At 71.4% G+C, this 57,671-nt stretch carries 45 protein-coding genes (2 of these 45 only partly in view); 20 read left to right on the top strand and 25 right to left on the bottom strand.

The features are described 5' to 3' along the window. From O0S08_RS04880 to O0S08_RS04890, 3 genes are all read right to left on the bottom strand, one after another. A protein-coding gene (locus O0S08_RS04880; RefSeq protein ID WP_269037814.1) for an FAD-dependent oxidoreductase crosses the window boundary here: on the bottom strand, positions 1–752 show its 5' end (the start). 814 nt of this gene lie to the left of the window's left edge; the window shows 752 of its 1,566 coding nt (coding positions 1–752); it begins with the start codon at positions 750–752; its stop codon lies off the left edge, out of view. A gap of 232 nt (positions 753–984) precedes the next feature. Continuing rightward, positions 985–1,707 carry a class I SAM-dependent methyltransferase gene (locus O0S08_RS04885; RefSeq protein ID WP_269037816.1) on the bottom strand — a complete coding sequence of 241 codons (723 nt, stop codon included), beginning with the start codon at positions 1,705–1,707 and terminating at the stop codon, positions 985–987. Between the two features lie 363 nt (positions 1,708–2,070). Further along, positions 2,071–2,952 (bottom strand): polyprenyl synthetase family protein, encoded by an 882-nt coding sequence (locus O0S08_RS04890; protein WP_269037817.1) that lies wholly within the window; start codon positions 2,950–2,952, stop codon positions 2,071–2,073. A gap of 146 nt (positions 2,953–3,098) precedes the next feature. Between O0S08_RS04890 and crtD the strand changes: the two genes are divergently transcribed. Both crtD and O0S08_RS04900 read left to right on the top strand, forming a co-directional pair. Continuing rightward, positions 3,099–4,664, top strand: a complete 1,566-nt coding sequence (gene crtD / locus O0S08_RS04895) for a 1-hydroxycarotenoid 3,4-desaturase CrtD (RefSeq protein WP_269037818.1) — start codon at positions 3,099–3,101, stop codon at positions 4,662–4,664. Further along, a complete protein-coding gene (locus tag O0S08_RS04900) occupies positions 4,595–5,509 on the top strand; it encodes a carotenoid 1,2-hydratase family protein (protein ID WP_269037819.1) in 915 nt (304 codons plus the stop codon). Before crtD ends, O0S08_RS04900 begins: the two co-directional genes overlap by 70 nt. 45 nt (positions 5,510–5,554) lie before the next feature. On the opposite strand, the gene O0S08_RS04905 is transcribed toward O0S08_RS04900, so the two are convergent. Next, on the bottom strand, positions 5,555–6,955 hold the full coding sequence (locus O0S08_RS04905) for an alkaline phosphatase family protein (protein WP_269037820.1): 1,401 nt from the start codon (positions 6,953–6,955) through the stop codon (positions 5,555–5,557). A gap of 210 nt (positions 6,956–7,165) precedes the next feature. Here O0S08_RS04905 and O0S08_RS04910 point away from each other — a divergent pair, with 210 nt between their 5' ends. Then, complete coding sequence (locus O0S08_RS04910; protein ID WP_269037821.1) at positions 7,166–8,485, top strand: DUF4056 domain-containing protein; 1,320 nt, start codon at positions 7,166–7,168, stop codon at positions 8,483–8,485. Positions 8,486–9,159: 674 nt separating this feature from the next. After that, positions 9,160–10,242: a HupE/UreJ family protein gene (locus O0S08_RS04915; RefSeq protein ID WP_269037822.1), complete on the top strand. Its 1,083-nt coding sequence runs from the start codon at positions 9,160–9,162 to the stop codon at positions 10,240–10,242. Between the two features lie 131 nt (positions 10,243–10,373). On the opposite strand, the gene O0S08_RS04920 is transcribed toward O0S08_RS04915, so the two are convergent. Further along, on the bottom strand, positions 10,374–11,765 hold the full coding sequence (locus O0S08_RS04920; RefSeq protein WP_269037823.1) for a S41 family peptidase: 1,392 nt from the start codon (positions 11,763–11,765) through the stop codon (positions 10,374–10,376). Between the two features lie 418 nt (positions 11,766–12,183). On the opposite strand from O0S08_RS04920, the gene O0S08_RS04925 reads away from it, so the two are divergent. Continuing rightward, entirely contained in the window at positions 12,184–12,960 is a 777-nt protein-coding gene (locus O0S08_RS04925) for an alpha/beta fold hydrolase (RefSeq protein ID WP_269037824.1), read from the top strand. On the opposite strand, the gene O0S08_RS04930 is transcribed toward O0S08_RS04925, so the two are convergent. Continuing rightward, on the bottom strand, positions 12,961–14,670 hold the full coding sequence (locus O0S08_RS04930) for a hypothetical protein (protein ID WP_269037825.1): 1,710 nt from the start codon (positions 14,668–14,670) through the stop codon (positions 12,961–12,963). An 89-nt stretch (positions 14,671–14,759) separates the two neighbouring features. Between O0S08_RS04930 and O0S08_RS04935 the strand changes: the two genes are divergently transcribed. Then, positions 14,760–15,854 carry a CehA/McbA family metallohydrolase gene (locus O0S08_RS04935; protein ID WP_269037826.1) on the top strand — a complete coding sequence of 365 codons (1,095 nt, stop codon included), beginning with the start codon at positions 14,760–14,762 and terminating at the stop codon, positions 15,852–15,854. Positions 15,855–16,329: 475 nt separating this feature from the next. Here the strand turns inward: O0S08_RS04935 and O0S08_RS04940 are convergent, their stop codons facing one another. After that, entirely contained in the window at positions 16,330–17,427 is a 1,098-nt protein-coding gene (locus O0S08_RS04940; RefSeq protein ID WP_269037827.1) for a serine/threonine-protein kinase, read from the bottom strand. A gap of 458 nt (positions 17,428–17,885) precedes the next feature. Next, positions 17,886–19,235, bottom strand: coding sequence for a hypothetical protein (locus tag O0S08_RS04945; protein ID WP_269037828.1), 1,350 nt, complete (start codon positions 19,233–19,235; stop codon positions 17,886–17,888). 131 nt (positions 19,236–19,366) lie between these two features. Here O0S08_RS04945 and O0S08_RS04950 point away from each other — a divergent pair, with 131 nt between their 5' ends. The 5 genes from O0S08_RS04950 to O0S08_RS04970 all read left to right on the top strand — a co-directional run bounded on the left by O0S08_RS04950 (position 19,367) and on the right by O0S08_RS04970 (position 24,437). Further along, positions 19,367–20,023: a 3-oxoacid CoA-transferase subunit B gene (locus O0S08_RS04950; RefSeq protein WP_269037829.1), complete on the top strand. Its 657-nt coding sequence runs from the start codon at positions 19,367–19,369 to the stop codon at positions 20,021–20,023. A 126-nt stretch (positions 20,024–20,149) separates the two neighbouring features. Then, positions 20,150–20,869, top strand: a complete 720-nt coding sequence (locus O0S08_RS04955; RefSeq protein ID WP_269037830.1) for a hypothetical protein — start codon at positions 20,150–20,152, stop codon at positions 20,867–20,869. A gap of 16 nt (positions 20,870–20,885) precedes the next feature. Next, a complete protein-coding gene (locus O0S08_RS04960; RefSeq protein ID WP_269037831.1) occupies positions 20,886–21,569 on the top strand; it encodes a hypothetical protein in 684 nt (227 codons plus the stop codon). Positions 21,570–21,668: 99 nt separating this feature from the next. Further along, positions 21,669–23,456, top strand: coding sequence for an IgGFc-binding protein (locus O0S08_RS04965; protein WP_269037832.1), 1,788 nt, complete (start codon positions 21,669–21,671; stop codon positions 23,454–23,456). Positions 23,457–23,855: 399 nt separating this feature from the next. Then, positions 23,856–24,437 (top strand): HdeD family acid-resistance protein, encoded by a 582-nt coding sequence (locus O0S08_RS04970; RefSeq protein ID WP_269037833.1) that lies wholly within the window; start codon positions 23,856–23,858, stop codon positions 24,435–24,437. A gap of 67 nt (positions 24,438–24,504) precedes the next feature. Here O0S08_RS04970 and O0S08_RS04975 read toward each other — a convergent pair whose 3' ends face one another. The 6 genes from O0S08_RS04975 to O0S08_RS05000 form a co-directional block, all read right to left on the bottom strand. Beyond that, on the bottom strand, positions 24,505–25,836 hold the full coding sequence (locus tag O0S08_RS04975) for a hypothetical protein (RefSeq protein WP_269037834.1): 1,332 nt from the start codon (positions 25,834–25,836) through the stop codon (positions 24,505–24,507). 83 nt (positions 25,837–25,919) lie between these two features. After that, the gene (locus tag O0S08_RS04980) at positions 25,920–26,612 is read right to left on the bottom strand and encodes a hypothetical protein (RefSeq protein WP_269037835.1); all 693 of its coding nucleotides are present in this window, start codon (positions 26,610–26,612) and stop codon (positions 25,920–25,922) included. Positions 26,613–26,614: 2 nt separating this feature from the next. After that, positions 26,615–27,319 (bottom strand): DUF4097 family beta strand repeat-containing protein, encoded by a 705-nt coding sequence (locus O0S08_RS04985; RefSeq protein ID WP_269037836.1) that lies wholly within the window; start codon positions 27,317–27,319, stop codon positions 26,615–26,617. Further along, positions 27,319–28,806 carry a TolC family protein gene (locus O0S08_RS04990; protein WP_269037837.1) on the bottom strand — a complete coding sequence of 496 codons (1,488 nt, stop codon included), beginning with the start codon at positions 28,804–28,806 and terminating at the stop codon, positions 27,319–27,321. The genes O0S08_RS04985 and O0S08_RS04990 overlap by 1 nt, the downstream gene beginning before the upstream one ends. After that, complete coding sequence (locus O0S08_RS04995; protein WP_269037838.1) at positions 28,803–31,913, bottom strand: efflux RND transporter permease subunit; 3,111 nt, start codon at positions 31,911–31,913, stop codon at positions 28,803–28,805. Before O0S08_RS04995 ends, O0S08_RS04990 begins: the two co-directional genes overlap by 4 nt. 49 nt (positions 31,914–31,962) lie before the next feature. After that, a complete protein-coding gene (locus O0S08_RS05000; protein WP_269037839.1) occupies positions 31,963–33,090 on the bottom strand; it encodes an efflux RND transporter periplasmic adaptor subunit in 1,128 nt (375 codons plus the stop codon). Positions 33,091–34,148: 1,058 nt separating this feature from the next. On the opposite strand from O0S08_RS05000, the gene O0S08_RS05005 reads away from it, so the two are divergent. Both O0S08_RS05005 and O0S08_RS05010 read left to right on the top strand, forming a co-directional pair. Then, the gene (locus tag O0S08_RS05005) at positions 34,149–35,246 is read left to right on the top strand and encodes a hypothetical protein (RefSeq protein WP_269037840.1); all 1,098 of its coding nucleotides are present in this window, start codon (positions 34,149–34,151) and stop codon (positions 35,244–35,246) included. A gap of 847 nt (positions 35,247–36,093) precedes the next feature. Next, on the top strand, positions 36,094–37,260 hold the full coding sequence (locus O0S08_RS05010; RefSeq protein ID WP_269037841.1) for an outer membrane beta-barrel protein: 1,167 nt from the start codon (positions 36,094–36,096) through the stop codon (positions 37,258–37,260). A 45-nt stretch (positions 37,261–37,305) separates the two neighbouring features. Here the strand turns inward: O0S08_RS05010 and O0S08_RS05015 are convergent, their stop codons facing one another. Further along, positions 37,306–37,821: a DUF305 domain-containing protein gene (locus tag O0S08_RS05015; RefSeq protein WP_269037842.1), complete on the bottom strand. Its 516-nt coding sequence runs from the start codon at positions 37,819–37,821 to the stop codon at positions 37,306–37,308. Positions 37,822–38,068: 247 nt separating this feature from the next. Then, on the bottom strand, positions 38,069–38,299 hold the full coding sequence (locus O0S08_RS05020) for a hypothetical protein (RefSeq protein ID WP_269037843.1): 231 nt from the start codon (positions 38,297–38,299) through the stop codon (positions 38,069–38,071). A gap of 366 nt (positions 38,300–38,665) precedes the next feature. On the opposite strand from O0S08_RS05020, the gene O0S08_RS05025 reads away from it, so the two are divergent. Next, positions 38,666–38,839: a hypothetical protein gene (locus tag O0S08_RS05025; RefSeq protein WP_269037844.1), complete on the top strand. Its 174-nt coding sequence runs from the start codon at positions 38,666–38,668 to the stop codon at positions 38,837–38,839. 18 nt (positions 38,840–38,857) lie between these two features. On the opposite strand, the gene O0S08_RS05030 is transcribed toward O0S08_RS05025, so the two are convergent. Next, on the bottom strand, positions 38,858–39,196 hold the full coding sequence (locus O0S08_RS05030) for a hypothetical protein (protein WP_269037846.1): 339 nt from the start codon (positions 39,194–39,196) through the stop codon (positions 38,858–38,860). A gap of 256 nt (positions 39,197–39,452) precedes the next feature. Next, the gene (locus tag O0S08_RS05035; protein ID WP_269037847.1) at positions 39,453–40,118 is read right to left on the bottom strand and encodes a response regulator transcription factor; all 666 of its coding nucleotides are present in this window, start codon (positions 40,116–40,118) and stop codon (positions 39,453–39,455) included. 377 nt (positions 40,119–40,495) lie between these two features. Between O0S08_RS05035 and O0S08_RS05040 the strand changes: the two genes are divergently transcribed. Next, positions 40,496–42,238 (top strand): DUF389 domain-containing protein, encoded by a 1,743-nt coding sequence (locus O0S08_RS05040; protein WP_269037848.1) that lies wholly within the window; start codon positions 40,496–40,498, stop codon positions 42,236–42,238. A 1-nt stretch (position 42,239) separates the two neighbouring features. Here the strand turns inward: O0S08_RS05040 and O0S08_RS05045 are convergent, their stop codons facing one another. Continuing rightward, positions 42,240–43,235: an alpha/beta fold hydrolase gene (locus O0S08_RS05045; protein WP_269037849.1), complete on the bottom strand. Its 996-nt coding sequence runs from the start codon at positions 43,233–43,235 to the stop codon at positions 42,240–42,242. A gap of 376 nt (positions 43,236–43,611) precedes the next feature. On the opposite strand from O0S08_RS05045, the gene O0S08_RS05050 reads away from it, so the two are divergent. Then, entirely contained in the window at positions 43,612–44,226 is a 615-nt protein-coding gene (locus O0S08_RS05050) for a sulfatase-like hydrolase/transferase (RefSeq protein WP_269037850.1), read from the top strand. Here O0S08_RS05050 and O0S08_RS05055 read toward each other — a convergent pair. Beyond that, positions 44,157–44,672: a hypothetical protein gene (locus O0S08_RS05055; protein ID WP_269037851.1), complete on the bottom strand. Its 516-nt coding sequence runs from the start codon at positions 44,670–44,672 to the stop codon at positions 44,157–44,159. The two genes, O0S08_RS05050 and O0S08_RS05055, sit on opposite strands and share 70 nt — an antisense overlap. A gap of 750 nt (positions 44,673–45,422) precedes the next feature. Here O0S08_RS05055 and O0S08_RS05060 point away from each other — a divergent pair. Beyond that, positions 45,423–46,244, top strand: coding sequence for a hypothetical protein (locus O0S08_RS05060; RefSeq protein ID WP_269037852.1), 822 nt, complete (start codon positions 45,423–45,425; stop codon positions 46,242–46,244). A gap of 67 nt (positions 46,245–46,311) precedes the next feature. On the opposite strand, the gene O0S08_RS05065 is transcribed toward O0S08_RS05060, so the two are convergent. The 4 genes from O0S08_RS05065 to O0S08_RS05080 all read right to left on the bottom strand — a co-directional run bounded on the left by O0S08_RS05065 (position 46,312) and on the right by O0S08_RS05080 (position 52,965). Then, positions 46,312–46,548: a hypothetical protein gene (locus O0S08_RS05065; RefSeq protein ID WP_269037853.1), complete on the bottom strand. Its 237-nt coding sequence runs from the start codon at positions 46,546–46,548 to the stop codon at positions 46,312–46,314. A gap of 381 nt (positions 46,549–46,929) precedes the next feature. Beyond that, positions 46,930–48,435 carry a complex I subunit 4 family protein gene (locus O0S08_RS05070; protein WP_269037854.1) on the bottom strand — a complete coding sequence of 502 codons (1,506 nt, stop codon included), beginning with the start codon at positions 48,433–48,435 and terminating at the stop codon, positions 46,930–46,932. Continuing rightward, the gene (locus O0S08_RS05075) at positions 48,432–49,859 is read right to left on the bottom strand and encodes a proton-conducting transporter transmembrane domain-containing protein (protein WP_269037855.1); all 1,428 of its coding nucleotides are present in this window, start codon (positions 49,857–49,859) and stop codon (positions 48,432–48,434) included. The genes O0S08_RS05070 and O0S08_RS05075 overlap by 4 nt, the downstream gene beginning before the upstream one ends. Next, entirely contained in the window at positions 49,849–52,965 is a 3,117-nt protein-coding gene (locus tag O0S08_RS05080) for a DUF2309 domain-containing protein (RefSeq protein ID WP_269037856.1), read from the bottom strand. The genes O0S08_RS05075 and O0S08_RS05080 overlap by 11 nt, the downstream gene beginning before the upstream one ends. A 981-nt stretch (positions 52,966–53,946) precedes the next feature. Here O0S08_RS05080 and O0S08_RS05085 point away from each other — a divergent pair. Together O0S08_RS05085 and O0S08_RS05090 are read left to right on the top strand one after the other, a co-directional pair. Beyond that, positions 53,947–54,387, top strand: coding sequence for a tellurite resistance TerB family protein (locus O0S08_RS05085; protein WP_267772234.1), 441 nt, complete (start codon positions 53,947–53,949; stop codon positions 54,385–54,387). Between the two features lie 107 nt (positions 54,388–54,494). Beyond that, positions 54,495–55,739, top strand: a complete 1,245-nt coding sequence (locus O0S08_RS05090) for a M48 family metallopeptidase (RefSeq protein ID WP_269037857.1) — start codon at positions 54,495–54,497, stop codon at positions 55,737–55,739. 45 nt (positions 55,740–55,784) lie between these two features. On the opposite strand, the gene O0S08_RS05095 is transcribed toward O0S08_RS05090, so the two are convergent. Beyond that, complete coding sequence (locus O0S08_RS05095; RefSeq protein WP_269037858.1) at positions 55,785–56,747, bottom strand: hypothetical protein; 963 nt, start codon at positions 56,745–56,747, stop codon at positions 55,785–55,787. Between the two features lie 787 nt (positions 56,748–57,534). Here O0S08_RS05095 and O0S08_RS05100 point away from each other — a divergent pair. Next, positions 57,535–57,671, top strand: the start of a protein-coding gene (locus O0S08_RS05100; protein WP_269037859.1) for a sigma-70 family RNA polymerase sigma factor. It continues 832 nt past the right edge of the window; the window shows 137 of its 969 coding nt (coding positions 1–137); it begins with the start codon at positions 57,535–57,537; the stop codon falls past the right edge of the window.

Below are 57,671 nucleotides of genomic sequence, written 5' to 3' on the forward strand. Positions count from 1 at the left end.
TCGAGCACGGCCGCCATCGGCCGCCAGAGCGTGGTCGAGAACGGGCCGCGGGCGACGTCGAAGACGATGCCCTCCGGGTTGCCGACGAAGTAGAAGTGAAACATCATCAGCAGCTCGGCGGCGCTGAACTCCTGCTCGGGGTTGAAGAAGGAGTGGGCGAAGACATCGAACAGCATCTGCCGGGCGCGCGGCGGGAAGCCGAGGCGGTCGAGGAAGCTGCGCGCGTCCTCGCGGTCGAACTGGGCGTAGGTGGCGAGCGGGTCGTAGGCCATGATCGCGCGCCCGCAGGTGTCGTCGACCCGCAAGGCGTCGCGCCAGGTCATGGTGCTGCTGCGCCGGATCAGGCTGACGAGGTTCCAGATCGGCAGCTTCGGCAGGCCCGCGAACGACTCGCGCAGGCCGTCGGGGCCGAGCAGCGGGTAGTCCTCGACCGGGCGCAAGAAGCCGAGCTCCGGATCGATCCGCCGCAGCCACTCGCGCAAATTGTAGTACTGGCGGAAGAAGGCGTGAAAGCCCCGCTCCATCTCGAACTCGGTGCCGTCGGCGAGGGTGTCCGTCCACGCGCCGGCGCGACCGCCCAGGTAGGTCTCGGGCTCGAGCACCGTGACGCGGGCGCCCCGCTCCGCGAGGATCGTGGCCGCCGCGAGCCCGGCGATCCCGCCGCCGACGACGAGGACGTCGAGCGGCCGCGGCAGGGCGACCGGCGCGCGCCGGTCAGGGGTGTTGGCAGGTCGGCGGGAGATTCCCAGCATGGTGTTTATTTAAAAAAGAAGGGTGAGGCGCGCGGATGGCGGATGTCCCGGGGGACAGGTTCGGCGAAAGGGTGGAGATGTCCTTGGGGACAGGCGAATGGCCGCGGGGGCGAAGGATGTCCTTGGGGACAGGTAGGAAGGTGAGCCGCCGCGGGCGCAGGGAGGATGTCCCGGGGGACAGGTGGTGCGCGGCGTCGGCGTCGGCGCGCCTCGCGGCTCCTTCAGGTATGGCTCAGGCCGGGCGGCGGGCCAGGAAGGTGTGGACGATGCCCTCCTGCCAGCCGTCCATGGTGGCCGACTGGGTGTCGCAGAAGCCGGCCGCTTGCAGGCGGCGCAGGAAGGCGGCGGCGCCGTCGAAGGCGTTCACGCTGCGGCGCAGGTAGCGGTAGATGTTCGAGCCCGGCGAGGTGACGAGGCCGGCGGGGATGATGATGCCGAGGCACACCGCGTTCCACACCAGGTGGGCCCGCAGCGAGTCGCGCACGCTGTACTCGTGGAAGCAGATCACGCCGCCGGGCTTGAGGAGCGGGAGCAGCCGCCGCAGACACAGGTCCGGGTCGGGCATGTTGCGGATCCCGTAGGCCATCAGGATGCCGTCGAACGGCCCGCTCGCGCCGTACGCCGCCGGGTCCATGGCGTCGCCCTGCAGGAAGCGGACGCCGGTGAGCTCGCGCTTCTTGCGGGCCAGGTCGAGCATGCCCACCGAGGCGTCGAGGCCGGTGATCCGCGCGCGCGGATAGGTGCGCACGAGCGCGAGGGTGGATAAACCTGTCCCACAGCACAGGTCCAAAAGGGCAGCATCCTCCGGGACCCGCATGCGCTCGGCGCTGCGCTCGAGGTGCCGGTGGTAGCCGGGGTTCATGCCGGTGAGGAGGTCGTAGCGGGCCGCGACGCGGTCGAAGGCGTGCGGGACGGCCTGCTTCTGCGCGCGCAGGGACGGCGGCGGTCGAGTCATGGCTTGGATCGGGTGAGGACGAGCCGGGCGATCGGCCCGTGGTGGAGAGAGTCTGCGCGAGGATCGAGCTCGAGCGAGGGCGAATCGCGGCGAGACGATCGAGGCATCGCAGCCTCGCCGGGAGCGGGTGGCCGGAATGCAGGTGCGGGTGTGAGGCGCGCCCGGAGGCGACGTTTGGGCGGCCCGCGACGGGCATTCGGGCCCCGAGAGGCGCTCGAATGCGGGGCTCGGCGCCGGCGCGACGGAGAGCGAGGGACCGCGGGCCTCGCGGGGCATACGAGGGCTTGTGCAGGGCGGCTGCGGACGAATCGCTCGCGGGCGCGTGGATGGGCCATGCGAGCCGCTCCTTTGGCCTCGCCGACGTCACGAGCGGAGGCTGGCGGCGAGCGGCGGGGGGGCGGCGAGGAGCTGCTCGGACCAGCGGCGGAGGTGGGCGAGGAGGTCGTTGCGGCCGGCGCAGGTGGGGATCCGTCCGGCGGCCTGGTCGACGAGCTCGCCGAGGTGGAGGGTGGCGCCGCTGAGCCCGAGCTCGCGGACGGCCGAGGGCCGGTGATGGGTGCGGTCCTGGCCGACCGGCTTGCCGAGCAGCTCGGGCCGGCCGTAGGCGTCGCGGATGTCGTCGGCGATCTGGTAGGCCTCGCCCAGGCGATAGCCGAGGCCGGTCCACTGCAAGGGGTCGCCGCCGCCTGTCATGGCCCCGGCGATCACGGCGGCCTCGAACAGGGCGCCCGTCTTGGCCCGGTGATAGCGGCCGAGGTCGTCGAGGCCGACCTCGGACTCCCACCCCTGGCCGGCGACGATGCCCGCAGGCCCGCCGACGCCGCGCGCGACCACCCGCAAGAGGCCGGGCAAGAGGTGCGGGTGCGGCCCGCCGGCCCGCGCGAGGGTCTCGAAGGCGAGGACGATCAGGGCGTTGCCGGCGAGGATCGCCAGCTCCTCGCCGAATGCGGCGTGGACGGTGGCGTGGCCGCGCCGGACGGCGGCGTCGTCGAAACACGGCAAATCGTCGTAGACCAGCGAGGCGCAGTGCAGCAGCTCGACTGCGGCCGCCGCCGCATCCACCAGCGCAGGATGCGCGTCCCCGCACGCCTCGGCCACCGCCAGGCAGAACTCGGGGCGAAATCGCGCGCCGCCCGGGAAGACCGCGTGGCGCATGGCCTCCCCGAGGCGCGGGGGACAGGGCGCTGCGGTCGCCTGGTCGAGGCAGCTCTTGAGGGCTCGGTCGATGCGCCGTCGCGAATCCATGACTGCTCTCAGGCCCGCCCGGGCCGCCGATACAACAAAGATAGGCGCAAAAGTGTGCCTGCGTGTTCAAGCATTGTCAATGAATCGAGCTGATCGTTGGACAAAGACTTGAAACCTGGAGTGGTCGCGATAATTTGGCGACAGTCATGGTGGTGGCGAAGCAGAGCCCCCGCGTGGTGGTGGTCGGTGGCGGGGCCGGAGGTCTGGCGGCGGCCGTGGACTGTGCCCGCCGCGGGGCGACCGTGGTGCTGCTCGAGCGCGGCGCGGAGGTCGGCGGCAAGGTGCGCCAGGAGTGGGTCGGAGGCCAGTCGATCGACGCCGGGCCCACGGTGCTGACGATGCGCTGGGTGTTCGAGGGGCTGTTCGCCGACGCGGGCGCGGCTCTGGCGGAGCACGTGCAACTGCAAGCATTGACGGTGCTGGCGCGCCACGCGTGGCAAGACGGCGAGCGGCTCGACCTGTACGCCGACCGCGAGGCCACGGCGGCGGCCATCACCCGCTTCGCCTCGGCGGCCGACGCCTCCGGGTACCTCGCGTTCTGCCGCCACACAGAGGCGATCTACCAGAAAGTCCAGGGTCCGTTCATCCGCACGGCGCAGCCGACGTTGGCGACCCTGGTCGGCTCGCTCGGCCTCCGCGGGCTGCCGGGCGCCCTCGGCCTCGACTTCCACCGGACGATGTGGAAGGCCCTCGGCGATTTCTTCCAGGATCCGCGGCTGCGCCAGCTGTTCGCCCGCTACGCGACGTATTACGGCTCAAGCCCGTTCGAGGCCCCGGCCACGCTCAACCTGATCGCCCACGTCGAGCAGGCTGGAGTGTGGGCCCCCGCGGGCGGGATGTCGGCGCTGACTCGGGCGATCGCCGAGCTGGCCCGCCGCCACGGGGCGGAGATCCGCTGCGGGGCCGAGGTCGCGGCGATCGAGGCCGACGACCGGGTCCGGGCGGTCCGCCTGACGTCCGGGGAGCGGCTGCCGGCCGACGCGGTGATCTTCGCCGGCGACCTGGCAGCCCTGGCCGGCGGCCTGCTCGGCGCGGCTCCGGCGCGGGCCGTGAAGACGCCCCCGAAGTCGCGACGCTCGCTGTCGGCGATGACGTGGTGCCTGCGCGGCACGGCCGGCGGCTGGCCGCTGGCGTATCACAACGTACTGTTCTCGCGGGACTACGCGGCCGAATTCACGGCGCTGATGGACCGCAGGGCGCTCCCGGCCGAGCCCACGGTCTACGTCTGCGCGCCGGATCGCCGCGGCGGTCCCCCACCGGCCGCGGCGGAGCGCCTGTTCGTCCTGGTGAACGCGCCGCCCCGCGGCGGCGAAGGGTGGCTCACGGCGAGGGAGATCGAGGCATGCGAACGAGCGACATGGCGAGTGATCGAGCGCTGCGGGCTGTCGATGGCGCCGGCGGAGCCGCCGCGGGTGACGACGCCCGACGACTTCGCGGCGAGGTTCCCCGGCTCGGGCGGGGGGCTGTACGGGACGGCGACGCGGGGCCTGCTGGACGCGCTGGGGCGGCCGACGGCGGCGACGAAGCTGCCGGGGCTCTACGTGGCCGGGGGCAGCGTGCATCCGGGGGCGGGGGTGCCGATGGCGACGCTGAGCGGGCGGTTCGCCGCGGCGACGGCGTGCGCGGGCCTCTGTTCGACCGGGTGGTCCCTCCGGGCGGCTACGGCTGGTGGTACATCGACGCGCTCAGCGACGACGGCGCCCACGGGCTGACGATCATCGCCTTCGTCGGCAGCGTGTTCTCGCCGTACTACGCCAGGGCCCGCGCCAGAGCCCCCGCCGGCGCGGCCGACCCGATGGCCCACTGCGCGATCAACGTGGCGCTCTACGGGCCCGGCGTGGACGCGTGGGTGTTCACCGAGTACGGCGCCAGCGAGGTCGAGCGCCGGCCGGAGCAGCTGCAGGTCGGCGGCAGCTCGCTGACCTGGGAGGGCGACTGCCTGGTGGTCCGCTTCGACGAGCGCACGGCGGTGCTCGGCCAGCGGGTGGCCGGGACGGTGCGCCTGTACCCGTCGGCGTTCCCCGACCGCCCGGAGCCGATCGACGCCCACGGCCGCCACACGTGGTTCCCCGCGGCCCCGCACGCGCACGTGGTGGCCGAGCTGACGGCGCCGGCGCTGACCCTGCGCGGGACCGGCTACCACGACGCGAACTTCGGCGACGAGCCGCTCGAGGCGGGCTTCGTCGAGTGGAGCTGGTCGCGCGCGGCGCTGTCCGACCGCACCGTGGTGCTGTACGACGCCCACCGCTGCGACGGCAGCCAGCTGCAGCTCGGGCGGGTGTTCCACGCCGACGGCCGGGTCGAGCCGCTGGCCGCCGCGCACGCGATGAAGCTCGGCCGCACGCGCTGGTGGATCGCCCGCTCCACCCGGACCGACGGCGCCCCCGCCACGGTGATCCGCACGCTCGAGGACACGCCGTTCTATGCGCGCACCCAGGTGGCCACCCGCGTCGGCGAGGTGCCGGTGCGCGCGGTCCACGAGTCGCTGTCGCTGTCGCGCTTCTGCTCGCCGCTGGTGCAGACGATGCTGCCGTTCCGGATCCGCCGGGTGAGCTGAAGTACATGTTTTAAGGATAATGCCCGATCGGGCATGTTCGATGGTTCATGTCCGAGAGAGCATGTCCGATCGGCGGCGGAGCGGGCGCAGGCCGACCAGGGCGGCGACGACCACGGCGACGCCGGCGACCGCGGGGAACATCAGGGCGGCGAAGTAGGGGAAGAAGTAGACGGTGGGCGAGGGGACCGGGAAGCCGAGGTGCCAGCCGAGCACCAGCGGGTGGGCCGCGGAGAGCACCGCGCCGGCCAGCAAGATCGCCGCGAGGTCGAGCATCAGGGCGCAGCGATCGCGGCGCACCAGCCAGTGGACCAGCGCGGCGAGGCTGGTCCAGCCGAGGCCGAGAGTGAGGGTGAAGCCGATGAACTCGCCGCGGCCCGCGACCGAGCTGAGGTCGAAGCTGCCGCGCAGGCCGACCTGCAGGGCGTAGGTGACGGCCCCGAACACCGCCACGAAGCCGAGGCCGAACAGCGCGGCGCTGCGGGCCTCGCCCTGCCGCTCGCGGCGGCGGTGGAGGTGGAGCTGCAGCAGGAACACCAGCGCCAGGGCGGCGACCAGGACCCGGGCGCCGCGGCGGTGGCCGGCCCGGTGGGCCTCGTAGAAGGCGTCCCAGCTGCCGTCGCTGTCCGGCAGCCACGCGCGCACGGCCGCCTCGTTGGCCCGGCGGAACCGCTCGACGGCGGCGCGGCGATCCTCGAAATACGCGGGCGGGAAGGCGGCGGGGTCGACGAGGTCCCACAGGGCGTCGAGGTCGTCGTCGCCGGCGCGCATGTGGGCCGGGAACGGCAGGCCGAGCAGCAGCGCCAGCGAGGGCGCGACTGTGGTGATTTGCAAATGGCCGTACTCGGGGTCGCGGCGCACGCCGAGGCCGGCGTGGCAGGTCATGACATTGGCGATCGGCTCCTGCGCGCCGCCGTGGCCGCCGCGCGGCGAGTGCCCGTGGTCGGCGGTGAGGATCACGAGGTCCCGCGAGAAGTCGACGGTGCGCAAGAAGCCGGTGAGCTCGCGGTCGACCCGCGCGACCGCCTCGGCGTACTCGCGCGAGGCGGCCCCGAACTCGTGGCCGGCCTCGTCGACGTAGAGCGGGTGGACCAGCTGGAGGTCGGCCGGCGGGACCGCGGCGAAGTAGTCGACGTCGAGGGGGAGGACGTCGTAGCTGGTGAAGGCGCCGGGGAACAGCTCGCGCCACCAGGTCAGCTCGCTGACGGCGGCGACCGACAGGCCGGCGCCGCGGGCCAGGCTCCACACGGACTGGGCGAACAGGGGCGACTCGTCGTCGTTGCCGCGGGCGCCGGTGCGGTCCTGCTCGAGGCCGGTGGAGATCGTCGCGTAGACCGGTCGCGACATCGACGGCACGCCGACGGCGGTCTTGCGGCACTGGCCGTGCTCGCGCAGGAGCGCGATCGCGCCCATGGTCCTGGCGGCCTCGTGCCCGAGCCCGTCGACCACCACGAGGACGCTGCGGCGCGGTCTACGCGGCTCCGCGTCCGGCGCGATCGCGTCCTCGACCTGCACCGCGAAGAAGCCGGTGGCGTGCGACGACAGCCGCGCGGAGTAGGTGACTCCCAGCAGCAGCGGGACGCCCAGGCCGAGCGCGCTGCAGGCGAGGAGGAGCACCAGGCATTGCCGGACGGTCATGTCTCAGTTAGAGCATGGACCGTGCGGAGCGCCCACGCGAATGCCGACGATCGAAGGGAACCGCCGACGACCGCCGCGCGGCGATTGCTGGCACCGCTCGTCGCGGCGATCACGGCCTGCGCGCCGACGTGGAAGGCGCCGCTGACGGTCGACAGCCGCGAGGTCGCGCGCGCCCTCAACGACCCGGCCGACGTCGTGACCGACTTCGACCCGGCCGCGGTGCCGGTGTTCGACCCGCCGAAGAAGCTCCGGCCGTGCTGCGCCTTCGGCCAGGATCTGCGGGCGGAGGTCGGGCCGGTGCCGGTGCCGCTCTACAAGAACGAGAACATCCGCTCGCCGGAGGAGATCGGGCCGCACGGCTACGACAAGGGCGAGCTGACGCGCGAGCGCAACGGGCTGGTGTACACCTGCCGCGGCGGCTTCCTCGACATCGCCCACGTGCGCGACACCGCCGACCGCACGCTCTTCCTGACGCTGCAGCTGGTGCGACGATTGCCGGAGGGGGCGACCGTCGAATGGCCCGAGGAGGGCACGAAGCGGCGGGTGGTGGTGAAGCCGCTGCCGCCCGGCCTGCTCGAGCGCCACGGCCGGTGGAAGACGGCGACGGCGCTGGCGAGCTGGGCGGTCTATCAATTGTCGACGTGGCACGAGGTGGTCACGTGGTACGGCTTCGAGAGCGTGCCGGGGGTGTCGGAGCGGCTGTCGTCGTTCTCGCCGGAGGACGTGTACTCGAACGTGCTCGGCATCAACCTCGCGGCCGGGCTCATCCTCGACGGGGAGATCCGCTCGCGCGAGGAGTACGACGTGGCGATGCAGGCGTGGATCCGCGAGGCCCTGCGCCGCCTCGGCGCGGTGCCCAAGGACAAGGCGCGGGCGGCGATGCAGGCGGTCGACGGCCTGTGGTGGGACTCGAGCAAGCGCGTGCCGGAGTTCACTCTGGTGACGCGTCGCTATATCCATACCGATTCGCCGATCCCGGCCTGGCTGGTCCGCGACCCCGCCGTCCGCGAGGGCTGCGCCGGCCAGCCGCCCCCGCTCCCGCTGGTCATCGACCACCGCCTCGGCGACCGCGAGATCTCCGAGCTGGCGAGCGTCGAGTTCGAGTTCGGCAAGTGGCGGCCGAAGAATTTCCCCATGCCGCTCGCCGAGGGCACGACGGTGACCCAGGCCGACTTCCCGACCATCACCGCCGACATCCGCCACGAGGGCGCGGCGGTGTTCGGCCCCGATTTCGACCAGCCCGGCGAGGCGCAGGCCGACCGGCCGGACGCGAAGGAAAAAATTGTGCATCGAGCCGTGACGGATCGGCGACGGCGGGCGACTACCTCCGCGGGACCGTGATGCCGGAGTCGCGCCGGCAGCACGCACACTATCCTCGCGACGTATCCCTCCCCGGTCGCCCCGGTTCGCCGCTTCAGGCCCTCACCAGGCTTTGAAGCCTTTTTTAATTCGGCGGCAGGCCGGGCTGGAGGGCCTCGACCCGGCCCCGCAGCAGGGCCTAGCGGCCCAGGGGCTGCGAACCTGCGAGGTCGACCCGGTGCCGTTCTGCGCGTTGCGCACGGAGCGACCGAGCGACGAGTCGAGGGGCTGTCTCTGGCACGCGGCCGTCGCGGGCGAGCGGGTCGAGGGGGGGCTTGTGGCCTGTCCCGAAGACCAGAATCATCGGGCGGACCGAAGAGGCCGTGCGCAGCGAGGCCCGGTAGGCCTTGGGTCGGGAGCGGTCTCGCAACAAAGGCGGGGGAGATCTCCGGCGAGGATCTTTTCGCGCTCGCGGAGCGCGGTGCAGAAGATCTGCAAGGTCGCTCGGCATCGGCGAGGTCCGCTCGGGGCCTGGAACCACTCAGAGCGCCGCGGCCGCAGCCCGGGCGCGTCGATCCGGCCGGCATCACCGCTTTTTAAAAGGGCGGGCTCCGGCGGGGCGTCGGGTATCCTCGCGGCACAGGCCCATGGACGCGCCGCGCGAGCCCGGATCCGAGCAGGTGTTTGATAAGACAGGGCTCTTGGGGCATGTCGCGATGGGCATGGCCGTTGGGACATGTCTTTTGGGGCTGGCCATCCCGCGGCTGGCGGAGGCGCACCAGGTCGGGCTGTCGCGCGGGGTCTACACGGTCGACGGGGCGGTGGTCGAGGGCGATTTGACGTTCGCGCGGGGCGAGCTGCGGGCGCTGGCGCCGGGGCTCGACGGCGACGGGGACGGGACGCTGAGCGAGGCCGAAGTGGCGGCGGGGGGCGCGGCGCTGGCTCCGGTGGTCGCGGGGATCGGTGTGGCGAGCGACGGCGAGGCGTGCGTCGGGACGCTGACGCGGGCGTCGCTGACGGAGGAGGACGGGGCTTCGCTGGCGATCCGCTTCGCCTGTCCGCAGCCGCCAGAGTCGCTGACGCTGACGTGGTCGCTGTTCGACGCGCTGTCGACGGGGCACCGGCACCTGGGGCAGTTCGTCCGACCCGGAGCTGGCCCCGAGGACATCCTCGCCGAGCCGGTGCTGCACGCGCGCGCGCCGGCGGCGACCGTGGCGCTCGCGGGCGGGGAGGCGGAGGCGCCGGCGCGGCCGGTGTCGGCCTACTTCGAGCTCGGGGTCGAGCACATCCTGATCGGGACCGATCACCTGGTGTTCCTGCTCGGTCTGGTGGTGGTCGGCGGCCGGCTGCGCTCGCTGGTCGCGGTGATCACTGCGTTCACGATCGGCCACTCGCTGAGCCTGGCGCTGGCGACTCTGGGGATCTGGACGCCGAGCGGGGCGTGGGTCGAGCCGGCGATCGCGCTGTCGATCGCGTACGTCGGCGTCGAAAATTTCTTCGTCCCCGACGCGGCCGGGCGCTGGCGGATCACGCTGCCGTTCGGGTTCATTCACGGGTTCGGGTTCGCCGGGGTGCTGGCCGAGCTCGGGCTGCCGGCCGGCGAGGTGGCGCCGGCGCTGCTGCTGTTCAACCTCGGGGTCGAGGCGGGGCAGCTCGCAGTGCTGGCGCTGGTGCTGCCGCTGCTCATGGCGCTCGGGCGCTTGCCGGCGTACCGACAATTGCAGGGCGCGCGGTGGATCTCGGGGGCCATCGTGCTCGCGGGGCTGTGGTGGTTCTTCGAGCGCGTGTTCGGCGGGTGAGCCCGCGGTTCGAGTCGTGAGTGTCGGTGCGGCGCCGGCTCATTCGCCGCGCCGACTGCGAGTTCCGGGGGGCTCATCGTCACGCGCGAGGGCGAGTCGCCGGCGCGCTTGGTCGACGAAGGCACCCTCGATCACTGCACCTCGTCGGCGATCTGCGCGAGCAGGGTGCGAATCGCCGCGACGTGGCCGTCGTGCCCCTCGGGGCCGAACACCGCGAGCGGGAGCTGCGGCGGGATCCCGCGGCCCTCCCAGTTCTCGCCCTGCGGATCGGTGTAGTGCTCGTTCGACAGGCCCACGAACCAGCCGTTCGGCAGCCGCTTCTCCAGCACCGTCGAGAAGGCGCCGCGCGTCGACTGGCCGGCGTGGCGCACGTTGGGCAGGGCGCGCAGCGCGAGGGTGAGGATCTCGCCGGCGCTGACCGTCTCGGCGCTCGTCACCACGTAGACGGGCCCGGTGAAGCGGCGACCCTTCGCGGGCTCGACGCGGACAGCGAAGCCGCGCGACTGCGGGTCGTCGGCCGCGCGGCGCGTGTAGGCCACGGCCGGCGCGGCGGCGAAGCGACCGGCGAGCGCGAGCCCGATGAAGTCGTAGCCGCCGATGTTGAGGCTGGCGTCGACGATCACCGCGCGCGCGTTCCTGGCCTCGAACAGCGCCAGCGCGTCGTTCATCACCGCGTCGAGCGTCGGCAGCTCCGCGCGCAGCGAATCGTAGTCGCCGTCGACGAAGCCGCCCATGCTGACCGCGGCGAGATAGCCGACGCCGCCCGGCAGCATGCCGTACTGGATCCGCTGATTGGCCGCGATCGTGCCGCCGCCGGCCAGCAGCTCGCGGCCGATGCCGTCGAGCCAGTAGGTGCGGCGGAACTCCTGGAGCGCCTGCCGCGGGTCGGCGCCGCGGCGGGCCGCATCGGCGGCGAGGAAGCGCTCCAGCGGGCCCTCGTCGCCGTCGTGCACGTGCGTCGCGCCGGCGAACTCGGCCTCGATCTTGATGTGGGAGTCGGTCAGCGGCTGCACCAGCTCGCGCAAGATCGCAAACAGGGCGGCGTCGTCGGTCGCGTCGCTCACGCGCTCGCGCGCCGCGGCGACCCGGCTCGGCCAGTCGACGCCGTACAGCGAGAAGAACGCGTAGTGATGGGCGAAGAACTCGGCGAACGCGGCGAAGTTGGCGGGCGGGGTGTCGGCGGTCGGCGGCGTGCAGGCCGGCGGCAGGGCGGTCAGGCGGGTGAAGCGGAACTCGTAGGGATCGAGCGCGCTCGACAGCACCATCGTGGTGCCGCTCGGCTCGAGGCGGACCTGGTCGAAGAACGGCAAGACCGACGCGTCGAGGTCGCGCTGCTCGACGCAGACGTCGCCGGCGACGTCGAACAGGCGCACGCGGCCGCGGGCCACGGTCAGCACGTAGCCGTAGCCCTGCGACTGCCACACGCCCGGGTGGTCGCGGACGACGCGGGCCGAGCGCGGGGCGGCGCACGCCGTGAGGATTACAACCGCGGTGAACAGGAGCTTCGAGCCGGAGCGCGTCATGGTCGGACCCGCCGTCTCTTACCAGAACTCGCGCGGCTCCCGGTCGCGATGCAGCGAGCTCGCTGCCGGCGCACCGGCACGCGCGCGCTCGTCCTGATGCAGGGGCGTTGATTCGGCGTCGAGCTCGGCGGTGCAGGGGCTGCGCCTGGATCGGCACACCTCCTGCGACGCGCTGGACGCCGGCTGGCGTCGCGGCGCCGACGAAGCGGTCGACTTCTCGACCAGGAGCGAGGCGGCACACGTGTCCTTCGGGACATCTGCGAACACAGGGAGATGCCCCGAGAGACAGACGCGCGCGGAGGCCGGCGGCGGGGCCGCGAGGGGCGCGCCGGGTGATGCGGGCTGCGAGGATGTGCGCGGGCCCGACGCCCGCGGGCGCGGGCTTTCGCGGCGGGGCGGGGCGCGATAGGGTGGCTTCATGGCGCTGCTGAACCTGCCCGACGGCGAGCTTTATTATGAGGTGCACGGCAGCGGGCCGCCGCTCGTGTTCGCCCACGGGCTCGGGGGCGGGTTTTTGTCGTGGTGGCAGCAGGTGCCGCACTTTCGCAAGCGGTTCAGCTGCGTGGTGTTCTCGCACCGGGGGTTCGCGCCGTCGCGCGATGGGTCGGGACAGGGGCCGCGGAGGTTCGTCGACGACCTCGACGCGCTGCTGCAGCACCTGCACGTGGACGACGTGCGGCTGGTGGGGCAGTCGATGGGCGGGTGGAGCTGCCTCGGCTACGCGCTGCGGCGGCCGGAGAAGGTGCGGGCGCTGGTGATGGCCTGTACGACGGGACAGGTGACGACGCCGGAGATCGACGCGGCGATCAACCGGCTGCGCGGGCGGGCGACCGCGGCGTTCATGAAGGGGGTGCACCCGGCCGCCGGCGAGCGGATGGTGCGCGACCAGCCGGCGATGCACGAGCTCTACCGCGGGATGGACATCCTCGGCGGCGCGGACAAGCGGGCGATCCGCGACGTCCTGCTGGGGATGCGGACGGTGACCGCGCGCGACCTCGAGGGCTTCGAGGTGCCGACGCTGTGCATGACGTCCGACGAGGACTTCGTGTGCGCGCCGGACTCGGTGGCCCACCTGGCGCGCATGCTGGTCGGCGGCCGCTTTATCAAGGTGCCGGAGACCGGGCACTCGATCTACTGGGAGCGCCCGGCGCTGTTCAACCAGCTGGTCGACGAGTTCCTCGACTCGGTCGAGTGATCACTCGACGCGGCGGATGACCCGGTTGGCGCTGTCGAGCACGAACAGCGACTTGCTCGGGTAGTGATAGGCGAGCGCGAACGGGGCGTTGAAGCGCGCCTCGACGCCGGTGCCCTCGATGTAGTCGCCGGGGCACGGCGTCACGCCGTCGCAGTGCTGGCCCGCGTTGGTCGAGACCTCCCGGGTGGCGAAGATGCCCTGGCGGACGGTGTGCTGGCCGAACTCGCCGAAGTAGAGGCTGGCGCCGTCGCTGGCGAGGCCGCGCGGGCGGTGGATCGCGGCGCCCGTGCCGACGCCGTCGACGTAGCCGGCGCTGCCGGTGCCGGCGAAGGTGCCGACGTGGCCGGTGACGGTGTTGAAGCTGCGGATCGCAAAGCCGTTGGTGTCGGCGAGGTAGAGCATGCCGCTGTTGTCGGAGGTCAGGTCGCGCGGGCTGGTGAAGCGCGCCTCCTCGCCGACGCCGTCGGCGCTGCCGTTCTCGTACGCGAGGCCGGCGAGGGTGACGACCTCCTGGGTGACGGGGTCGAAGCGGCGCAACACCGCGGCGCTGGCGTCGACCATGTAGACGTGGCCGGCGTAGTAGGTGAGGCCGCGGTTGTCGTCGAAGGTGGCGGCGGTGCCGATGCCGTCGGCGACGCCGGTCGTGCCGTCGCCGGCGACGGTGGTGACGGCGAACGGCGGGGTCAGGCTGACGGCGCGCAGGAGCTTGTTCATGCCGTCGCTGACCCACAGGGTCTTGCCGTCGGTGGCGATGGCGTCGACGCTGGCGAAGCGGGCGTCGAGGCCGTCGGCGGCGTCGGCGTAGCCGCTCACGCCGGTGTTGGAGCCGGCGATGGTCTCGACGGCGGCGGACTCGATGTCGATGCGGCGGATGCAGTTGTTCTGGGCGTCCGCGAGGTAGAGATGGGTGAGGTCGACGGCGAGGCCGCCGGTGCCGGAGATCCGCGCGTCGCTGCCGATGCCGTCCTTGAGCCCGAGGTTGCCCTGGGTGCCGACGAACAGCGAGGTGGTGTTGGCGAGGTTGCAGGTCGGGTTGCAGGCGTCGCCGTTGGCGAGGTTGCCGTCGTCGCAGACGTCGAGCACCGCGTTCACGAGCCCGTCGCCGCAGCCGTCGCCGGGGGGCTCGAGCTGGCAGTTCGCGCCGCAGCCGTCCTCGGGGTCGGCGTTGGCGTCGTCGCACTCCTCGCCCTGGTCGAGGTCGAGCACGCCGTCGCCGCAGGCGGCCCCGACCTCGACCTGGCAGGTGGCGCTGCAGCCGTCGCCGTCGTCGGGGTTGCCGTCGTCGCACTGCTCGGCGAGGAGGAGGTCGACGACGCCGTCGCCGCAGCCGGCGGCGGTGCAGTCGGTGCGGCAGGCGCCCGGCTCGATGTCGTTGTTGTCGGGGCCGGCGTCGCACGCCTCGTCGCACTCGACGACGCCGTCACCGCATTCGGCGAGGCAGTCGGGCATGGTGGTGCTGGTGCCCGTGGTGGTGGTCGTGGTGGTGGTGCCGGTCGGCGGGTCGAGGGTGGTGACGCCGGTGTCGGTGGTCGAGGTCGTGGTCGGATCGACGGCGGTGGTCTCGGTCGGACCGCCGGAGGTCGTGTCGGTCGTGGTCGCGGTCGAGCCGTCGCTGGCAGTCTCGGTGTCGGCGCCGGGCGGGAGGCCGCAAGCGCTCACCAGGCTCAGCAGGCCGAGCGCGGACGGTATCAAGCTGTGGGGGCGATGCATCGCGTCAGGGTAGGGCCCGAGGCCCGGCGCTGACAACGTGGTCGGCCGAAGTTTTCCGCCGGTGTCGTCCGCGGCGAGAACCTGGCAAGATGGTCCAGGTGCGGAGGTCCGGTCGCACACGCGCGCTCGTCGGCTCGGCGGCCTGTTGGCTGGCCTGCAGCCGGCCGGAGGCGCCGGCCCAGCCGGTCGTGGCGGAGGTTGCGGAGGAAGATGTCCCCGAGGTCATGGTCGAGAAGACATGGCTGAAGGGGCAGCTACACCTGCACACCAGCAACTCGGGCGACAGCGAGACGCCGGCCGCGGCGGCGCTGCGGTGGTACGAGACGCACGGGTTCGACTTCGCGGTGGTGACCGACCACAACTTCGTGACCGCGCCGGAGCGCGCGGGGCGGATGCTGGTGGCGCCGGGGATCGAGCTGACGCAGAACGTCGAGCAGTGTGAGCCGCCGCCCGAGCCGGGGCTGTCCTGCCTGCTGCACGTCAACGCGCTGTTCGTCGCCGAGTCGCGGGCGGGGCGGTTCTCGTTCCCGCCGGCGAGCTCGCCGCGGCGCGACGAGCTGTTCGCGCGGGCGCTGCGGGCGAGCGAGGAGCTCGAGGGGGTGGCGATGCTGAACCACCCGAACTTCCACTACGCGGCCGACGCGGGGCTGCTGACGACGCTGTCGGCGTCGGGGCTGCGGCTGTTCGAGCTGGCCAACGAGGCGATCGACTCCAACAACGCCGGCGACGCCAAGCACCCGTCGACGGAGGCGCTGTGGGACGCGGCGCTGACGAACGGGGCGCGGCTGTTCGCGGTCGCCACCGACGACGCGCATCACTACGACGACGCGCCGGCGGTGACTGCCCGCGGCGAGACCGCGTACACCGGCGACCGCGGGTTCGTGGTGGTGCACGCGACCCGCGATGTCCCGGCGATCCGCGCGGCCCTGCTGGCCGGCGAGTTCTACGCGTCGACGGGCTTGCTGCTGAACTCGGTGTCGCGCGAGGACGGCGCGCTGACAGTCGAGGCGGCGCAGGCGGGGGTGACGATCGAGTTCGTCGGGGCCGGCGGCGAGGTGCTGCGCACGGCCCCGGGCCCGCGCGCGACGATGACTCTGGCCGAGACGCCCGGGCCGTACCTGCGGGCGCGCGTGCGCGGGGCCGACGGCCGCAAGGCGTGGACGCAGCCGATCTGGCGCGAGTGAGCGCGTGGCGGGGAGGAGGTCCGAAAGGACATGGCGAATGAGACATGTCCTGAAAGACGTTCGCTAATGACTTGCGGATCGGCGGTGCCGATGTGGGCGGCGAGCTCGGTGCGCGAACAGCCGGTGCCGGTGTAGTGGGCCGCGACGGCGCCGAGAATTACATGTCCTGTGCGACATGTCCTCGGGGGAAGCCGCGGACGGGCCCGCGGATCGGCGGTGCCGATGTGGGCGGCGAGCTCGGCGTGCGAACAGCCGGTGCCGGTGCAGTGGGCCGCGACGGCGCCGAGAATTACATGTCCTGTGCGACATGTCCTCGGGGGAAGCTGCGGACGGGCCCGCGGGTCAGCGGGCGCCGATGTGTGCGGCGAGCTCGGTGTGCGAACAGCTGGTGCCGGTGTAGTGGGCCGCGACGGCGCCGAGAATTACATGTCCTGTGCGACATGTCCTCGGGGGAAGCCGCGGACGGGCCCGCGGGTCAGCGGGTGCCGATGTGGGCGGCGAGCTCGGTGTGCGAACAGCTGGTGCCGGTGTAGTGGGCCGCGACCGCGCCGACGGTGAGGGCCGCGGCGGCGCCGAGGGAGGCGGCGAGCATCAGGGAGGAGCGGCGCTGGCCGCGGGCGGCGAGGCTCTCGAGGTGGGCGACGAGGACGTCCATGTCGGGCCAGCGATCGTCGGCGTCGAGGGCGAGGCCGCGGACGATGCATTGATAGAGGGCGCGGGGGATCTGCTGGGTGAAGGGCGGCGGCTGGGTCGGCGGGCCGGCGAGGACGTTGTCGATCAGGGTGCGCAGGGTCGGGCCCGCGAACGGCCGCTCGCCGAACAGACACTCGTAGGCGGTGACGCAGAAGGCGAACTGGTCGGAGCGGGCGCACGCCGGGGCGGCGCGCAGCTGCTCGGGGGCCATGTACGCGGGCGTGCCGACGAGGACGTTGGTCTCGGTGTCGGTGAGGCGGAACTTGCCGATCAGGGTCTCGGCGCTGAAGCCCTGCGGCCGGGCGACGCTGAAGTCGACGACGCGGACGCGACCGTCGTCGCCGACGAGGATGTTGTCGGGCTTGATGTCGCGGTGGATGACGCCGCCGCGGTGCGCCGCCGCCAAGCCGCGCCCGGCCTGGATCAGCAGCGGGAGCACCTCCCGCCAGGTGCGCGGCGTGTCGCAGAACTGACGCAGGGTCGGGCCCTCGACGAACTCCATGGTGAGAAAGACGCGGTCCCCGACGACGCCGACGTCGTGGACTCCGACGATGTTGGGGTGGGAGAGGCGAGCGATCGCCTGGGCCTCGCGCAGGAGCCGGGCGTCGCCGACCGAGACGAGATGGGCGGTCTTCTTGCCGGTCGGATAGAGGACCTTGACGGCCACGGGCCGCTGCAGCCGGGGGTCGTAGGCCCGATAGACGACGCCCATGCTGCCGCTCCCGAGCTTGCCGAGCAAAGAGTAGCGACCGAGCGAGTCGGCGGGGGTGCCGAACAACTCGCGCTCCGCAGGGCTCAAGGTGCGCCGGGTAGTGCACAGATCCGCCAGGTCTTCCGGCAGCGAGACGTCCATGCCGATGTCGATAGCGCGGGTGATCATGGTGCAGCTGTCCTTCGGGGCAGGCACGGCCGGGTCCCGAGGATCGGCAGCGAAGTCCGTCGCGGTGCGACCGCCGGCGCAGCGGGCTCCGCGGCCATCCGCGATCTGGCGCACCAAAAAATCATCAAGTCGGAGGAGCAACCCGAACGCCTGTCCGGGTCGGACCCGCGCCGCCGGCGCCACGGCGCCCGCGCTCCTTCGCCCTCGTACGGCCGTTGTGGGCCAGTTTCCAGGGGCGCGAGTGCGCCGGGACTGCGAGGGTGATCACATAAACTTCGGGACAGGTCGCCGGGCCGGCTGCCGCGCGATGCCGGGGCTGGTGGGACCCAGGGACGCCGTCGCGCGCGCCGCCGCGGGCGCGCAGGCGGACGAGGCGACATGTCCTCGAGGGCATGCGAGTGCGGCGGCGGTCACAGAGGTGGGACCGCGTCACCTGTGCTTCGGGACAGGTGATGATTTCACTCGCAGCCGGACACGAGGAGCGGGGCGGCGCCGGTGGGCGCGGGGGCGCCGGCGAGGCGGGCGGCGTCGCAGGCGCTGCGGGACAGGTACCAGCGCTCGCCGCCGAGGTCGAGGGCGCTCTTGTCGACGCCGGCGACGCCGCGGGTGACGAGGCAGCTGCTGGCGCGGACGACGTCGGTCCGCTGGTCGTCGAGGCGGACCCGGCGGAACTCGGCGGGGCCCTGCAGGGTGATGTAGCCGGGGCCGACGTCGTAGGCGTAGGTGCGGACGAAGCGGCCGCGCTCGTCGCGGCCGCGGTGCTCGAGGCGGCCGTGGCCGGGGGTTCGCTCGGGCCGGTTGCGCCAGACGTCGCAGACGAGGGCGCCGTCGCTGCCGCGGCGGAGGTGATGCACCGCGCGGGCGCGGTGGAGCCGGGCGGCGGCGTTCGGGGCGTCGCCCGGGGGCGGATGCTCGAGGCGCGCCCGCGTGGCCGGATCGGCGAGGGCGCCGGCGCAGCCGAGAGTGCGGAGCTCGTCGGGGCCGGGCGGATCGTCGGCGAAGCCGGCGCCGGCGCAGGCCTCCTCGCTGAAGAAGAAGCGCTCGCGGGCGGCGAGGATCAGCCGCCGCGCGGCGCCGGCCGGGGCGCCGAGGGCGACGCCGGTGAAGACACACGTCAAGGCGCGACCGACCGCCTTTTGCGTGCCCGGCGGGGCAGCGACCGGGCGCTCGTGCTCGGGGGCGGTGAGGGTGAGGTGGCCTTCGGCCAGGCGATAGCCGAACCTCAGGGTGGGTGTCCCGAGGGACATGTCTGTCGGAGCAGGGGCAGGCGCGAGGTCTTGGCGGTCCGAAGGGGCAGGTTGCGAGACGCCCTGGCTGTCCGACGGGGCAGGTGGAACGAGCGGCCAGGCGAGCAGAGCGGCGGGGCGGACAGTCGGGGCAGAGGCGGCTGCGAGGACGGCGGGGGGGCGAGAAGGCGGCGCGGCCCCGAGGATGTCCGCGGGGACAGGTGAGGGGCGGGCGGCGCCGCTCGGGTCGGCGCCTTCGGGCTTGTCCTCGGGGACAGGTAGTCGTGGCGGAAGAGACATGTCCTCAGGGACAGCCGTGGGCGGGACCAGGACGAGGCGGCCGCGCTCGGGGTCGCCGGGGTCGGGGACGAGCCGCCAGGGCTCGCAGCGGAAGCCGCCCTCGCCGGGCAGGCGCCACCAGAGCAGGCCGCCGGCGCGCGCGTGGTCGAGGAGGCGGGCCTGCTGCTCGGGGGTGAGCGGCTCGCCGGCGACGCGGACCTCGCGCTCTTCGCCGTCGTCGCGCGGGCCGCCGAGGCGCGCGCAGGCGAGGAGGGGCGCGAGCGCGAGGAGGACGACGCGCATGCCCGCGAAGGGTGCCCGCAATTCGCCGGCGGGGGCAATGTGGAGCGGTTGCCGGGTCGTGACCGCGAGGTGCGTAAACGCGCCGGCTGCGGATTGCCTCGCCGGCGCTCCCCGGCCAAAATCCGGCCGCCATGCCGTGGAGCCGCGAAGACATGGCCGCGCGAGCGGCCCGGGAGCTGAGCCCGGGCAGCGTGGTCAACCTGGGGATCGGGATCCCGACGCTGATCCCCAACTACTTGCCGCCCGACTCGGGGATCTTGCTGCACTCGGAGAACGGGCTGCTGGGGATGGGCCCGTTCCCGTACGACGACGAGGTCGACGCGCAGGTGATCAACGCCGGCAAACAGACGGTGACGATCGTGCCCGGCGGGTCGGCGTTCGACTCGGCGCTCAGCTTCGCGATGATCCGCGGCGGCCACGTCGATGTCGCGGTGCTCGGGGCGATGCAGGTCGCCGAGAACGGCGACCTCGCCAACTGGATGGTGCCGGGCCAAAAGGTGGCGGGGATCGGCGGGGCGATGGACCTCGCGACCGGCGCGCGCAAGGTGATCGCGGTCATGACACACACCGACCGCGACGGCGGCTCGAAGCTGGTCCGCCGCTGCTCCCTGCCGCTCACCGCGATGCGCTGCGTCGACCTCGTGATCACAGACCTCGGGGTGATCGCGGTCGACGAGGGCGGACTGCGCCTGGTCGAGCGCGCGCCGGGAGTGACCGTCGAGGCCATCGTCGCCGCCACCGCCGCCCCGTTGCAGGTCGACGATGCCGCCGGTCGCGTGTCCGCCTGACCTTCGGGACAGTCCGTGCGCGAACCGGCGAAGCGTGATTTTTCTGACCCCTGCGGGGAAATGCGCGGCGGGACATGTTCAGGGCTTCACTTGCCCTCGCCAGCACGCCGTTCCTATCATCCTGCCATGCCTCGCCTGGAGAGTCGCTCGGCCTGGACGACGCGCGTGTGCGGCGCGGTCCTCGCCCCCTGCGTCGCCCTCGCGCCGCTGTCCGCCCGCGCCGAGCCGCCGGCGCCGACGGTGCTCGAAGAGGCCCAGCAGCAGGTGAAGGCCGGCGAGGACGAGGCGGCGATGCAGGCGCTGAGCGAGGTGATCGCGCTCGACACGTCGAACGTGAAGGCCTATCAGCTGCGGGCCGACGTGGCCGGACGGCTGGCCCACAAGTACGGCCCGGGCGCGGCGTTCCACGCGCTGCGGGCCAACGACCTCGAGCACGTGCTGGCGCTGAAGCCCGACCCGGCGAAGGACGACGAGACGATGCGCGAGCTGCAGGCGGCCCACGCCGACGCGACGCGGGCGGCCAGGCAGGAGCAGCGGCGGCGCAAGCTGCTGCCGGCGTCGATGAGCCTCGGGGTGATCGGCGGCGGCATGACGATCGCGTCGACGGTGCTGGTGATCCTCGCCAACACCAACGTCGGCAACGACCAGACCGTGCACGTGATGAACGCGTACTCGGGCACGTTCCTCGGCGTCGGCGTGGGCCTGGTGGTCACCGCGATCGCGTTCGGGGTGGTGGCCCGCAAGCAGTACGCGCGCGACCAGCGGGCCCGGGCGCTGTTCGAGCCGCGCTACGCCCGGCGCGGCATCCCCCAGTTCGGCGGCGGGGGGCTGGTCCTCCGCTTCTAGCGACGAGTACTCGGCGATGCCCTCCCGCGCTGCCCCGGTCCGTCTGCTCGCCCTGCTCGCCGCGGCGCCGCTGCTGATGGCGACCAATCGCTGCGGGGTCTACATCGAGCAGACCGAGAACCTGCAGTTCTTCGAGCCGGTGACGCGGGTCGCGTTCGACGTCCACCACGGCAGCATCACCGGGACGATGTACCCGCGGCCGTCGGTCTACATCAAGCGCCACACGTCGGGCTTCGAGGCGGGCGTCGGCGAATTCGGCCACGCGGTCGAGGGCGACGAGATGCAGCTCACCGGCCATTGCGCGATCGCCCACGAGTGCTGGTACGACCACATGATCGAGGCGCCGCCCGGGACGTCCCTCAGCTTCACGTTCCGCGACGGCTACATCGAGCTCAGCGAGTTCGACGCGGAGATCCACGCCGAGGTCGGGGTCGGCCGCTTCATCGGCTGGGCGATCGCGGCGCCGATCGTCGACCTGTCTTATGAGACAGGTGACGTGGCGATCGAGTTCGCGGCGACCCCCGAGCAGGTGACGATCGCGGTCGGCACCGGCGACGTGACGCTGACGCTGCCGGCCGGGCCCTACCGCTGCGAGGTCGCGCCGGCGGCGAAGCTCGAGGGCATCACCTGCGACGAGGCGGCGACTGCGGTGCTCGACATCACCGTCGAGACCGGCGCGGTGACGCTGCGCGGGGTGTGAGTCGGGCGCACCCGGCCGGGGCCGCCGAAGGTGGTTCCGCTAGCAACAAGGCGGGGCCCGAGTTGCACCGGCAATGAGTTTTGGCGAACTTCGCGCGTGATGCTCCGTCCACGTTTCGCCGGTCCCTCGCTGCTGTGCCTGCTCGCCGCCTGCAACGACGTGCCCGCGGGGAGCGCGTCGGGGACGACGTCGGCGCCGCCTGCGACCGGGTCGACGGTGACGATCGACGAGGTGACCGCGACGACCCCGAGCGCGACGACGGCCGAACCGACCGGCGGCGCGACGACACATTCGGAGACGACGACCACCACCGGCGACCTGGCCTGCAACTGCACGCCGGGCGTCGCGGACGCGTGCGAGGGGGCGCAGGTCCTGGTGTGCCAGGCCGACTGCGTGTCGCTCGCGCCGGAGCCGTGCGGGCCGGGCGAGACCTGCGTCGACGGGGTCTGCGCGGCCCCGGTGTGCCAGCCCGGCAGCACGAAGTGCGTCGACGACGAGCACTACCTGCAGTGCAACGCCCACGGCAGCGGCTACGACGGGCCGACCGCCTGCGGCGCGGGCGGGACCTGCGTGGCCGACACGTGCTTCTCGCTGTGTGACCTGCTCGAGTCGACGCCGAGCACCGTCGGCTGCTCGTTCTTCGCCAACCGCATGGACAATTTTTACGACGAGGAGAACGACTCGCTGGTGGTCGGCAACACGCACGCGAGCGCGACCGCGAACGTGCAGCTGTACCTGGCGCCGACCGGGCAGAACGTCGAACTGCCGCAGGGGGCGGCGGTGACGATCGCGCCGGGGGCGACGCACACGTTCACGCTGTCGAACCCGCCGATCGACAAGGTGTCGGCGCTGCGGGTCGGCGGGTCGTACCGGATCGAGAGCGACGTGCCGGTGGTGGCGTACCTGCACTCGCCGATCGGGGCGGAGGCGACCAACGACGCGTCGATGCTGTTCCCCGAGCACGCGCTGCAGGCGAGCTACGTGATCGCGTCGTACCGGCAGACGCAGGAGGGCTCGCCGAGCTACTTCAACGTGATCGCGATCGCCGACGGCACGACGGTGACGTGGACGCCGCCGGTGACCACCAGCGCGGGCGCCGGGGTGCCGCAGGTGTTCGCCGGGCAGACGGGGAAGGTGGTGATGAACCGCTTCGACACGCTGCAGGTGATCGCGCCCGGGCCGGCCGGCGACCTGTCCGGGACGATCGTCAGCGCCGACCGGCCGATCTGGGTGGTCGGCGCCAACGAGTGCGCCAACGTGCCGAGCAAGCAGGTGTCGTACTGCGATCACGTCGAGGAGCAGATGCTGCCGCTGGCCTACTGGGGCCTGCAGTACGTCGGCGCCCACTCGCCCGTCCGCGGCAAGGAGAAGCACTACTGGCGCGTCTACGGCGGCGCGGACGGGACGACTGTGAAGACCGAGCCGGCGCTGCCGGGCACGCCGCTGCTGCTGAACCGCGGCGAATGGCAGGAGCTGGTGGTGGCGAACGGCACCAGCGTGATCTTCTCCGGCGACAAGCCGTTCCTGCCGGTGCAATACCTCGAGAGCCAGGACGGCGGCAGCGGCACCGGCGACCCGGCGATGGTGCAGGCGATCCCGGTCGAGCAATTCTTGGCGCGCTACGCGTTCGCCACCGGCACCGGCTATTCACAACACTTCGCGCAGATCGTCCGCACCAGGGGGGGAGCCGAGGTGCTCGTCGACGGGGCGCCGGTCGGCGGCTACTACGCCGTGGGCGGCTTCGAGGTGGCCGACTGGCCGATCGCCGAGGGGGCCCACCTGGCCGAGAGCGCCCAGCCGTTCGGGATCGTCAACGTCGGCTACACGGAGGTGACGTCGTACGCCTACCCCGGCGGAACGCGGCTCGAGGTGATCAATCCGCAGTGAGCGAGACGCATCGGCCGGCGATCTCGCATCAAAAGAACTTGAGATCGAGCAATGAGAGACCGGCAGCGGCAGCCGGGCGGTCCGCGGCGCGTGGAGCGGCGACAGGGTATGCGGGCACACGAAGGCCGGGTCCGCGGATTCGCAGGGGAACGGTCGGGGCCGCTGATTTCGCCCGAAGGGACGGGCGAGGCTGCTGTTCGCCGGCGAGCGACGAAGGACGGCCGCGCCGGCCGATTCGCCGGCGGGGCGACGGTCGGGGCTGCCGGTCGGGCGACGGATGGGTCCGCGGATTCGACGGGCGCAACTGGGTAGCGGGGCGGGGCGCGGGCGCGAATCGTGGCCGGGTCCGCTGGACGGGGTGCGGGATTGCGTCAAGTACATGGCCGAAGGAAGGGTCCCATGCTCTGTGAATCGCTCTCGACCGCGTGGTGGTCGCTGCTCTTGCGCGGCATCGTGGCGCTGCTGTTCGGCTGTCTGGCGCTGGCCGCTCCCGGCATCACCCTGACGGCGCTGACGCTGTGGTTCGCGGTGTTCGTGCTGATCGACGGCGCGTTCCTCATCGGCGGCGCGTTCGCCGGCCGCAAGGAGAACGAGCACTGGTGGCTGATGCTGCTCGAGGGCCTGTGCGGGGTGGCGTTCGGTCTCCTCGCGCTGCGCGTGCCGGGCATCACGACGCTGGTGCTGCTGATGTACATCGCCGCGTTCGCGGTCATCACCGGGGTGCTCCGCATCGTCATGGCGATCCGCCTGCGCAAGGAGATCGAGGGCGAATGGTGGCTGGCCCTCAGCGGCCTCGCCGGCGTGCTGTTCGGCGTCCTGATGATGACGATGCCAGGGGCCGGCGCGCTGGCGATGATGGTGTACATCGGCGTGTGGGCGCTGTTCGTCGGCTTCGCGCTGATCTTCCTGGCCTTCCGCGTGCGCCGGATCGGCCGCACCGGCGGCGTCTGGCGCGGCGGGCAGCCGGTCCCGGCGCACTGAGCGGAGCGCCGGCGAGCGCTGGGTGGTCCCGCCTCGCAGCGCGGGCCGCCGAGCTCGCGGGGCCGCGTCAGCGGCGGCGGCGGCGGAGGCCCGCGAGGGCGAGGACGCCGAGCAGGGACGCGGCCGAGAGCGGGCGCGGCTCGGTGCTGCAGAAGCAGTCGTCGCTCGAGGCCGAGGCGCCGGACTCGTAGCCGAACAGCTCCATCGTGTCGGGGTGCGGGCGGTCTTCCTTCTTGCCGACCCACTGGACGGCGTCGCTGAGGTCCAGCGCGGGCTGCCAGCGCACGCCGGCGGTGGAGCCGGCGTCGGTGCGGGCGACGGCGAGGGCCTGGTCGGCGCCGACGAGCAGGTCGACGCGAGCGGTCGGGAGGTCGACGGCGGGGGCGAAGGTCCACCACAGCGACCTGGCCGAAAGGTCAGGCGCCACCGCGTGCACGAAGGCCAGCTCGCCGGCGCCGGGCGGCGGGGCCTCGTCCTCGGCGGGGTGCGAGCGGACCACGCCGGCGAGGTAGACCGCGCCGAAGCGGTCGGCGGCGATCGCCGTGGGCTGCAGCTCGGCGGCGCCCTCGGGCGCGAGCAGGTACTGGCCGAGCAGGTGCCGGCCGTCGTCGCCGCCGAGGCGCGCGTACCAGGCGTGCGGGCCGCTGGCGCTGTCGGGGTCGGTGGCGCTGTCGAACACGGCCAGGCGCGTGGGGGCGCCGTTCGGCTCGTGGCGGAACAGGTCGTCGCCGGCCGCGTCGATGGCGGCGGCCACCAGGAGGTCGCCGCCGGCCTGCGCGAGCGCGACCACGCGGGTGCTCGTCAGCGCCTCGCAGCGGGTCCAGCGGATCGCCGCGTGGGCCTCGCCGTAGGCCTGCCACTGCGGCGCGCCCGCGAGGTCGGTGGCGACCACGCGGGCGACGGTCAGCGGCGAGTCGCAGGCGATCGCGTCGCCGTGGCCGCCAGCGAGCGCGAACCGGCGCGTCGGGTCGAAGGCGAGGCTGGTCCATGTGCCATGTCCCAAGGACCATGTCTGTTCGACCAGGCCGTCGGCGATCGCCAGGACGCGGCCGTCGACGAGGACGAGGGCGCGGCCGGGGTCGGCGGCGACCAGCGCCTGCGGGGCGCCCGGCAGCGGGGCGCTCCAGCGGGCCCGGCCGTCGGCGGCGAAGAGGGTGAGGCTGCGGTCGTCGGCGGCCAGCAGCGCGCCGTCGTCGGCGCCGGCGAGCGCGCGGGCGGCCGGCGGGGCGGCCCGATCGACCAGGCCGGGAGCGCCGGTCAGCAGCGCGGGCAGACCGGGCGAGAGGCGCTCGAGGCCGTCGTCGCCGTCCTGCAGCAGGAGCGGCGCGCGGGCGTGGGCCGGAGCGGCGAGGCCGAGGACGAGGGCGGCGAGGGAGACGCTGCAGGCGAGGCGGGTCATGAGGTTGTCTCCGGGGTCGGCGCGGGGGGCTGTCTCTCGGGTCAGGTCGAGGCGGTGCCCCGCTGGAAGTTTGGGCCGGGCGCTCAGCTGGCGTGGACCGTGAGGTCGCCGCTGGTGATGTGGACGGTGAGGCTGGCGGCGGCGGCGTCGTCGCAGGTGACGCCGTCGAGGGTCTGTTCGCCGTCCTCCACGGTGAAGTCGCAGCGGTACGGGCCGGCGGGCAGGTCGAGGTCGACCGGGCCGTCGTCGACGGTCACGACCACCGCGGTCGGGACGGTCGCGAAGGTCAGGGTCGCGCCGCCCTCGCCGACCTCGACGGTGGTGTTCGGGCCGGCGATCTCGTGGATGAGGACCTCGCCGATCTCGACCGCCACCGTGACGTCGGCGTCCGGGGCGCCGATGTCGACGTCGGCCTCGGTCGCGTCGAGCTCGATCGCCGTGCCGAGCGGCAGCTCGAAGTTCATGTCGTCGAGGCAGTCGGTCTCCTCGCGACAGTCGAAGTGGGCGAACAGGGTGTCGCCCTCGACCCAGTGCTCCTGGCGGCCCAGGCTGACCTGGAAGCCGAACACGTGCTCCCAGATCCGCACGCCGTTGCGGGCGAAGGTGATCGTCTTGAAGGTGCCGCGCTCGAGAAACACGCTCAGCTTGGTGACCGGCTCGAGCACGATGTCGATCTCGTTGTAGTCGAGGATGCTGCCGCAGGTGCCGGGCTTGAAGCCGAGCCCGAGCAGCAGCGGGAGCGCGAGGGCGAGGCCGAGGGGGCGACGGGCGGGCATGGTCAGGCGCCGGTGACGGTGAGCGCGCCGTCGTCGACGGTGACGTCGAGGACGGCGTCGGCGGCGGGGTCGCAGGTGATGCCGTCGACGGCCGGAGCCTTCGGGGCGGCGAATTCGCAGCGGTAGCTGCCGGTGGGGACGACGAGGGCGATGTCGCCGGCGGTCGACCGCAGGGTCACGCGCTCGGGCCGGGCGACCAGCTCGACGTCGATGTCACCTGTCCCGAGGGACACATCGACGACGGGGCCGGCCAGCTGCACGCCGGCGAAGCCGCCCTCGTCGATCTCGGCGGTGAGCTCGCGGTCGACGTAGCCGATCTCGACGTAGCCGAGCTGCATGCGCAGCGCCACGCTGACGCCGGTCGGGAACTCGAGCATGTGATCGTACCAGCAGCGGTCGTCGGTCTTGCAGGCGGCGGTGATCACCAGCACGCCGTCCTCCACGCCGGCCTCGGCGGGGCCGAACTGCTTGTCGAAGCCGGAGGTGTGGCGCTTCATCGTCGCGTCCGGCCGCGGCCAGGCGACGAAGGTCAGGCTGCCGCGGTCGACGTCGAGGTCGATGTGGTCGAACGGCTCGACGTACTTGAAGCCCTCGGTGAACTCGTACCAGATGCCCTTGCCGCAGCCGGCCGCGGCCGCGACCAGCGCCAGCGCAGCCGCCCCCGACGCGAGAGATCGGGGCAATCTCTCGGTCGCGGCGCGGTCCATCAGAACCCCTCCGTGGCCTCGATCCGGCCGGACGCGGCCAGCACGGCGACCTCGGCGAGCATGACGGACTCGATCAGGTCGACGTGGGTCAGCTCGAGCTCGACGCGGGCCTTGATCGCGTCGGCGAGGTCGCGGAACTCGACCTGCCCGCTGCGGAAGGCGTCCTCCGACATCCTGCGCAGCTCCGTGAACTGAGACGAGACGTCGCGCTCGTAGTCATCGAGGATGGCCCGCTGGTTGCCGAGCCGCCGCACCGCCCGGGCCAGCTCGGCGCGGGCCTCGGCGACGGTCGCGTCCTTGTCGAGCTGGGCCCGCTTGCTGGCGGCGCGGGCGCGGGCCAAGAGGCCCTGACCCCAGTCGAACATCGGGATCGGGACGGTGATGCCGACCGAGGTCGAGGCGCTGAAGTAGTTCTGGATGACGACGGTGCCGGCGGTGATCGAGGGCACCGGCCAGGCCTCGCGCTTGGCCATGTCGATGTTGCGGTTGGCGAACGCCTCCTGCCGCCGCGCGAGGTCGATGTCCGGGCGCGCCCGCAAGGCGTCGGGCCAGGTGCGCTCGAAGTCGGGCGCGAGGCCCAGCGGCCTGAACTCGCCGACGGCCTCGGGCTGCCACATCGGGTCGCCGGCGAGGACGGCGAGCCGCCCGGCGGTGTCGTCGGTCTCGGAGGCGAGCTCGGCCCGGCGGGTCCGCCACGACGAGCGGTCGATGGTGGCCCACACCTGGTCGTACTTGCTCTGCACGCCGGCGCCGCGGCGGGCCTCGACCAGGGTCTGCAGCTGCTCGAGCTCGGCGAGCACGTTGTCGAGCAGGGTCAGCCGGGCCTGGTCGGCCTGCAGCTCGACGAACAGGTTGCGCGCCTCGACGGCGAGGGTCTCGAACTCGTTCTCGAGGGTGCCCTTGGCGACCTCGACGCCGGCGTTGGCGGCCTTCATCCGCATGCGCCGCTGGCCGGCGATCAGCACCGGGAAGGTGAGGTTGGCGTAGTACGTGCCGACGCCGTTCTGGTTGAAGCCGCTGTTGAGGTAGAGGATCGCGAAGTTGAGGATCGGATTCGGCAACACCCGCGCCGCCTTGGCCTCCGACTCGGCGACGTCGATCTCCGCCTGCGCCGCCTGATAGCGCGGGCTGCGGGACTTCAGCAGCTCGAACAGCTGCGGCAGCGTGACCTGGTCGGGCGCCGGCCGGTAGCGCTTGACGATCGTCGGCGGCAGCGGCGGGATCTCACCGGGAGGGCTCGCGGGCGCGGTCTCCGTCTCGACCTGCGTCGGCAGCCGCGGCGGGATCGGGGCCGCGTGCGTCGTCGTCCGCACCGACGGCGGCGGCGCGCTCTTCTGCGGCGGCGTGGTCTTCGGCGGCGTCAGCTTGACCGGCGGGCGGGGTTGCGGCTGCACCGGCGGCACCGGGCCCCGCGGGTTGGGCACGCCGAACGCCTGGAGCTGGATCGCCACGAAGAACGCTGTAAGGGCCGTGAGCGGGGCGTTCAAGGGTGTCCTCGGCCCGGGAGCATATCCTCGTCGTCCGGGGCGGGGGCCGCCTTTCGTGTGAGAAAGCTGCAGATCACCGGGAGAATGAAGAGAGCCACAAAAAGGGTGGTGACCATCCCGCCGATGATCACCACCGCGAACGGCTTCTGCGTCTCGCTGCCCATGCCGGTCGAAATGGCCATCGGCATGAGGCCCAGCATCGCCAGCAGCGCCGTCATCAAGAGCGCGCGGAAGCGGGAGGTGGCGCCGTCGATGACGGCCCGCAAGGCGCCGACGCCCTCGCCCTTCAGGCGGTCGATGGCGCTGACGACGAGCAGGCCGGCCAGCGACACCTGGCCGAGCAGGGCGATGAAGCCGACGGCGGCGCTGACCGACAGGGCGATGCCGGTGAACCACAAGGCGAAGATCCCGCCGGTCAGGGCGAACGGGACGCACAGCATCACCAGCACGGCGCTGACCCCCGACTGCAGGGCGCCGTAGAGCAGGCCGAGGACGATCAGCAGGGCGATCGGGACGATGACCTTGAGCCGCCCCATGGCCCGCTGCTGGTTCTCGAACTCGCCGCCCCAGGTCAGGTTCTGACCCTCGGGGACGGTGACCTGGGCGTCGACGGCCTTCATCGCGTCCTTCACGGTCGAGCCCATGTCGCGGCCCTCGACGTTGAACTTGAGGGCGAGGTAGCGGCGGTTGGCCTCGCGGATGACGGAGGCGCGGCCGCTGGCGATCTGGATGTCGGCGAGCTCGCGCAGGGGGATCCGCGCGCCGGCGGGCGAGGGCACGAGGATCTCGCCGATGTGGGTGACGTCGGCCTTCTCGACCGCGGGCAGGCGCACGCGCACGGGGACGATGCGCTCGTCCTGGAACATGTTGGTGACGACGTGGCCGGCCATGGCGGTCTCGATCACGCTGTCGGCGGTGGCGACGCTGATGCCGCTGCGGGCCAGCGCCGCCCGGTCGAGCACGATCTGCAGCTGCGGCACCGAGGAGTCGCGGTAGAGGCCGAGGTCGACCACGCCGGGCACGTCCTCGATGGTGTCGATGACGCGCATCAGCGTCTCGCGCATGGCCGTCAGGTCGGTGCCGAACACCTTGACGACGATCTTGCCGCGCACGCCGCTGACGGCCTCCTCGACGCTGTCCTTGATCGGCTGCGAGAAGTTGAAGCCGACGCCGGGGATCTGCGACAGGCTGGCGCGCATGTCGTCGATGAGCTTCTTCTTGGTCAGGCCGGGGCGCCACTGGTCCTTGGGGGCGAGGCGGGCGAACACCTTGGCCATGTTCATGCCCTCGTTGTCGAGGCCGTCCTCGGGGCGGCCCTGCTCGGAGGGGGTGCCGATGACCTCGGGGAACTCGCGAATCTTGCGGCGCACCTCGGCGAGGATGTTCTGGCCGCTCTCGAGCGAGACCGACGGCGGCATCTCGACGAAGATGTAGAGGTCGCCCTCGTCGAGCTCGGGCAGGAACTCGGTGCCGATCCGCGGGATCACCAGCGCGCCGGCGGTCAGCAGGGCGGCGGCGACGGCGAGGGCGACCACCCGCGCACGCAGGGCGGCCTGCAAGACGCGGCTGTAGCCGTCGCGCAGCACCAGCAGGAACTTGGGGTCGCGCAGCTCGGCGTCCTTCGGCCGCAGCGCGAGGGCCAACAGCGCCGGCACGACCGTCAGCGCGAACACCAGCGCGCCGATCAGGGCGAAGCTGTAGGTCAGCGCCAGCGGGCGGAAGATCCGGCCCTCGACGCTCTCGAGCGTGAACACCGGGATCAGCGCGGCGATGATGATCGCCATGGCGTAGAAGGTGGGCCGGGCGACGTCGATCGCCGAGCTGGCGACCAGGCTCAGGACCTCGCGCTTGCTGGTCGGCTTGTGCAGCCGCATCTCGTGGATGACGTTCTCGACGAGGACGACGGCGCCGTCGACGAGGATGCCGAAGTCGATCGCGCCCATCGAGATCAGGTTGGCCGGCAGGCCGAGCAGGTACAGGCCGGTGAACGCGGTCAGGAGCGACAGCGGGATGACCGCGGCGACGATCAGGGAGCCGCGCACGCTGCGGAGGAACAGCCACACCACGCCGAGGATCAGCAGGAAGCCGTGGACGAGGTTGTGGTTGACGGTGTCGAGCGTGTGACCGGTCAGGGTGCTGCGGTCGTACATCGGCTCGAGCGTCATGCCGTCGGGCAGGAGGCCGCCGTTGAGCTCGTCGACCTTGCGGTGGAGAGCGGTGAGGACGGTGTCGGGGTTCTCGCCGCGGCGCAGGAGGACGATGCCCTCGACGATGTCGCGCTCCTCGTTGAAGCCGACGGTGCCCTGGCGCGGGGTGTAGGCCTGGATCACGCGGGCGACGTCGCCGACGGTGACGGGGGTGCCGCCCTCGCTCTCGAGCACGACGTCCTCGACGTCCTTGGGCGTGCGCAGGTAGCCGATGCCGCGGATGACCAGCTGCTGGTCGCCGTTGCGCTTGAAGCCGCCGCCGACGGTCTGGTTCGACTCCTCGAGCGCGTGGGTGATGTCGGACAGCGTGAGGCCGTAGGCGGCCATGCGCTGGGGGTCGACCTCGACGTGCAGCTCCTTGAGGTAGCCGCCCATGCCGACGACGTCGGCGACGCCGGGGACCTGCTTGAGGACGCGGGTGACGGTCCACTCCTGCTCGGAGCGGATGTCGTAGAGCGAGTGACGGTCGCTCTTGAGGCGGTAGTAGTAGACCTTGCCGAGCGGGGTGGCGTCGGGCGCGAGCCTCACCTCGGCGCCGTGGGGCAGCTCGGCGTTGAGCAGGCGCTCGGCGACCCGCGTGCGCGCCTTGAAGGCGTCGGCCTCGTCGTCGAACACCAGCCAGAGGATCGAGAGCCCGAACAGGCTCTCGCTGCGCATCTGGATCATGTCCGGCGTGCCGTTCAGCGCCCGCTCGAGCGGGATCGTCACCTGCCGCTCGATCTCCTCCGGCGCCGCGCCCGACAGCTGCGCGACCACGTTGACCTGGACGTTGGTGACGTCCGGGTAGGCCTCGATCGGGGTGTGGAAGTAAGCCTGGAGGCCGTAGGCGGCGACGATCACGGTCAGCAGGACCGCGGCCAGGCGCTTTTGGATGCAGAGGCGGATCAGGGCGGCGATCATCGAGGGCTCCCGCGCGGCGTGTCCGAAATCAACTGTTCTTTGGGACAGCTCAGAGGAGCTGCTGGGCCTCGGCGTCGAGGAGGAGGGCGCCGGCCACGGCCACCCGCTCGCCGGCCTTGATGCCGGAGATCACCTGGACGTGCTCGCCGAAGGTGTGGCCGAGGACGACGGCGCGCTGGGCGAACTGGCCCTCGGACTCCTCGACGTAGACGATCGAGTGGGTGCCGTCCTTGATCAGCACGGCGGTCTTCGGCAGGGTCACGCCCTGCTCGGCCGGCGCGAGGATCGAGGCGCGGGCGTAGCTGCCGGGGGTGAGGCCGGTGACGGCGGCGTCGATGCTGACGTAGACGGGGGCGCGGCGCAGGCCGGTGTCGACGAGCACGCCGATGCCCTCGACGTGGCCCTCGACGGTGCCGGGGCGGCCGGCGAACTCGAGCGTGACCTTCGAGCCCTCGTGGACCAGCTGGAGGTCGTCCTGGAACACCTCGGCGACCACCCACAGCGCCTCGGGGTTGCCGATCTCGAGCAGCGGGTCGCCGCCGGGCTCGACCTGGGCGCCGACGGTGGTGAGGCGCCGGAGGATCGTGCCCTCGATCGGGGCGGTGACGGTGACCATGCCGCCGGAGTTGGGGCCCAGCATGCTGACGGCCTTCTGCGCGTGGGAGAGGGCGGCCTTCGACTCGGCGAGGCGGTGCTTGGCGGCGATCCGCTCGACCTCGCGGCCGACACCGGTCTTGGCCATCTCTTCCTGGCGGGTCAAGGCGTCGTTGGCGGCGTCGACCTCGATGCGGGCGCGGGCGAGGTCCATCGCGTACTCCGAGGCCTCGGGGCTGGCGATCGTGACGAGCGGCGCGCCGGCCTCGACCTTCTCGCCGGCCTCGACCAGCAGCTTGATGACGCGGCCGGGGGCCGGCGCGCCGACGGTGGAGACGGCGCCGTCGCGGAAGGCGACCCGCGCGGGCGCCCGGATCGCCGCGTGCTCGGGCTCGAGGACGGCCTGCTCGATCTGCACGTAAGGCTGGGAGCGCTCGGGGATCGTGACGTGGCGGATGTCGGGGTCGGCCAGCGGAGCGCCCGGGACCTGCTCGACGGCGGCGACGGTGGTGGGAGCGGCGGGCGAGCAGGCGAGCAGGAGAGCCGTCGCCAGCGGAAGAGAGGCGAAAACCAGGCGCTTCACGGGGTAGCAGGCTAGGCCGGCGGCTTTTGCGCAGCAAATGAAATGCACGAAATCAGATGCGCGCGACCGATCGGCTGCGCCTATTGCGCGAGGTGAACTCCTCGAGGTGCGCTCTCGGCGCGACCGGGGAGTACAGCCGGACCCCTGCCTCGTGGGTCGAGTCCGCGATGTACCTGTCCGAGGAGGGCGATGAAGCCGACGCCAGTGCTGACCGACAGGGCATTGACCCTGGCATTGCATGTCGATGCAGGCGCCGATGTTTCGAGCGAGCGTGTCGGACGGGCCGAACGGACCGCGTTCATTCGAATGACGTCGCCGCACGGGCCGGGTGCTGTCGATTCCGCTGCAGCCGGCTCTCCTTGCTGCGCTCGCGGATTGCAGTGCAGCCGGCGCCCGCTTCGTATGTCTGCCTGTCGTCGAGGCACCCTCTGCACCCACCTCGCCGCTCGGATCACCGGGGTCGACCGTGTCGATGTATTGCTGCATCGCATCGCCGCCTGGGCCCTGGCAGCGCATATCGACGCAGGCGCCATGTCCTGGGCGAGCAGGCCGGACGGACCGCCGTTCATGCGGGTGACGTCGCCGCATGGGCCGAGGTCGTCGATTCCGCGGACAGTGAGCCTCCTGGCCGCACTTGCGGATCGCAGCACAGCCGGCGGCCTTTTGGCATGCCCGTCGCTCGTCAAGGTGCTCCGCGCACGTGCGCCGGGGCGCCGGGCCGTCGAGGTTGATTCTATAGACAACGCGGCAGCGCTTCGTCGTGGTGCCCGGCCGGTCGTGGTCATCGAGGTCGGGTCGCCGGTCGAGGCGAGGGCCTGCAGCCTTGGTTCGACCGGTCGTGTGATTCGTGCCGGTGCGAGATACCTGGAGAGGCGCGTCGGCTCGCGTGTGAGGATGGCCTGATAAACACGACGCAAAGTTCATGAATTAATGATACGTTTAAACTATGGAGACCGGCGAAGGGCTGCATGAGCCCAACGACCTGCGGCGGTCGTCACGCGCCAGTGAATGTGGCGGCCGCTCCATGGGCTGCAGTGCGGCGTGATACACTTCGACGCGTGAGCGCTCCGTTCATCGTCCTGACGGCGTTCGTCGTGGCCGTTCAGCAGGCGATGTTCGGCATTCCCAACCCGCGTGGTCCGTTCCCGCCGACGCACACGCCGTCTCGCCCGCCGGTCGAGCTGACCCTGCCGAAAGCCGTCGCTCGCTCGGTAGCGCGTCGCAGACCCCACGCCCCTCCGAGCCCTCGCCGTCTCGGCAAGCGGCACGCCATCCACGAGCCGGTCGCCTTGCCGCAGCTGTTCAAGCTGCTCAGGTCGCTGCGCCCGCGGCCCCCTGCGTCTCAGGCCGAGAACGACGGCGCTCAGACGTGGATGCTGCCGAAGCCGGCCCTCGACTTCGCCGCCGTTCATCGCAAGGGCGGCTCCAGCCGGAGCGGCTTTGGTGCCCGCTGCGCCAGCATCGCCTCGCCGCTGATCCTCGCCAGCCAGTGGCTCACGAGAATAAGGGCCGCGCGCGCCGAGGCGGCGTACGAGGCGCTCGCGCACGAAGTCCGCGACCTGTTCGTCGCGCTCCAGGCCGATCAGGCTCGCCTCCTGACGCTCGACAACGTGCTCGCCGAGTTCGAACGACTCAACATCCTGGTCGGGGGGCGTGGCGCCGGCGAGCAGGGCAAGCACGACCTGTGGCCCACCGGCGATCGCGCCTCGTGGCGTGCTCGTCGCAACGAAGTTGCCTCCGAGACCCGCGATACTGCCAGCCGACTCGCGGTCCTCGTCGGCGACCCGATGTGGCAGCCGGAGGTCGTCGGCGAGTTCAAGCCGCTCGGCCTGTCGACCAGCACCCGCGACCGACTCGGCGAGGACTCTGCCGCCGAGGCCCACGCCGAACTCACCCGCAAGGTCCGCGCGCTCGCCGAGCAGCGCGCCATCCTCGACGAATACGAGCCCGTCCTCGCCGGCCAGATCGTCGAGCTGCGAAGGCTGACCGAGGACGCTCTCCGCAACGGCGAGGTCGAATTCCGCGACCTCGCCGACGCCGTCGGCGCTCGCCTCGAGCTCGAGCTGGCTCGCATCAACCTGGTCGAGAACGTCATGCACGCCGAGGTCGCCGTGCTCAGGGCTTCCGGCCGGATCGAGGCCACCGAGGGCGGCTGAGGCCCGGTCACGCGGGAGATCTGCAAGCAGGCCGCGCAGCTCTCCAGCGGCCTCGCGCTCCGCGCTGAACTCGTCGAGCTGGCCAGCGGCGGCACGTGACAGTCGATGCCGCGAATCACATTTCGCCATGGACCATGACCGCATATGCGGGCAAGGCCGCGAGCCTGCTGCGTGGACAATCGGCGTAACGGCAAAAGACAGAGACCCTCTCCGGATCGGTGTCTTGCTTTCTCGATTGAAAGGTGTCTTTCGTTTCGTGCAACAGGCTGTGCGGATTATCCCTGCAATACGGTTCAAGACGGTCGCGACGACGTTCGAAAGATTTAATGTCCCTCGTGAATTCTGTCTTTCTCACGTGAAAGGTGTCCCGGTTTTCCGGTATGCTCCCCGGCCCGAGGATTTGTTCTTGAACGTCGCGCTCACGGCTCTTACAGCGTTCCTCGAGATTACGGGCGTCAGCCCCTTCGCCGTCGGCGCCTGGCAGCCTGCACCTTCGCCGTCCACATCCGATTCGCAGGTCTCGACGCCCTCGACCACGCCCGACGCACCTGCGTCGCCGGCGGCCCCGCAGACCCAGCCGTCCGCGTCGACCTCCGCGCCGGATTCGGTGCCTGTTCCCGATCCCTCCGCTCCACCTGCCACGCACGAGGGTCCTGCGACCGAAGGTGAAACCGAGGAGCTGCGGCGCGAGCTCGAGGTCCTGCGCGCCGAGGTCGCCGAGCTCAAGCGCGCCATTCGACCCAAAATCACGCCCCGGCCCGGTGAGACGGTTCCCCCGGACCCGGTGGCGCCAGGGCCCGTCTCCCAGGCCCCAGCGGCGGTCCCTCCCACACCCCAGGGCGCTGTCGTGGAGGGCGCCCCGTCGGCCTGGGCCGCGCCCCCTTCGGCGCGGGGGCCCTTCGCCTGTCTGTCTCGTCGGTGCAAGGAAAAGCGCCCTCTGGTCGTACCTGCGATCAGCACCAAGGTCGGCCGGGGCATCCTCTCCCTGAACCTGTACGGCGACTTCGGCTACGCCTTCGGGCCGCAAGGAAAGCACCAGTACTACGACTACATCACCAAGCAAGAGGTGGAGGACGTCGGCCGCCGGGACTTCACGAGCTATCCGCTGTACGCCAACCAATTCGCGATGGCCTACGGATTCGTGCAGGGGCAGTACGAGATCCCGAACAAGATCCGGTTCCGCTTCGCGCTCCACGCCGGACACATCGTCGAGTCGCTGTACAACGAAGAACCGAAGTCGTTGCAGCTGATCCGCGAGGCGGCGATCTACTACTTCTTCCACCCGAAGCTGGCGGTCGAGGCCGGCATCTTGCCGTCCTACTACGGCGCCGAGATCGTCCTGAACAAGGAGAACCTCCACGCCACGCGCGCGTACATCGCGGACTTCACCCCCGACTACGAGGCGGGGGTCAGGCTCCACTATCATGTCCGCAAGGACATGACCCTGCGAGTGATGGTCCTGAACGGCTGGCAGGAGATCCGGGACGCGAACGGCAGGAAGGGGTTCGGCTTCGTCTGGAGCGTCTTCAAGCCCTTCAAGATCGTCGGCGACTGGACCATGTACTGGGGCAACGAGGCCCCGGCGGGCGAGAAGACGCCGATCTTCAGGCACTACCAGAACCTGTATTACAGGATCTGGCTCGGGAAGCGCTGGCTCATCTTCCCGATGTTCGACTTCGTCATGCAGAAGAACAACGAGAAGGACAAGTACGACTTCGTCGTCGCGCCGGCGTTCTCCGCTCGGCTGGCGATCACGGAGAAGGTCGGCATCGCCGCGAGGTACGAGTACCTGTACAACAAGGCCGACATCGTCCCGGAGCTGCGGACGAACACCCCGAACGGCTGGCAGAGCCACAGCGGAGCGTTGACCCTCGAATATCTGCCGCTGCCGCAGCTCACCTTCCGCGTCGAGGGGCGCTACGGGGCGAACAAGGACGCTGTGTTCAGGAACAGGGCGAACCAGCTCGTCAAGGACGACTGGTACGTGTACCTCGGCGGGGCGTTCCACTTCTGAGCGCGCGCGACACGACACGCGGCAGCGAAGGAGGCTCGCCAGCCGCTACATCGTCAGCATCGCCACGAACTCGCCGATCTCCCGCGCCTGGGTCAGGACGATCTGGTCCGCCATCGTACGCAGCTCGGCGCGCCGGAGGTACGGCAGGCTCTGGTGCGACATCGTGATCGCGTCGGCGTGATGAGGGATCATCGCCTCGAGGAATCCGCGATCCAGCGCCGGACCTGACAGCGCCATGAGCTTCTCCATGTCCGCCATCGAGTGCGGGTCATGCCGCTCCGGCACGATGTCGTAGCCCGTCAGCTGCGCGCGGATCGCTCGCATCTGCGAGATCTCCGGCGCCTGGGCCTCCTTGATCATCCTCGCCACCGCCTTGACCGCAGGGCTGTCGCCGCGTTCGAGCTCCATGTCCGCCATCTCGATGGCGGCCTGATGATGCGGGACCATCGCGTCGATGAACTCGACGTCCGACTCGGGGCTCTCCATACATTCGTCGTGCTCGCCGGTGTCGCAGGCGAGGATGGCGCCGAGCGCGAGCAATCGCAGAGTGTGGAACGACATCAGAGCCTCCCGTCGATGTTTGCAAGCATGGCCAATCACGAGGACGCTACAAACGCCGCGCGCAGATCCGTCTGCCACGCCCATGAATCACCACCCGCAGCGCTGGGGCTCCGCGACGGACGCTCGGGGCGGCGGGTGCGCCCGCAGCTGGCAGACTCGAGCATTGCGGAGCGACACCGCATAGGTCAGGCCGGCTCATCCACGGCGATCACGCTTCGTATGCGTGCAGCTGCACGCCATGCCCACTTCACTGGGTGGGCGCAGGGGCCTTGCCGTCGACGGTGAGGCGACCGTATTGGTCGGCGAGGGTGTCGCGCTTGGCGCCGAAGATGCCCTGGAAGGCGAACATCACCATCCATGCAAAAAGACCAGCGAAGAAGCCGATCACGAGGATCTGGAGGATCCCCCCGGCGGTGGCGACCGGGGGCTTGGATGCTTCGAGCTCCCACTTGTTGTCGGCGATTTCGGCGGTAGACATGGTTTCACTCCTGGCGCCCGTACGCGAGCACAGCTGATGCTTGCACGAGCGTCTCCCGCGAACAAGGGGCAGCAGATAGAGCAGACTCGACTACAATGAACAATGTTGCGTCTGGTCTCCCGGGTGCTTTGCAGCGCCGCCGGGAACGCGCGAAGCATTTTTCATGCGATGTTGCATCAGAATTCGACGGCTCGCTCGAGCGCAGCGTGGCGCCGAACTGCAGCGCCGGGGTCGGCTGCGGCAGGCCGAACCCATGCGTCGAGGGACGTGCTCGAACGAGGTCCGCCGCAGCGGCGAGGACTCTCAGTCGCGGTCGTCTCCGGCGCTCGATCGATTCGCGCGGCCCGCCATGACGCTGACTCGACGATGCGGGCCGCCAGCATCCGCGGCAGCAAATACGTGAGCCTGTTGGACGTACAGGGGGTCGCCAGCGCCGCCTCCGAGGTGGCGATCGACGGGGGGTTCCAGTGGACGCCGCGACCCGACAAGGAAAGGCCGACGCTGACGGACGGGAAATTCCACGCGGTGCGCAAGGACTGAGCCGCGTGGTCTCGGAGGTCACGAGCCCAGCGAACCGCCGATCACGTGGGCGAGCACGGAGGCGACCGCGGTCACCAAGACCACGGTGATCGCGTAGCGTCGCCAGTGCGCCAGCGTGGCGGGCTCGCCGCTGGCCGTCTTCCCCGCCCATCGGGTGATGTCCACGCGTCGGGCCACGATCGTCAGCACGACCGTGAGCCAGACGACGCCGTCGAGCACCGAGGGGAACGCGTCCCCGTTCATGGCGATCACCGCCAGCGACGCGTACACGACCGCGTTGCCGATGAGCATCCAAAACAGTCGGAGTGCGCAGCCCGCCGGAGCAGGTGCGTGGTCGGGGGTATTCTGTTGTTGCACGGGTTCGCCTCCGCAGCCGCACACGGCGGCATGCGAAATGGCGGCCCGACCATTTCAGCGCTCACCTCGACGACCGGGTGAGCCAAATCCTGCTCCCGACGAACTGTACGCCGGTGCACCCTTGCCTGGAGACTATATCGTGGGAGTAGCGACCTCTGACAAGAAAAAAGCGTGCAGTGCCCTTCGCGTATGACATGTCGCGCACGAACGCTCGAGGCCGCTGGACGGCCAGCTCGGCGCGAAGATCGCAGCGGCCTCAGGCGTCGAGCTGCCACCGGTACCCGACGCCGCGCACCGTCTCGAGGAGTCGGGCGTGCTCACCCAGCTTGCTGCGCAGGTTCTTCACCGTGGCGTCGACGATGTTGCCGGCGGTGTCCGCGGTCTGGGCCCAGACCTTCTCGAGGAGCTCGTTACGAGCCACCGGACGACCGGCCTCGGTCATGAGGAGGTATAGGACCGTGAATTCTCGGGGCGACAGCTCGAGCGGCTGGCCATCCAGGACGGCCACGCGTTCGAGGCGATCGATGCGCATGCCGCCGACTTCGAGGTAGCGGGCGGCCCGGCAGCGGCGACCGAGAGCGCGCACTCGGGCGAGCAGCTCGCTCACGTCGAAGGGCTTCGACAGGAAGAAGTCGACCCCGGCGTCGAAGCCAGCGATCCGCTCCTGCACGTCGGACTTGGCCGTAAGCACGAGGATGCCCACCGTATGACCGAGAGCTCGAAGGGCGCGACAGACCGCGAGGCCGTCCGCGGAAGGGAGCGTCCAGTCGAGGACCACGATGTCGTAGTCGCACTTCATGCACGCCGCGATCGCTCGACTGCCGTCGTCCACCTCGTCCACGCTGTAACCTTCTTCGGAGAGGGCGCGACAGAGGAAGCTGGAGAGCTTTTTGTTATCCTCGACGACCAGGAGCTTCAGCATGAGCGCCCACCTCTCGACGAGGTCGTGGGCGGACTGCGGGGTGTACGGGCCGGCGCCGAAAATAGCCGTGGCATCTGTCGTCCTCCGCGATCGCGTGAGCGACCCGCAGAGCGGCGGCCCGACCGCTCCAGGAACCTGTGGCGGGGTCGCCGCCACACCCCACGTCGGTCCTGACCGACGTGTAAAAATTAATATCCGGCGTGAGCCTCTCCGACAAGAGCGGCATCAAGCAAGAATCTTTCATCACTGCAATGATTCCTGGCCTGGCGACGGTGCTTTAGAGGCGCGGAGCGGCGTCCGGGTCGCCTCTGCTCTCGGAGAGAACGACGATTTCCGCTTCCTTCAAGCGCAGGCCCCGCGAGACTACGATTGCGCCGATGAGCGACGAACCCAGGCCTGCGCAGGAGGCCCGCCGTGAGCACCCGCTTCAAGACGCGCTGGCTCGGTGGCTGGGGGTGCCGACGGCGCAGCGCGCGGAGATCGTGCGGGACATGTACTCCCGCCATCGCGCCGACGCGGTGAGCTACTGGCTGCAGCTGGTGCTGGCGACCGGCATCGCCACGCTGGGTCTCGTGCTCAGCAGCACCGGCGTGGTCATCGGCGCGATGCTGATCTCGCCGCTGATGTCGCCGATCGTCGGGCTCGGCATGGGCCTGGCGGTGGGCTCGCCGCTGCTGACCCTGCGATCGATGTTCCGCGTGGCCGCGAGCATTGTGTGGGTCGTCCTCCTGGCGGCAGGGCTGACCGTCGGCTTGCCGTTCCACGAGACGACGACGGAGATCGCGGCCCGCACCTCGCCGACCGTGCTGGACCTTGCGGTGGCTGCGTTCTGCGCGCTGGCGGCGGGCTTCACGACGGCCCGCCAGAGCGCGGACACCACCAGCGCCGCGGCGGGGACGGCGATCGGCATCTCGCTGGTGCCGCCGCTGTGTGTGGCCGGTTACGGGCTCGGCGTGAGCCAGTGGAACATCGCCGGCGGCGCGCTGCTGCTGTTCACGGCCAACTTCTGCGCGATCATCTTTTGCTCGGCGCTCCTGTTCATCGGGCTCGGCTTCAACCACGTGGTGCTCGCGGAGGACGGCGCGTCCGGCGTCGGTACTCGCCTGCAGCGCTTCTTCGGCGCGCGCTACGGGGTGATGTGGCGTCTCGTGCTCCCCGCGCTGTTGCTCGCCAGCGTGTACGTCCCGCTGCGCGCGGCGCTCGGCGAAGTGGCGTGGAAGATCCGCGTCCGCGACGCCGTGACGCGTATCCTCGCCGAGGTCGCCCCCGATGACCGCTCCTTCCGCACCGCGCTCGCCGTCGAGTCCAGCGGCGTGAGCGTGCGCCTGGCGCTCATCGGCTCGCCCGAGGAGGCGCACGCGGTCGAGACGCAGCTCCGGTCGCGCATCGCCACGGCCGCGGGGCTCGAGCCGGAGGTCGACGTCACGGCGGTGGCCGACGAGCGCTCGTTGCAGAAGATCGCCGCGTCCATGGTCACGCCACCCCCGCCGGCCACGCCGCCGCCGGCGCCTCAGCCGCGACCGTCGTCGCTCCGCAAGCCGATCGAGGAGGCGCTCGCGGCCCACTGGCCCGAGGTCGGCGGCGCGCTGCAAGGCTGGCAGCTGGAGTTCGGAGCGGAGCGACCGACCCTCCGCATCCGTCATCAGGGTCCGGCGCTCGGCGCAGCGGGGGAGGCGTTGCTGGCCGACTTCGTGGGTCTCGCGCTCGGTGAGTCGGTCGCAGTCCGGACCGAACCTGTCCTCACGGGCAGGTGGAGCTCGGAGGGCCTCCCGCCGCACGAGTTTCTCGGTGCGCTGGCCCGCGGACTCGCGGTCGGACGCCATGCGAGCGGGACGCGCGCGTGCGTGGAGCGGCCGAAGACGCCCGATGGACCTCCGGGCGAAGGCGAGCCGTCGCGTCCTGAAGGGGTCGAGCTCGCTCGCACCGCCGACCTGCTGCTGGACGCGTTCGCCGGCCCTGGCGTCGAAGTGCGAGACGGGGTCGTGTGGGCCATCGACCTGGTGGCTGGCCCATGTCCGCCGCTGCACGAGCCCGTCGGTGGGGGGACCGGGGGTACAGAAGCCGCCAGCATGACGGGTGGCGGTCAGCCGGCAGCCCGCGAAGGCGCCACGAGCGACTGAATCAGTGTGCAACGCTGTCGACGAGCTCGTTCAAGAGTTGTGCGACTTGCTCGGCGTGTTCTCGCTGCGTGAGCAGGGACATGTGGCTTGCCCCCTCGATCGTCACGTGCCGGCCATGCTTCGAGAGGCCCGCGATCTCCGCGTGCAGCCGCTGATTCAGCGCGAGGATGTCGGCGGACATTCCTTCCATCGGCTCCGTCCCGCTGACGACGACGACCGGCCGCTCGCCGAGGGAGATGTTCGACCGCGCGGCGGCCATGGTCTTTTCCCAGGCGGCGAACTCCTTCTGCGAGGCTCGCACGTGCGTCGCCGCCGAGGTGAACATGCATCCGGCCCGGTAGTCGTCGGCGGGTAACCCGGCGTGGAGTTGGCCGAGAGGGTTTGCCAACCGCAGCAGGCCCACGTACGTCAGGTCCGCGGCGACGGACAGGACTCGGACGACGCGCTCGTGCGCCTCGCGGGCCTCGGGCGGGAACCGTTCCAGCTGATCGGGGTGGGAGGGCTCGATGAAGCCGAGCGCGACCACGTTGTCGGGGTAATGGGTGGCGAAGATCCGGATCAGCGCGCCTCCGAGCGAGTGACCGACCAGGACGTAGGGTCCGGGCTCGCCTGCGTTCCGCAGGAGCACGTGCAGACGCCTGGCCGCGGCGACGCCGTCGTGGGGGGCTGCATCTTCGCTCCAACCAAGCCCGGCGCGGTCGTACGAGCAGACGCGGGTGTGCTCGGCCAGCTTCGGCTGGATCCACGCCCACGCCTGGGCGAAGCCGAACGCCCCGGCTTCGAGGATGACGGTCGGTCCGCCTTCGCCAGTGCAGTGAAGGTGCATCGAGATGTCGTCCACGGTGACGAGCCGGCCAGGCGCATGGAGGGCGTGTCGATCCAGCGCTTGCCCGATCTGCTGGAAACTGGCGCCGAGCAGCGCGAGCCCCGCGAGCGCCATCAAGGTGCCGAGGAAGAACTTGCGGAGTCGGCGGAAGAGCGAGGACGCAACGGCCATGACTTCCGAACAAGCATGCAGGATGGAAGCGCCCCGATCGAGGCGCAGCTGGCGCTTTGCGGCTTTCGGAGTGACGTAATCGTTAACGGCTCTTTATCTGAATTCCGAGACAGGTGAGAGTTCGACGACCTCCGCAGCTCACAAATGGCCGCCAAGCTCGACTCCCTTGGTTGTCCGGCCCTGCGGGCTCTCACTTTCTCCGGGGGGCGAGGCGCTCTACCCGGGATGCTGTCGGCCTGGACGACGGCGCCCTCGACCCGCGGCGGCACCTTTGGAGACGAACAGCGCCCCGGCGAGGACACCGTCGCGTGGTCCGTCGCCGAGCCTCAGCGTTGGTAGCGAGAGATCGCCGCGCGGATCGCAGGCTGACCGCGTCGTGATATCGTCGCGCCCGGAGGAGCAATTGATGGCGCGGCGTCCCAACGTCGCAACCGAATTCCACCGTCATTACGCCGCCTCCGTCGCCAGCGCGCCGAGCCGGGCCAGCCTGTTCACCGGCCATTATCCGACCCTCCACGGCGTCCGCGCCACCGACGGCGCCGCCAAGGCCGCCCGCGATCCCGACGTGTATTGGCTCGATCCGAACACCGTCCCGACCATGGGCCATTACTCCCGTGCCGCCGGCGATCGTACCTACTACCGCGGCAAGTGGCACGTCTCGCACGCCGACCTCGTCACCCCCGACACCCATGAATCGCTGGCGAGCAGCGACGACGCCGGCGCCCCGCTCTTCGACACCACCGCCCTCTACGCTGCCAGCGAGCGGCTCGCCCCACACGGCTTCTCCGGGTGGATCGGCTCCCGGGGAGCGGCTGCCCCGACTCGCGGAGCTCGCCGTGGACGGCGAGGCGGGGCGCGTGTGGCTGGGAGCGATGCGGCCGTCGCTGGTGTTCGTCGAGCCTCGGCGTTCGATGGGCCCGTTCAGAAACCCGTCACCACGGTCACCCACTGGCTCGTGTATTCGTTGTTCTGCGTCGGCGGCCTCACGTAGAACAGGGCCTCATAGGCGGTCGCCCAATTCGTCCCGGCCAGTTGCTTCCACAGGCGGATGAAATCGTCGGCGCGCTGCGGCGTGCTGATGCGGACGGAGTTGTTGAGGTAGGTCTGGATGAGGAAGGCGGAGCCGCCGGCGTCGAAGAAGACGTTGAAGTTGTGATTGGCCCCGGAGTCCTTGAAGGCCATCGAGAAGTTGACGAATGTCTGCTCGGCGAATCGGTCGGGCCATTGAGAGGCGTCTCGCCCGTAGTTATTCTGGGCCTGGGTGCCGCGCGATGCGGTCTCCACGTATTCCAGGTTCGCCCCGGCGAAGAAGTTGCAGGACCAGTCCTTATTGCTCTTCTTATCGCTCGAGAGCGAGGGCAGGCTGAAGCTCTTGTCCAGATCGTGGAGAGCCTTGTTGGTGGCGTCGAGAACCAGCGAATTGGTGATGGTGGGCATGGATTCCTCCTGAGCGTCGGGGCACCGAAAATGACGACGGTCCGCGCGGATGCGCGTGGCTGCTGTCCATCAACAGAGCGCAGCGGCGGCCGGACGTCGAGCGAGAAATGGCGCGGGGCAATGGGCGGTTGCGACCGCTTCGGCGTATCGGTGTTCGCTCGATCGCGGTGGATAGTGGCGCGTGAACGCGGTTTATAATGCGTCGAGACGCGTAGATCGCGAGTCGGCGGATTCGGGCGGGTCGCGCCGGGCCGCGCGCGAAGGAGCGCTCGCGTGTGAATTGCGCCTCCGCGATCGCGCTGCGCGTGTGGCGATCCCGAGCTCGGGAGAGCGCTCGAGGTGGAGCCGGCCTCGATTTCTCACGGTGAGGAAGACTCTCGCAGCTCGACGACTTTCGGAGATCGGCCGTACTGGATCGCGTTGCTGACGAAGTTCGACACGACTCGCGCGAGGCGGTCTACCTCATCGACTTCGATTTCGGCCACCTCGGCCATGCCCTGCGCGACGGGCTCGCATGCAGCTCCGGACGATCAGGTGCGGCGGCGCCTGCCCGAACCGCTGGCTGACCCCGCCACCCGGCGCTGACGAGGTCGCAGGCCGGGCCGGCGGTCGATCCGCGGTCCATGAGTCAGCCGGAGTCGACTGCGCGAGCATGGCCGAATCGCGCGAACGGCGCTTGAGATGTTGGATTTCTCTCGCAGGCGCCCGAGGACCGCATCCACGGCGATCGAGGTAGGCTGCGCTTCGTCCATGGGCCGCACGCTCTCGCAACTCCTCGCAGTGTCGCTGGCGTGCGCCGTGGCGGCTCCCGTGCGGGCGTCGGAGCCGGCTCCTGCGGCGCCGGCGGGGGTCGAAAGCTCGGCGAGCGAGGAGCGGCCGGCCGAGGATGTCCCGACCGCGCCGACCGAGGCACCCGCGCACGAGCACGGAGAGGTCCAGCAGGCCCACGCGCGGGCCGAGCAGGCGCTCGCGGCCGGGCAGCTCGAGCAGGCGCTGACGGAGCTGAACTACGTGCTCGCGGCGGCGCCGAGCTGGGCGGCTGCGTATCGCCTGCGGGCGGAGGTCTACGCCCGGCTGGGGGTGGCTCATGCGCCGAGCGCGGCGTTCCTGCGGGCCGAGGCGCAGGACCTGGCGTACGTCGTCGAGCTCGAGCAGACGGTGGCGGACCGGCCGGAGCTCGAGCGGCGGATCGACGCGCTCTATTTCCAGGCCAGCGAGGCGGCCCAGATCGAGTCGCGGCGGCGGCGGCTGCGGGCGCCGGCGATGGTGCTGACGGCGCTCGGCATCGCCGGGATCGGGGCCGGCGCGTTCCTCATCGGCATCACGCCGTCGGACAAGCCGACCGCGTTCGGCCACCGTGACAACGACATCGGCGGGGTCGTCGCGCTCAGCACCGGCGTCGCGCTGTCGATCACCGCGGCGATCCTCGGCGGCCTCGCGCTGCGCCAGACCCGGCGCGATCGGGCTGTGACGCACTACTACGAGCTGGCGGCGCGCCGCCGCGTCGAGTGGACCGGCGGGCCGCTGTGGACCCGCGCCGGCGGCGGGCTGCAGCTCGGGCTGCGCTTCTGAGCTGTCCGTTGCGACAGGTTCTAAAGGAAGTGTCCTCGGGGACATCCGGCGAATGGCCGGCGCCCGCTCAGCGGGGGGCGGGCGCGGCGGCGGGCTTGCCGTCGACGGTGAGACGACCGTACTGATCCGCGAGGGTCTCGCGCTGGGCGCCGAAGATGCCCCGGAGGGCGAAGGACAGCATCCACACGAACAGGCCGGCGAAGACGGCGATGACGACGATCTGGAGGACCCCGGTGGTCGTGCCGATCGGCGGCCTGGAGGCTTCGAGTTCCCACTTGTTGTCGGAGATTTCGGCGGTGGACATGGTTCTCACTCCGGGCGCTCGAAGGCGAGGGCTCCCGAAGTTGCGCGAGCTTCGGACAGGCACAAGCACGCCGGCCGCGAGCGATGACTGGCGGCCGTGAACGATGTTGGGCTTGTCTCCATCCGGTCCTGCGGCTCCACCGCCGGTGGCGGTGCGCCGATTTTGTGATGCGTGCGACATCCGTCGCGACAGCGGCGCGCGAGGAGAGCGGCGCGTCAGGTCCGCCGGCTCGTGTGGCTCACGCCGAGGCGGCTCGCGCGCTGCGGGGGACAGCGTTGAAATGACACCGCGAGCGACATGTCTGAAGAGACATGGAGTCCGGTGGGTCGCGGCGTCGCGAGTGAGATGTCCGAGGGGACATCTCACTCGCGATCCCGGGCTTCAATCGTCGTCGTCGTCGTGCGGCGGGGCGGCGTGCGCGACGGCGTTGGCCGGCTCGAGCTTCCGCAGCGCGTCGACGACGCCGGCCCGCACCGCCAGCAGCGGCTGCGGCATGAGACCGCCGATCAGCAGGGTGGCCATCAGCGCGACCGAGGCGCGGTACTCCCAGCCGCGCAGGTCGGCGAACGAGCGCAGGTCCTTGGCGTGCTGCGAGCCGGGGCCGAGGAAGGTCTGCTTGAACGCCTTGAACAGGGCGACGCCGTTGATCGCGGTGACGACGAGCATGAGCGCGGCGGCCAGCTGATGCTCGTAGAGGAGGCCCTGGATCGCCAGGTCCTCGGCGACGAAGGAGATCGTGCCGGGGAAGCCGACGGCCGACGCCGACAGCAGCAAGAAGCCGGTGGTGAGCCGCGGAGCGCGGCGGACCAGACCGCCGAGGAGGCGCATGTCGGTGGTGCCGGCGCGGGCCTCGACCTCGAGGGCGATGAGCATGAGGCCGCAGACCTCGACCACCGACGACATCGACTGGAGCAGCCCGCCCGACACGCCGGGGGCGTTGAGGGTGGCCAGGCCGGTGAGCACGAGGCCCATCTGGCTGACCCAGAAGTAGCTGATGACGCGCCGCAGGTCGTACTGGCCGACCGCGAGGACGGCGCCGTAGAGGGCAGTGACCGCGCCGAGGATCACCAGCGGCGTCGACACCTGCTCGCACAGCTGCGGGAACAGCGGCATGACCACGCGCGCCAGGGCGAACGAGCCGAGAGAGGTGAACAGCGCCGGCATCGCCGAGTAACCAGGGGCGCGCCAGCCGGCGGCGGTCAGCCACAAGTGCACGGGGAACACGCCCATGCGCAGGAGGGCGGCGAACAGGAACAACCACCCGACCACCGGCGGCAGCGAGGTGCTGGCCTGCGCCAGCGCGTGCAGGTCGAACGGCGAGGCGGAGCCGGCGGCGCCGGATTGGGCCATGATCGCCAGCGCGGTCACCAGCGCGAGGGTGGTGCCGGCGATGGCGAGGGTCATGACGAGGTGCAGCGGCCGCGACTTGCTGCGCCGGGTGTCCTGCCACAGCGGCAGCATCGAGCCGATCCAGAACAGCGCGAGGGTGGCGGCGTCGAGCGCGAGGAAGCAGCCGAGCAGGGTGCCCTCCACCGCGAGGATCCGCGCGGCAGTGTTGCCGCGGAGGTCGGAGCGCGGGGTCGACAGCAGCGAGGCCAGGGCGATCGCGGCGGTCATCGGCAGGAGCAGGGCGTTGAGGCCGTCGACCGCCATGTGGAAGCGCAGCGACATGAACAGGCCCGACTCGAGGTCGTCGCGGTCGAAGTGCGAGTCCCAGCCGTTGAGCAGGAACACGCCGAGAGCGACGAAGAAGACCACCCAGGCGACGCCGATGGCGACGTCGCGCTGGCGCGTGGGCTCGCGGATCAGGAACTGGACCACGAACGCCGCGAGCAGCGGGAACAGCCACAGCAGCGGGATCGCGAGGGCGACGAGGTCGTGGGTCATGTGCGGGCCTCCGGCGCGCCGTGGTCGGCGCGCAGGTCGGAGAGGGCGGGCCGGGCCGGCGCGCGGTCGCCGTTGAGGTCGGGGGCCATGACCGGCAGCGGGGCGCCGGTGCCGGCCTCGGGCTGGCGGCCGTGCAGGGCGAGGAGGCCGTTCTCGAGGCGGTCGAGCAGGCGCGAGAGGTTCATGATCGGGCGGGTGACGAGGCGGTCGAGCGCGGGCTCGACGGCGAAGCGCTCGAGCGCGAGGCGGTACAGCGCGCGCCGGCGGACCAGGGCGACGCCCTCCCAGCGCGCGGCGGCCTCGTCGGAGTCGGTGCGGCCGAGCGCGGCCTGCTGCCACAGCGCGTCGTGCAGGGCGGTGGGCGTGCGCAGGAACTGGTAGTAGCGCAGGGTCGCGTGGGCGATCAGGTGGACGGTGGCGAGGGTGTAGAAGCCGAGGCCGCACTCGACGAACATCAGGCCGACCTGGCTGGCGGTCGCGTGGGCCACCGCCGACTTGGCGTCGGCGCTGACCTGGCTGCTGAGCGCGGCGATCACCGCGGTCGTCAGGCCGACGACGATCAGGACGACCCGCGTCGTCAGCGACTGCTCGAGCAGCGGGGCCGCGCGCAGCAGCAGGAACACCCCGGCGTGGACCGAGAGGCTGCCGTAGAACACCGCGGAGGAGGCCGTCGGGCCCTCCATCGCTCGCGGCAGCCAGCCGCCGACCGGGAACTGCGCCGACTTGCCCATGGCCGCGAACACCAGCGCCAGGCCGATCGCCAGCCCCGCGGCCGCGCCGGCGTGGCCCGGCAGCCGGGCGAAGATGTCGACCCACACGGTGGTGCCGAGCCAGTGGTGCAGGCCGACCGCGCCGAGCAGCAGGCCGATGTCGCACACGCGGTAGGTGACGAGCACGCGCAGGGCGGCCTGCACCGGCATGGCCCGCTCGTGGAAAAAGGCGACCAGCAGCACCGAGCTGAGACCGACGAACTCCCAGCCGATGAACAGCAGCTCGACGCTGCCGGCCAGAACCAGCAATTGCATGCCGGCGGCGAAGAACAGGGTGAGCACGAAGAAGCGGACGAAGCCCGGCTCGCGGTGCAGGTAGGTGGTCGAGAACCGCACCGTGGTCACCACCATGAGGGCGACGAAGGCCGACATGACCGCGGCCAGGCCGTCGAACAGCATCACCAGCGGGAAGCTGTACTCGGCGGCGTCGTACCAGTTGCCGAGTCGGTAGTCGACTGGCCCATGGGACAGGTGGAGCGCGAGCCCGCAGGCGGCGCTGAGGAGGCTCAGCCACACCGCGACGGTGGTGATGCGGGCGACCAGGCGCTCCGACGGGCGGGCGCGCGGGAGCAGCAGCAGGGCGATGACGATGGCGCCCAGCGCCGGCCACACGGGCGCCAGAGCGAAGCCGGCGGACAGCAGATCAGGAAGCATGCTTCACCTCGTTGGGGGTGACGACGCGCGCGGGCTTGAGGCACTCGACGCGGCCGGCGCACCAGTCCTCGGAGCGCGGGACCACCGGCAGCTCGACGGGCGTCGGCTCGTACTTGCGGAAGCCGAAGCGGGCGTCGAAGGTCCACATCTCGCGGGTCTCGGGGTGGATCGCGGTGACCCGCACCCACTCGTTCAGCACCAGCTCGGCGACCGCGGCCTGGCGGGTCAGGATGTCCTGCAGCACCTCGGGGGTGGCCTCGACGATCACCTCGAGGCGCATCGGCTCGTGCATCTCGGTCGCCTGGGTCGGCAGGCCGGTCCGCAGGTCGCTCGACGAGCCGTTCATCACCCCGGCCAGGGCGGTGACGTTGTGCGGCAGCTTGGTGCCGGAGCCGAGCTTCTCGGGGTCGACGCTCGAGCAGTAGTAATCGAGGGCGATGCCGGCGCCGACCGGCGAGGTCGCGGCGAGGGTGCGCTCGAGGATCTTGTGGTCGGGGTCGGAGGTCGGGTCGTAGGAGATCAGCAGGCAGCGGCGGTCGAGGAACAGGCCGTAGCTCAGCTCGCGCCGGCCGACGATGCTGCAGGCGCAGGTCGAGTGGCCGAGCTCGGCCCGCGGCTCGCTGAGGTCGACCGAGCGGGCCTCGGCGTGCTTCCACGCGGCGTCGGGGCCGTTCAGCTTCGGCGCGGTCACGAACCGCCGGCAGCGCTCGATCGCGTTGCGGCGGCACATCTCGGCGAGGATCACCTTGAGGTCGGCGAGCTCGCTGCGGGCCGAGGCCGGCAGCAGGTCCTCGTCGATCCACGAGATCGCCTCGGCGCTGGTGTCGTAGACGCCGGCGACGAACACCGAGTCGGGCGGGATGACGATGCCGCGCTCGGCCAGCCGCTCGCGCACGTCGGGGCGGTTGCCGATGTGGGCCAGGTAGCGCGCGTTGGGCCCGCCGCTGCGGCCGCCGCACGCGGCGCACGAGTAGGCGGCGAGCAGCGGGTTGTTGACCGACGAGGTGTCGTGGCCGAGGGCGACGATCAGCTTGCCGAAGCGCTTCGTCATGCCGAGGTTCTCCAGCAGCGAGGCGACGCGGGCGGCCATCTCGTCGACCGAGAAGCCGGGCAGCAGGTCCTCGCCGGGGGCCTTGTCGAGGCCGATGCGCGCCGGCGTGAGGCGGGTCTTCGGCTCGGGCAGGATCTTCTTGCGCAGCGCCTGGCGCAGGCGTCCGGCGGCGCGCGGGGAGAAGATCGACAGCAGGAGCGGCACCACCGAGAACACGCCGGTGACGATGCTGACGAACAGGCCGAGCCACAGCGAGCGCGAGGCCCGGCCGAACAGCGCGCTGGCCCTGGCGATCTGCTGCATCCGTTGCTTGCGCAGCTGGGCGAGGTCGAACTGCTGCGTCAGCACGACCTCGTCGATGCGGTGCTGCGGGGTGACGATCACCGGGCACAACGGGAAGGTGCGCGGGTCGTCGATGCCCTGGTAGGCGAACGCGACGCCGAAGAAGCCCGGGCCGCCGTAGGTCTCGACCTCCGGCGAGATCTCCTCGAGATAGCGGCGCGACGACTCGAAGCGGTCGTCGAGGCACAGCATCACCTGGAAGCGCGGGGGCACCTCCGGCATGCGGGCGTGGCGGGCGTTGGCCGCGACCGCGTCGAGCAGCTCGACCCGGTAGTGGCGCTCGTAGGCCTCGTGCCACAGGCGCATGCGAGTCATGTCGTCGTGGCGGTCGAGGAAGGCGACGAGGGTGTCGATCTCGCCGCGGCTGGCGGCGCGGATCGTCGGCGCGCCGACGCCGGCGTGCTGCGCCAGCTGGAACAGCGGCCAGGCGGTGTCGTGCGGGCCGCGGACCTGTGGCGGGGCGATCTGCGGCAGGCCGGCGCAGACGCGGCGGAGCTGCGCGGCCGGGCCGGTGTGTCCGACCTGGCGGGCGATGTCGCGGAAGGCGAACAGGTCGAGGGCGAGGCGCACCGCCAGGAAGTCGAGCAGCTCGATCTTCGCGCGCGAGCGGCCGATCGGGCCGGGCGCGTGCTCCAGGCGGTGGAACATGCCGGACCAGCCGGGCAGCTGCAGCAGAGTGCGCTCGACGTAGGCCTCGACCTCGTCGGCCTCGACGCCGAGCTCCGCCAGCAGCTCGAGCGCGACGTCCTCGGCCGTCACGCCGCGGGCCTGCCAGTCCTTCATGCGCTTGCCGGCGCCCCCCAGCCAGCTCGGGCGGATCGACACGCCCGCCTGCTTGATCCGCAGCCACGCCTGGAAGAACCCGTCGGCGCGGTCGGGCATCGACCAGTGCGACTGGCCGCGGTCGAGGAACGCCGCGCACAGCGGGATCAGCACCGGGTGCACCAGGTCGTTGGCGTCGATGTCGGTGCAGGCGCGCAGCAGCTCGCGGTGGGTCCACAGCTTGCGCGCGCCGATCACCGGCATGCCGGCGTAGTGGGCGCAGGCGTCGACGCAGGCGGTCCACAGCGCGCGCACGGCCACCGGCTCGCGGCGCTCGGCGAACGCCGCCGGGTGCAGGCGGTCGCCGAGCAGCGCCGTCAGCTCGGCCATCGGCGTGCGGAACGGCGGGCGGCCGACGATCTGCGCCGTCAGCTCGGCCTCGTGGCCTTGCAGGTGGGCGAGCTGCGGCTGCAGCCAGTCGGCGGTGGCGGCGAGGATGGCGTTGCGCGCGTCGTCGGTGGTGTCGGCGGCGAAGTACGTGGTGGCCTGCTCCTCGACGATCTTCCAGTGCAAGTCGGCCGGCGTCTCGGCGCCGATGCTGTAGCGGGTGACGACGCGGGCGGCGGTCCGCGCCGACGGGAAGCCGGGGACGAGCGGCTCGTCCGACAGCGGCTCGTCGGCGAACACCGCGTCGAGGTCGGCCTCGGTGATCCGCCCGGCCGCGTGCTCGTGGCGGTAGCGCTCCTCGGGGAAGTAGCCGCGCACGCCGAGCTTGCGGCGCGCCGCGAGCATGGCCTGGTGGAACGGCAGGTGCTGGAACGCGACGAGCAGGTTGTTGTGGACGAAGACCTCCAGCGGGGCCTGGATCGGCAACCATTGGGCCGCCCGCTCGAGCGCGTGACGAAGGCGATCGCGGGGGCCGTGCGCGAGCGCGGCGTCTGATGTGGTCATTGTCGACGGTCTCCCTGGCCGACGTGTGACGAATGCAGCGATGTTCGCCGGCCAATAACGGCGCGCCCCGGACGGGGCCCGTGGACTCGAGGGTGCACACAGACAGGGCTCGATACGAGCGCATGACGAAGAATTCACAGTCGGGTGAGCGCGGCTTCATTCGCGTCGCACGCGGCAATTCAGCCCGCGATGCCGCGTATCGCCGGGCGCTCGGCGGCGCAGGTCCGCTGGCAGAATGAGCGCGAGGCGCTCCGCGCCGCTGCAGAGGCGGCGGCGCCACGAACGCTCCGCGAGTTCTTCTCTGCCGGTGGAGCGCGCTGGCGGACGCTCGCAGCGCGGGCGCGTCGGCGTGGGTCGGTGACGCGCTCGGGCACTGCGAGCGCGTCGAGGAGCCGCGCACGGCCGTCGGGGACGCGTCGCAGCGTTCGTCGCTCGACCAGGCGGAGCGGCGCTCGCGGCGGGCGGCCGGGCGGCAGAGAAAGATGAACGGATGCTTACGCAGCGTCCGGGCGTCGAGCGCGCGAGCGTCGGCGTTGCGCGTCCGTGGCCGCGAGGGCGCACGCAGAGGGCCGGGAGGCTTGCGAAGGACGACCCGGCGGGGGCGCTGCCCGCCCGGCCGCGGTTGCCGAGGCGAACCATCCGGTTACTGCGGTCCGAGAGGATGGCCGTGGGGGCGGATCACCCTCCGCAGGGGGCGAGATCTGCGCCCCCCTGCCGAGGTCGTTGTGTGTGCAGAGGTCGGGGCCGGCGGCCTCGGCACGGGGCTCCGCGGCGGTCGTCACCCCCGTCGCGCGGGGACGCGGGGACGGCCGCCCGCGTCGCCGGGGGCGTCGCTCGTCGGCGGCTTGGAGGGCCGTGAAACGTTGTTTCGATGCGACGGCGGGGGGCGGTGCGGCCGCGCCGTTTGACCCTTGTACGCGGCGGTCGCCTCGCCGACACTTCCTGCGCCCGCGACCTGCGGGATCAAGGAGTGACTACCTCATGGGTCTGCTGTCCAAACTGACCGGCAAGGTGACGCCGCAGAAGAAGCCCACCGACGACGCCCTGCTCCTCCACGGGATGCTGCTGATGTGCGGCGCCGACGGGAGCTTCGACGAGGCGGAGCTGCCGACCGTCGAGAGCTACTTCGCCCAGCTGCCCGAGTTCGAGGGCAAGGAGTTCGGCGACGTGTACCAGGAGGCGGTGAAGATCCTGAAGCGCTTCCCCAACCTGAAGGACTCGGTCAAGGCGCTCGGCGACCTGTCGTCGCAGCTGGTCAAGAACAAGGCCTACTTGCTGGCGGCCGACATCGCGATGTCGAGCGGCGACGTCGACGAGCAAGAGGACGCGATGCTCGAGGCGATGCAGCGCGTGCTCAACGTCGAGGACAGCTTGGCGACCAAGATCCTCGAGGTGTTGACGCTGAAGTATGCCCGCGCGTGATCGCGTGAGCGGGCAGTGTGGCGCGCCGACCCGGTGCCGCTCGGCGGTCCGGGGCGGCGCGCGCCGTTTGTGAGCTTCGAGACGGGTGCGACGCGAGAGGTGAACCGATGCGCATTGATCCGCGGCAGTTCCAGGTCCGGCGCGAGCAGCAGCTGCGCGACGAGGTGATGCAGGACTTCGGGGTGAAGAAGGCCCTGGCCAAGCTCCGCGAGTGGCGCGGCGGCAAGGGCTACGGCTACCGGCGCAACCTGCTCAGCTCGACGCTGCGGCTGACGCGGTCGATGTCGCCGGAGATCGCCGACACCGTGGCGCGGTGCAAGGAGATGCTCGGCTACGACTTTCCGGTCGAGGTCTACGTGACCCCCGAGCACCAGTTCAACGCGACGTGCCACCGCGAGGTCAAGGGGCCGACGGTCCTGACGCTGTCGAGCCGGCTGCTCGAGGCGTTCACGCCGGCCGAGCTGCGGTTCGTGATCGGCCACGAGCTCGGGCACGCGGTGTTCGACCACTACGGCCTGCCGATGCCGATCACCGCGACCATCGAGGAGCTGGGGATCCCGTTCGTCTCGCGGCCGACGTCGCTGCGGCTTTACGCGTGGTGCCGCAGCGCCGAGCTGTCGGCCGACCGCATCGGCCTGCTGTGCGCGGGCGACCCGGAGGCGGCCGCGAGCGGCTTTTTCAAGCTCGCCAGCGGCATGGCCAGCGAGCGGGTGCGGCCCGACCTGGCGACCTTCGCCCGCCAGGTCGAGAGCCTGGCCTCGGCCCCCGAGGCGCGCGAGAAGGAGTACGACGAGGACACCCTCGACTGCTTCAGCACGCACCCGTACAACCCGGTGCGCGTGCGCGCGGTGTGGGCGTTCAGCCGCTCGGAACCGTACCTCGAGGCGCTGGGCCGCAGCACCGACAGCGCCTGGTCGCTCGAGGACGTCGAGCAGGTGATCGAGCGCGACCTGCAGCTGATGGAGCCGTCGTACCTCGAGGAGAAGAACCAGACGTCGGACACGCTGCGGCGGCTGCTCTACACCGCGGGGCTGGCGGTGGCGGCCGCGTCGGGCGGGGTCGAGCCGGCCGAGCTCGAGGCGCTGGGCCGCCTGCTCGGCTCGGACCACGCCGACGAGCCGACCGACGTGCCCAAGCTGCTCGGCGACCTCGACGGGCGCATCGAGGCCGCCCTCGAGGTGCCGCTGCGCAACCGGGCCCAGCTGGTGCAGCACCTGACGATCGTCGCCGCCGCCGACGGCTCGGTCAGCGAGGAGGAGCTGCACGTGATGGAGGACATCGCCCGCAGGCTCGAGGTCGGCGCCCAGGTGGTGCACCAGACGATCCGCGGGGCGATGCACCCGATCGATTGATCCGCGCGGCGGGCGAGCGCTCCGCGTTGCGCGGAGCGGCCGCTCTCATTGGAGGCGGAGCACCAGCCAGTCGAAGTGCAGCCAGTCGGGGGCGGGGGCCTCGCACTCGTCGTGGACGTGCGAGCGCAGGTTGCGGAATTTGTGCTCCTTGCCGTCGAACATGAACGACTCGTCCTGGCCCTGGGCGACCTGCTCGCCCTGCAGCTCGAAGGCGTAGTTGCCGGGGGACGGGGTGCAGCAGTCCGGGCAGTCGCCGCACATGTCGACCGGTTTGAAGCCGATCTTGTAGGCCATGTTCGGATCGAGCGCCTCGGTCCGGCCGAAGGTGCCGAGAAGGACAGGCATGCCCGCGTGCGCGACGGACAGGGCAGAGACCAGGCACGACGCGGGACCTTCGTGGACGACGAAGCGGAACTTGATGCACTCGAAGTTGTGCGCCGGGAGCTCCTGCCCGAGGTCGAGCTGGAAGACGAAGCCCCCGCCCGGCAGCGGCAGCCCGCACTCCATGTCCGAGACGACCTTGAAGCCGTAAGGGGCGGCCTCGAGCCTGCCGACGTGCTCTTGCATCTGCCACTCCTTGCACTTGGCCGTGTCCGGCCAGGCGTTGTCCTCGACGACGCGGAGCGGGAGCTGCGGCTCGGTGAATTCGACGAAGCCGCAAGACATTCCGGTGTCGACGCCGCTCGAGTCGCTGCTGGTCGCGGTCATCGGCTGCGAGTCGGTGGTGCTCGTCGTCGCGTCGGTGGTGGTGGTCGACGAGGTGGCCGGCGGGTCGGTGGTGACGTCGCTGTTGCTGACGTTCGCGGTGGTGGCCGGGTCGGTGGTGCCGGACTCGTCGGTGGTCGCCGCGGACGCGGCGGTCGTGCTGGTCGGCGCGCTGGTGCTGCTCGTCGGTCGGGTCGGGTCGGTGCTCGAGTCGCCGGTGGCGCTGGCGCCGTCGGTGACGAAGAACGCGGGGTTCTCGAGGGTGCAGGCGGAGACGCACAGCAGTAAGCCAAACAGGCGCATGCGGCCACTCTAGCCGGCCTGTCCGCCGCGGTCAGCCCGGGCAGGTGCGGGCGCCCCGCTCCGCGGGCCGGGGGCCCTCCAGCGGAGGCGCGAGGACGCGCCCGGGACGAGGGTCGGGGCGCGAAGCGCGGGCTGTCCCGAGAGACAGATGCTCGCGGCAGGGCTGGAGATGTCCCGAGAGACATGTACGAGGTCGGAGGGACGCGAGGACGGAGACCGGCTCGTCATGAGGGGTGGGCCGCGTGGCGGGCTCGGCAGTGGAGGGGCACCGCGCGGATCGACTGCTGCCTCCATGACGCGGAGGCGGAGCGCTCGCGGGCGCGATCGTGTTCCGGCGCGTGGTCGAGCCCGCATGGCTTCGCTCGTGGTCCGCATGCTCCGGGTGCGCGACCGGCCCCTGGCTGGCGGCCCCGCGGGTTCGGCGGTTGTTTCAGGTCACGCGATGCGATGGACGGGTTCGTCGCGACCTCGAAGGGTCGTGGATCCGGCTCGATGGCTTTCGTCGTGGACTTCGAAGGGCCGTGGATTCGCGGTGACTTCGAGGGGCCGTGGACTCTCGGGTTACGCGGCGGCCTCGGCCTGGCGCCGCGACTCGTGCGCCGGTGTGGCGATCCATCGGCGACCGGCGAGTCGGGAGAGGTACGACGGGACTCATCCTCGCCCGCGAGCTCGGGGCCGGGAGTCGAGTCGGAAGTGCGAGGCGTGCGGAGGCCGCTACTCTGTTGCGGGCTCCGGCGGCTTCAGGGCGCTTTGCTGGGGCCGGCGGGCCTGGTACACCTCGGCGGCGATGAACGATGTCGCCAGCCCGCACGCGACGGCGAACGATCTCGAGCTGCACCGCGCGGCGCTCACCGGCCACTGCTACCGCATGCTCGGCTCGGCCGCGGAGGCCGACGACGCGGTGCAGGAGACGCTGGTGCGGGC

The sequence above is a fragment of the Nannocystis punicea genome, assembly GCF_026965555.1.
GTDB classification, from domain to species: domain Bacteria; phylum Myxococcota_A; class Polyangia; order Nannocystales; family Nannocystaceae; genus Nannocystis; species Nannocystis punicea.

Coding starts and splice junctions, on each gene's coding strand:
- O0S08_RS04885 (WP_269037816.1), bottom strand. CDS start 1,707: ATGACTCGACCGCCGCCGTCCCTGCGCGCGCAGAAGCAGGCCGTCCCG.
- O0S08_RS04890 (WP_269037817.1), bottom strand. CDS start 2,952: ATGGATTCGCGACGGCGCATCGACCGAGCCCTCAAGAGCTGCCTCGAC.
- crtD (WP_269037818.1), top strand. CDS start 3,099: ATGGTGGTGGCGAAGCAGAGCCCCCGCGTGGTGGTGGTCGGTGGCGGG.
- O0S08_RS04915 (WP_269037822.1), top strand. CDS start 9,160: ATGGGCATGGCCGTTGGGACATGTCTTTTGGGGCTGGCCATCCCGCGG.
- O0S08_RS04920 (WP_269037823.1), bottom strand. CDS start 11,765: ATGACGCGCTCCGGCTCGAAGCTCCTGTTCACCGCGGTTGTAATCCTC.
- O0S08_RS04925 (WP_269037824.1), top strand. CDS start 12,184: ATGGCGCTGCTGAACCTGCCCGACGGCGAGCTTTATTATGAGGTGCAC.
- O0S08_RS04930 (WP_269037825.1), bottom strand. CDS start 14,670: ATGCATCGCCCCCACAGCTTGATACCGTCCGCGCTCGGCCTGCTGAGC.
- O0S08_RS04935 (WP_269037826.1), top strand. CDS start 14,760: ATGGTCCAGGTGCGGAGGTCCGGTCGCACACGCGCGCTCGTCGGCTCG.
- O0S08_RS04940 (WP_269037827.1), bottom strand. CDS start 17,427: ATGATCACCCGCGCTATCGACATCGGCATGGACGTCTCGCTGCCGGAA.
- O0S08_RS04945 (WP_269037828.1), bottom strand. CDS start 19,235: ATGCGCGTCGTCCTCCTCGCGCTCGCGCCCCTCCTCGCCTGCGCGCGC.
- O0S08_RS04950 (WP_269037829.1), top strand. CDS start 19,367: ATGCCGTGGAGCCGCGAAGACATGGCCGCGCGAGCGGCCCGGGAGCTG.
- O0S08_RS04955 (WP_269037830.1), top strand. CDS start 20,150: ATGCCTCGCCTGGAGAGTCGCTCGGCCTGGACGACGCGCGTGTGCGGC.
- O0S08_RS04960 (WP_269037831.1), top strand. CDS start 20,886: ATGCCCTCCCGCGCTGCCCCGGTCCGTCTGCTCGCCCTGCTCGCCGCG.
- O0S08_RS04965 (WP_269037832.1), top strand. CDS start 21,669: ATGCTCCGTCCACGTTTCGCCGGTCCCTCGCTGCTGTGCCTGCTCGCC.
- O0S08_RS04970 (WP_269037833.1), top strand. CDS start 23,856: ATGCTCTGTGAATCGCTCTCGACCGCGTGGTGGTCGCTGCTCTTGCGC.
- O0S08_RS04975 (WP_269037834.1), bottom strand. CDS start 25,836: ATGACCCGCCTCGCCTGCAGCGTCTCCCTCGCCGCCCTCGTCCTCGGC.
- O0S08_RS04980 (WP_269037835.1), bottom strand. CDS start 26,612: ATGCCCGCCCGTCGCCCCCTCGGCCTCGCCCTCGCGCTCCCGCTGCTG.
- O0S08_RS04985 (WP_269037836.1), bottom strand. CDS start 27,319: ATGGACCGCGCCGCGACCGAGAGATTGCCCCGATCTCTCGCGTCGGGG.
- O0S08_RS04995 (WP_269037838.1), bottom strand. CDS start 31,913: ATGATCGCCGCCCTGATCCGCCTCTGCATCCAAAAGCGCCTGGCCGCG.
- O0S08_RS05015 (WP_269037842.1), bottom strand. CDS start 37,821: ATGTCGTTCCACACTCTGCGATTGCTCGCGCTCGGCGCCATCCTCGCC.
- O0S08_RS05020 (WP_269037843.1), bottom strand. CDS start 38,299: ATGTCTACCGCCGAAATCGCCGACAACAAGTGGGAGCTCGAAGCATCC.
- O0S08_RS05025 (WP_269037844.1), top strand. CDS start 38,666: ATGCGGGCCGCCAGCATCCGCGGCAGCAAATACGTGAGCCTGTTGGAC.
- O0S08_RS05035 (WP_269037847.1), bottom strand. CDS start 40,118: ATGCTGAAGCTCCTGGTCGTCGAGGATAACAAAAAGCTCTCCAGCTTC.
- O0S08_RS05040 (WP_269037848.1), top strand. CDS start 40,496: ATGAGCGACGAACCCAGGCCTGCGCAGGAGGCCCGCCGTGAGCACCCG.
- O0S08_RS05045 (WP_269037849.1), bottom strand. CDS start 43,235: ATGGCCGTTGCGTCCTCGCTCTTCCGCCGACTCCGCAAGTTCTTCCTC.
- O0S08_RS05055 (WP_269037851.1), bottom strand. CDS start 44,672: ATGCCCACCATCACCAATTCGCTGGTTCTCGACGCCACCAACAAGGCT.
- O0S08_RS05060 (WP_269037852.1), top strand. CDS start 45,423: ATGGGCCGCACGCTCTCGCAACTCCTCGCAGTGTCGCTGGCGTGCGCC.
- O0S08_RS05065 (WP_269037853.1), bottom strand. CDS start 46,548: ATGTCCACCGCCGAAATCTCCGACAACAAGTGGGAACTCGAAGCCTCC.
- O0S08_RS05070 (WP_269037854.1), bottom strand. CDS start 48,435: ATGACCCACGACCTCGTCGCCCTCGCGATCCCGCTGCTGTGGCTGTTC.
- O0S08_RS05075 (WP_269037855.1), bottom strand. CDS start 49,859: ATGCTTCCTGATCTGCTGTCCGCCGGCTTCGCTCTGGCGCCCGTGTGG.
- O0S08_RS05080 (WP_269037856.1), bottom strand. CDS start 52,965: ATGACCACATCAGACGCCGCGCTCGCGCACGGCCCCCGCGATCGCCTT.
- O0S08_RS05085 (WP_267772234.1), top strand. CDS start 53,947: ATGGGTCTGCTGTCCAAACTGACCGGCAAGGTGACGCCGCAGAAGAAG.
- O0S08_RS05090 (WP_269037857.1), top strand. CDS start 54,495: ATGCGCATTGATCCGCGGCAGTTCCAGGTCCGGCGCGAGCAGCAGCTG.
- O0S08_RS05095 (WP_269037858.1), bottom strand. CDS start 56,747: ATGCGCCTGTTTGGCTTACTGCTGTGCGTCTCCGCCTGCACCCTCGAG.